The sequence below is a fragment of the Pseudomonas sp. genome, assembly GCF_049645325.1.
GTDB lineage: Bacteria > Pseudomonadota > Gammaproteobacteria > Pseudomonadales > Pseudomonadaceae > Aquipseudomonas.
The window spans coordinates 1-57,671 of sequence record NZ_JBARTQ010000245.1 but is presented as its reverse complement, the minus strand read 5'-3'; the positions used below and the strand labels follow the sequence as shown (position 1 = coordinate 57,671).

Annotated in this window: 38 protein-coding genes; 5 read left to right on the top strand and 33 right to left on the bottom strand. The window is 61.8% G+C overall.

Annotation, left to right across the window (positions count from 1 at the left end; all coding sequences use genetic code 11):
• The first annotated feature begins 89 nt into the window (after positions 1 to 89).
• Positions 90 to 347, top strand: a complete 258-nt coding sequence (locus WBB95_RS10700; protein ID WP_177006290.1) for a hypothetical protein — start codon at positions 90 to 92, stop codon at positions 345 to 347.
• 694 nt (positions 348 to 1,041) lie between these two features.
• On the opposite strand, the gene WBB95_RS10695 is transcribed toward WBB95_RS10700, so the two are convergent.
• The 22 genes from WBB95_RS10695 to WBB95_RS10590 form a co-directional block, all read right to left on the bottom strand.
• A complete protein-coding gene (locus tag WBB95_RS10695; RefSeq protein WP_424487561.1) occupies positions 1,042 to 1,485 on the bottom strand; it encodes a hypothetical protein in 444 nt (147 codons plus the stop codon).
• A gap of 255 nt (positions 1,486 to 1,740) precedes the next feature.
• Complete coding sequence (locus tag WBB95_RS10690; RefSeq protein ID WP_424487560.1) at positions 1,741 to 2,199, bottom strand: SMI1/KNR4 family protein; 459 nt, start codon at positions 2,197 to 2,199, stop codon at positions 1,741 to 1,743.
• Between the two features lie 109 nt (positions 2,200 to 2,308).
• On the bottom strand, positions 2,309 to 2,887 hold the full coding sequence (locus WBB95_RS10685; protein ID WP_424487559.1) for a hypothetical protein: 579 nt from the start codon (positions 2,885 to 2,887) through the stop codon (positions 2,309 to 2,311).
• 2 nt (positions 2,888 to 2,889) lie between these two features.
• A complete protein-coding gene (locus tag WBB95_RS10680) occupies positions 2,890 to 10,989 on the bottom strand; it encodes a filamentous hemagglutinin N-terminal domain-containing protein (protein WP_424487558.1) in 8,100 nt (2,699 codons plus the stop codon).
• A 31-nt stretch (positions 10,990 to 11,020) separates the two neighbouring features.
• Positions 11,021 to 12,742, bottom strand: a complete 1,722-nt coding sequence (locus tag WBB95_RS10675; RefSeq protein WP_424487557.1) for a ShlB/FhaC/HecB family hemolysin secretion/activation protein — start codon at positions 12,740 to 12,742, stop codon at positions 11,021 to 11,023.
• Positions 12,743 to 13,212: 470 nt separating this feature from the next.
• Positions 13,213 to 13,695: a poly-beta-1,6-N-acetyl-D-glucosamine biosynthesis protein PgaD gene (gene pgaD, locus WBB95_RS10670; RefSeq protein WP_424487556.1), complete on the bottom strand. Its 483-nt coding sequence runs from the start codon at positions 13,693 to 13,695 to the stop codon at positions 13,213 to 13,215.
• Positions 13,696 to 13,697: 2 nt separating this feature from the next.
• Complete coding sequence (pgaC, locus tag WBB95_RS10665) at positions 13,698 to 15,038, bottom strand: poly-beta-1,6-N-acetyl-D-glucosamine synthase (protein ID WP_424487555.1); 1,341 nt, start codon at positions 15,036 to 15,038, stop codon at positions 13,698 to 13,700.
• A 2-nt stretch (positions 15,039 to 15,040) separates the two neighbouring features.
• Entirely contained in the window at positions 15,041 to 17,038 is a 1,998-nt protein-coding gene (pgaB, locus tag WBB95_RS10660; RefSeq protein WP_424487554.1) for a poly-beta-1,6-N-acetyl-D-glucosamine N-deacetylase PgaB, read from the bottom strand.
• Between the two features lie 12 nt (positions 17,039 to 17,050).
• The gene (gene pgaA / locus WBB95_RS10655) at positions 17,051 to 19,531 is read right to left on the bottom strand and encodes a poly-beta-1,6 N-acetyl-D-glucosamine export porin PgaA (RefSeq protein WP_424487553.1); all 2,481 of its coding nucleotides are present in this window, start codon (positions 19,529 to 19,531) and stop codon (positions 17,051 to 17,053) included.
• A 299-nt stretch (positions 19,532 to 19,830) separates the two neighbouring features.
• Positions 19,831 to 21,327 carry a YdgA family protein gene (locus tag WBB95_RS10650; protein WP_424487552.1) on the bottom strand — a complete coding sequence of 499 codons (1,497 nt, stop codon included), beginning with the start codon at positions 21,325 to 21,327 and terminating at the stop codon, positions 19,831 to 19,833.
• Between the two features lie 148 nt (positions 21,328 to 21,475).
• Complete coding sequence (locus WBB95_RS10645) at positions 21,476 to 22,108, bottom strand: NADH:ubiquinone oxidoreductase subunit N (RefSeq protein WP_424487551.1); 633 nt, start codon at positions 22,106 to 22,108, stop codon at positions 21,476 to 21,478.
• A gap of 95 nt (positions 22,109 to 22,203) precedes the next feature.
• On the bottom strand, positions 22,204 to 23,646 hold the full coding sequence (locus WBB95_RS10640; RefSeq protein WP_424487550.1) for an efflux transporter outer membrane subunit: 1,443 nt from the start codon (positions 23,644 to 23,646) through the stop codon (positions 22,204 to 22,206).
• Positions 23,643 to 24,533, bottom strand: coding sequence for an efflux RND transporter periplasmic adaptor subunit (locus tag WBB95_RS10635; RefSeq protein ID WP_424487549.1), 891 nt, complete (start codon positions 24,531 to 24,533; stop codon positions 23,643 to 23,645). Before WBB95_RS10635 ends, WBB95_RS10640 begins: the two co-directional genes overlap by 4 nt.
• Complete coding sequence (locus WBB95_RS10630) at positions 24,530 to 24,739, bottom strand: DUF1656 domain-containing protein (protein WP_012721577.1); 210 nt, start codon at positions 24,737 to 24,739, stop codon at positions 24,530 to 24,532. Before WBB95_RS10630 ends, WBB95_RS10635 begins: the two co-directional genes overlap by 4 nt.
• Positions 24,736 to 26,814, bottom strand: a complete 2,079-nt coding sequence (locus WBB95_RS10625) for an FUSC family protein (protein WP_424487548.1) — start codon at positions 26,812 to 26,814, stop codon at positions 24,736 to 24,738. The genes WBB95_RS10630 and WBB95_RS10625 overlap by 4 nt, the downstream gene beginning before the upstream one ends.
• Positions 26,811 to 27,230 (bottom strand): MarR family winged helix-turn-helix transcriptional regulator, encoded by a 420-nt coding sequence (locus WBB95_RS10620; protein WP_424487547.1) that lies wholly within the window; start codon positions 27,228 to 27,230, stop codon positions 26,811 to 26,813. Before WBB95_RS10620 ends, WBB95_RS10625 begins: the two co-directional genes overlap by 4 nt.
• Positions 27,231 to 27,525: 295 nt before the next feature.
• On the bottom strand, positions 27,526 to 27,771 hold the full coding sequence (locus WBB95_RS10615; RefSeq protein WP_424487546.1) for a DUF2789 domain-containing protein: 246 nt from the start codon (positions 27,769 to 27,771) through the stop codon (positions 27,526 to 27,528).
• A gap of 9 nt (positions 27,772 to 27,780) precedes the next feature.
• Positions 27,781 to 28,392: an adenylyl-sulfate kinase gene (gene cysC / locus WBB95_RS10610; protein WP_424487545.1), complete on the bottom strand. Its 612-nt coding sequence runs from the start codon at positions 28,390 to 28,392 to the stop codon at positions 27,781 to 27,783.
• Positions 28,376 to 29,890 carry a TolC family protein gene (locus WBB95_RS10605; RefSeq protein WP_424487544.1) on the bottom strand — a complete coding sequence of 505 codons (1,515 nt, stop codon included), beginning with the start codon at positions 29,888 to 29,890 and terminating at the stop codon, positions 28,376 to 28,378. The genes cysC and WBB95_RS10605 overlap by 17 nt, the downstream gene beginning before the upstream one ends.
• Positions 29,891 to 29,931: 41 nt before the next feature.
• Positions 29,932 to 37,812 (bottom strand): Ig-like domain-containing protein, encoded by a 7,881-nt coding sequence (locus tag WBB95_RS10600; RefSeq protein ID WP_424487543.1) that lies wholly within the window; start codon positions 37,810 to 37,812, stop codon positions 29,932 to 29,934.
• Between the two features lie 49 nt (positions 37,813 to 37,861).
• The gene (locus tag WBB95_RS10595; RefSeq protein WP_424487542.1) at positions 37,862 to 38,704 is read right to left on the bottom strand and encodes a sulfotransferase family protein; all 843 of its coding nucleotides are present in this window, start codon (positions 38,702 to 38,704) and stop codon (positions 37,862 to 37,864) included.
• Between the two features lie 109 nt (positions 38,705 to 38,813).
• Positions 38,814 to 40,427, bottom strand: coding sequence for a glycosyltransferase family 39 protein (locus WBB95_RS10590; RefSeq protein WP_424487541.1), 1,614 nt, complete (start codon positions 40,425 to 40,427; stop codon positions 38,814 to 38,816).
• Between the two features lie 200 nt (positions 40,428 to 40,627).
• On the opposite strand from WBB95_RS10590, the gene WBB95_RS10585 reads away from it, so the two are divergent.
• Positions 40,628 to 41,218 carry a phage tail protein gene (locus WBB95_RS10585; protein ID WP_424487540.1) on the top strand — a complete coding sequence of 197 codons (591 nt, stop codon included), beginning with the start codon at positions 40,628 to 40,630 and terminating at the stop codon, positions 41,216 to 41,218.
• A 49-nt stretch (positions 41,219 to 41,267) separates the two neighbouring features.
• A complete protein-coding gene (locus WBB95_RS10580) occupies positions 41,268 to 41,576 on the top strand; it encodes a hypothetical protein (protein WP_424487539.1) in 309 nt (102 codons plus the stop codon).
• On the opposite strand, the gene WBB95_RS10575 is transcribed toward WBB95_RS10580, so the two are convergent.
• The 4 genes from WBB95_RS10575 to WBB95_RS10560 are packed head-to-tail and all read right to left on the bottom strand — an operon-like array spanning position 41,552 to position 46,247.
• On the bottom strand, positions 41,552 to 42,067 hold the full coding sequence (locus WBB95_RS10575) for a GNAT family N-acetyltransferase (RefSeq protein WP_424487538.1): 516 nt from the start codon (positions 42,065 to 42,067) through the stop codon (positions 41,552 to 41,554). The genes WBB95_RS10580 and WBB95_RS10575 overlap by 25 nt on opposite strands.
• Before the next feature lie 15 nt (positions 42,068 to 42,082).
• A complete protein-coding gene (locus WBB95_RS10570; RefSeq protein WP_424487537.1) occupies positions 42,083 to 44,179 on the bottom strand; it encodes an HlyD family efflux transporter periplasmic adaptor subunit in 2,097 nt (698 codons plus the stop codon).
• The gene (locus WBB95_RS10565) at positions 44,179 to 45,498 is read right to left on the bottom strand and encodes an efflux RND transporter periplasmic adaptor subunit (RefSeq protein WP_424487536.1); all 1,320 of its coding nucleotides are present in this window, start codon (positions 45,496 to 45,498) and stop codon (positions 44,179 to 44,181) included. Before WBB95_RS10565 ends, WBB95_RS10570 begins: the two co-directional genes overlap by 1 nt.
• A complete protein-coding gene (locus WBB95_RS10560; RefSeq protein WP_424487575.1) occupies positions 45,495 to 46,247 on the bottom strand; it encodes an efflux RND transporter periplasmic adaptor subunit in 753 nt (250 codons plus the stop codon). Before WBB95_RS10560 ends, WBB95_RS10565 begins: the two co-directional genes overlap by 4 nt.
• A gap of 180 nt (positions 46,248 to 46,427) precedes the next feature.
• Between WBB95_RS10560 and WBB95_RS10555 the strand changes: the two genes are divergently transcribed.
• Positions 46,428 to 48,593: an outer membrane assembly lipoprotein YfiO gene (locus tag WBB95_RS10555; protein WP_424487535.1), complete on the top strand. Its 2,166-nt coding sequence runs from the start codon at positions 46,428 to 46,430 to the stop codon at positions 48,591 to 48,593.
• Entirely contained in the window at positions 48,590 to 49,294 is a 705-nt protein-coding gene (locus WBB95_RS10550; RefSeq protein ID WP_424487534.1) for a DUF3142 domain-containing protein, read from the top strand. Before WBB95_RS10555 ends, WBB95_RS10550 begins: the two co-directional genes overlap by 4 nt.
• Before the next feature lie 307 nt (positions 49,295 to 49,601).
• Here the strand turns inward: WBB95_RS10550 and WBB95_RS10545 are convergent, their stop codons facing one another.
• The 7 genes from WBB95_RS10545 to WBB95_RS10515 form a co-directional block, all read right to left on the bottom strand.
• A complete protein-coding gene (locus tag WBB95_RS10545) occupies positions 49,602 to 51,056 on the bottom strand; it encodes an efflux transporter outer membrane subunit (protein WP_424487533.1) in 1,455 nt (484 codons plus the stop codon).
• Positions 51,053 to 52,111, bottom strand: a complete 1,059-nt coding sequence (locus WBB95_RS10540) for an HlyD family secretion protein (RefSeq protein WP_424487532.1) — start codon at positions 52,109 to 52,111, stop codon at positions 51,053 to 51,055. Before WBB95_RS10540 ends, WBB95_RS10545 begins: the two co-directional genes overlap by 4 nt.
• A gap of 15 nt (positions 52,112 to 52,126) precedes the next feature.
• Complete coding sequence (locus WBB95_RS10535; RefSeq protein WP_424487531.1) at positions 52,127 to 53,662, bottom strand: MFS transporter; 1,536 nt, start codon at positions 53,660 to 53,662, stop codon at positions 52,127 to 52,129.
• Positions 53,663 to 53,887: 225 nt separating this feature from the next.
• On the bottom strand, positions 53,888 to 54,808 hold the full coding sequence (locus tag WBB95_RS10530; RefSeq protein ID WP_424487530.1) for a LysR family transcriptional regulator: 921 nt from the start codon (positions 54,806 to 54,808) through the stop codon (positions 53,888 to 53,890).
• Positions 54,809 to 54,884: 76 nt separating this feature from the next.
• Positions 54,885 to 55,733, bottom strand: a complete 849-nt coding sequence (locus tag WBB95_RS10525) for an ABC transporter permease (protein WP_424487529.1) — start codon at positions 55,731 to 55,733, stop codon at positions 54,885 to 54,887.
• A gap of 12 nt (positions 55,734 to 55,745) precedes the next feature.
• The gene (locus WBB95_RS10520; protein ID WP_424487528.1) at positions 55,746 to 56,597 is read right to left on the bottom strand and encodes an ABC transporter ATP-binding protein; all 852 of its coding nucleotides are present in this window, start codon (positions 56,595 to 56,597) and stop codon (positions 55,746 to 55,748) included.
• A 39-nt stretch (positions 56,598 to 56,636) separates the two neighbouring features.
• Positions 56,637 to 57,530, bottom strand: a complete 894-nt coding sequence (locus WBB95_RS10515) for a TauD/TfdA dioxygenase family protein (RefSeq protein WP_424487527.1) — start codon at positions 57,528 to 57,530, stop codon at positions 56,637 to 56,639.
• Between the last annotated feature and the right edge of the window lie 141 nt (positions 57,531 to 57,671).

Genomic DNA, 57,671 nt, shown 5'->3' with positions numbered 1-57,671 from the left:
CCAACCTGCGTACAGCTGCCACCTATTCGTTTGGCGACGATCAGGTGATGGCTCAAACCATCAAAACGAGGTTTCAAATGAATCAATACATGCCCCTCACGGGCCACGACTGCACCGTCCCCGCTCTCCTCATCGACACCCAAGCTCCCCTCGACGTCCTCCACGACGCCGCCGTGTTCCGCATTCGCGCCGTCACCCAACTGCTGGAAAACCTCGCCTTCCGCGAACAGCTCAGCAGCGATGCCGTAGTGCTCCAAGACTTCGCCCATTTGCTGGCCATTCCGCTGCGCGATGGGTGTGATTTGCTGGACGTCATCAGTCGCAGGCTCAATGCCGATCCATCCTGAGTAAAAGCCGGGCGGCCCTGGCGCCGCCCAACTGATGCGCGCAACACCAGTGGGCCTCGCTATTTGTCACACATATAACTGACTAAAATACGTATCAACCAAATCGCTGGGCCAAAAAGACAGTTCAGAAAATTCAAACGATTCACACACCGCAATGCAACCTCTGAGCGGCGCAGGTATATCATTGATTCCCGCCGTAACAGGGTCTGACCCTATTTTCTACTTTTCTCTGCTTAAGACAGCAGTTAAAAGACATAACATCCTTTTATGTTAGACGTTTCATATCTCCATGACTTTATTAGTCGATCCGCAGCGACAAAAACCGAATATCGACAATCTCTAATCCAAGTCATGTAATACCGCCTGCCTCCGTTTTCATCAACAACCTTATCAAACGTCTTATTCTTATTTACAGGCGACCAATATGAGTCGCCACATCCGCGCGTGCAGCCTTTGTAAAGGTGGGAATCGAACTGAGTACCTATCCAGAGATTCATTCCATTTTCCCAATTGGAATGGGAAGGTGCGCAACCAACCAAGGCCGACAACAATACTATTAAAAACCATTTATTAATTTTCACGCTTTTTCTCCGACTCAATTGCTGGGCGGTATTTATCGTACAGGAAGGAAATAGGGGGCAGACCACCATTAATATAAACCGTGGTCTGACCCCTATTTTCCTCAACTTCCCCCTTAGCTTACGCAACACACTCGATCCCCAGCCAGATAATAAAGCCCCTCAAGCCTTCCACGAACCGAAGGAAGGTTAAGGAGCGGCTCTGAAACATAAGAAATTGGCAAATCGGATCTAAGTAAATCGGAGAAATCAGAACTATCCCACGTGGGTTGTACTATACCGTTCCAAAAGCTGATGGTTTCCCCCGCTTGCGACAAGATAACTGGCTTTAGGTATTCAACCAAACAATCAGAACCCCAATATAAATAACCAGAATATACAGAGCCACTTACTCCAAAAAAATTAGCTCTTACAATAATCTGAAAATCTGAGCAAGTTTCTTGTTCGGCCAGAGGACGCACTGTCAACTCATCCTCTACGGTATCGTCCATCGGAAAAAACCAAACACCAAAATCAGCAAGATCATCAATGGTCAGTTCGTAGACTTGTTTATCCGACATAACAAACACCCCTATTTTATTAAATGTTGTACCGATTTAAAAAGCTCAGGGCGGCCAATATCTCCGTAGGCTTTTTGCAACCCTGTACTGATCTGATCTGGAGTATAGCTAGCCGCTTTACCTCCCGTCATTGGAGGCAAAAAAAGGGGACAGATCTGTGTAAATTAAACAAAGATAATTAAATAAATCTGCCCGCTTTTCCGCAGTTCTTTGCACCTAGAACTTCTCAACCATTTTTAAACGAATAATCATTATTCAACCGAAAGAAATTATTCTTTTTTCTAAAAAATCGATAAAGTTTTTCGCATACAAACTAGAAGCTTGATCAGAAAGGTCAAGCCTATAAACAGTATACTCCCCATCATTAAGACCATCGTCCGTGGCAAAATAAAATGATTCACCTGCACCCGGCGGTTCACAGATAAAGAGCCTTTCCTTCCCACACAACCCATTTCGATCGTTAACGATTGATATATAAACGATATCACCACCCCTTACACTATCAAAATCCATTTCGTAGATACTATAAATCTCCTCCCCAGATATTTCCCCGCCAGAATAACACTTCAGCCACCATTTATAGCTATCAGGCAACTTCAACCCAAGACGAGTTTCAGCTTTATAAATCCACTCACCAGCAATCCTGTCACCATAATCAGCAAACTCAACGAAATCCGACTCTTTAATAAGATTAATTATTCTCGAATAGTCCACGTCTAATTACTCCCCGCTCCGAGCCCGCAACCTCCAATAATCCGACTGATAAGGAAATAGGGGTCAGACCGCCATTAATATAAACCGTGGTCTGCCCCCTAATTCGACTCTATTTCTCCTGATTTATCAGCCCCATCCAATAATCATAGGTTTCTCGAAGTCGAGCGCTCGTTCTTGAACCGTCAGCAAGGCCGCATGCGAATGCGTTAACCACGCGCATCGGATTGGTGGGGAGCTTCCCGGAGGCGGAGATAACAGGCTGACCATAATCCGCTTGCTTTTTATTGCCTTTCAACTGAGACCACGTAAGTAACGGGTTATTTCTGACAGCGACCTCACCATAATACATACCCACTAACACAGCCAAAGACCTTTCTTCATCGGACATATCAGATACCTCAACGCCCGCCGCACTGGCGACTGAGTCCTCAGCGAGTGTGTCGCCTTTTGACGACAGGTTGACTTTGGTCATTTGAAAAGCCAACCACTCTGCTAATAGATCCAGAGACTCCGGGGAGAAATCTGCACGCCAATCCTCATACCCAGGCGTCTGCCACACTGCTTGAATTAATTCATCTAAGCAGTAGGGTTTATTGAGCATGAAACCCTCATAAAAACCATTGAGTTCCTTCGTGCTCATAGACGCAAAGGCTGTTGTAACTGGCGTATAGGCTGTTGTGAACTTCATTGTTAATGCACCTTTATCTTAATGCCCGCCTCGGTCAGTGCCTTTTCTAGTGCTGCCGCAGGGCCAACGCGTCCCGTAACAGGGCTCTTGAAAAAATTCCATGTTACGCCATTGACTAAACCGCGTCTTAGCAACTCTGCATCTTTCGCGACTTGAAGGGCGGTATTGGCGTCCAGCGACGTGTAACCCACCTTGGACTCATGAGCCATGTTGCCGGGGGCTAACTGGTCGACAACTCGGGCTCCCTGTGTCGTTTGAAAGGTCACTTGAGACTGGCCACCCAGCGGCCTGAGCAGGTCTTCTCCTATCTTGCCTGTTGCTCCGATTTCTGACGACGGATTAGGTGAAACAATTCGCGTTGATCGCTCGCCCGTCAAGGTGTAGTAGTTGCCATTACTGCCCAGGTAAATCTGATTGCCATTGCCATCCAGTGTTCCGGTAGCCTTGTAAAGCCCACCGCCTGGCCCTGTCACAGTCCCATCGTTGCCCTGCGTATATCCTTTGGGAACACTGTAGCTCGCGTCGTTTGCGGCCGGTTTGCCGGTACCGACAACTTTTGTCTCTCCGGAAATCAAGCCAGACGGGCCTTTATTATCCCTTAAATACTTGATCGCCTTTTCAAGCTGAACCAAACCCGCTGGATCGACCTCCCCCGGCAAACGTGTCCTCGATTCGACTTTACCGCCACCGGTTGCAGCACCATTTAATAACGACAGCCTATCCATGGACGGGCCCCAGTCTGCAATCTGTTTCGCCAAATGGCCGGCCACGAGCACAGAGCGACTTATGAGTTCGGTTTTGTATCCCTCACACACATCTGTCTGGCACTCGATAGACATCAGCTCATCCAGCGCGACAATTACGCCAGGGAGCTTATCTTTGGCGAACATCGAGCTGCTAATACCAAGGGCATGCTCCGTGTTATAAATACTTTCTTCATTATAACGTTCTTTATTCCATTTATTTTGCTGACACTGAGTGTCCTTGCCACAGCCTTTCATGTCTGCCGCGAAAGACTTTACATCCGAATGTTCAAGGTAGTTATAAACCGTACCTTGTTGCGCGACCCACCCAGCCACTTCCTGATCTTTCGCAGTACCCCCTAATCCTGCCGCAGCCGTCATTCCGATTAATTGTGAGGTCATCGCAAGAACGCGACCATGCGCCTCGCCTGGAAACATCTCAGCGCCGAATGTTTGTATGAGCGCCTTGTTCGCACCGGCCGCAATCGCGCCCGCTGCAAAGTCGCCACCTGCGGCCTCCGCGATCAATCCGCCCACAATGGCATGCACCGCCACTTTGGTGCTTAGTCCTGTTCCGCTTAATTCGGTACCAACACGTTCATAAATCATTCCAGAAAGAACGCTGGCGGTTAAATCAATGGCTGCCTGACCCACATTTTTAGTAAAGCTGCCGCCGCTCGTTACTGTTCTCAACGCAGAATTGACGGCCAGTTGTCGACCTAAGTCTGAAGCCGTCAGGCTTTCTGTAACGCCCGCAAACTTAGCGATTGCACCGCTCAACCCCGCAATCGCGTAGCCTTTAAGGCTCTCGCCGGAAGTGACGTCCTTAGCGATATCACCGAGATTCCCTCTGTTATTAATCGTGCTGGTTGCACCTTTTACTGCCACGGCAGTAACAACAGAGTTAGCGGCAAGTCCGGTTGTGGTTGAGGAGGCCGCACCAACGAGGCCTGCGCCCGCTCCCCAGGTGAAATAAGTGACGATGATGGCAATCACCAACGCCGCGCCTCCCCCCAGGCTGGAGTTGTCATACTTGAAGCTATCGTGGACCTCTTGAACCCTTCTCCAATCGACATCCCCACGCTTTTCGGCTTCTTTCAACCAGGCCAACTGTGGATCTGCCTTTACCATCGCATCGATGGCCTGACTGACTGTTTGTTGATCTACATGCGTGACGTCAATCTTCAGGCCGTCCACCGCATTGATAACAACTTTCCCTTGCGCAACCAACTCACTCTGGCGCAGCGTCTCGTCGGTAGTGCCTTTACCCTTGGCACTGGTCCAAACCAAGCTGTTTTTGCTCTTCTCGTGACTCTCCTGATGCAGGTCCTTAACAGCTTCAAAGGTGATAGCCCCTCCACTGTCCAGGGTTAGGTCCTTGCCACTCTGAAGCTTAGCGAGTTGATAGGTCTGATCACCGCCACTTTTGAGAATCAGGTCGCCACCTGTCTTGATCTCAGTCCCCACGTTTGTGACGCGAGAAACTTCATCACGCTTGGTCTTCTTCGCACCCCAACCGCCGTTCTCCTTCATGTCGTAGAGCGTGTAGGTGCTGTTCTGCGCCGCCAACAGGTTCAACTTATCCCCGCTATACAGATAAGCCTCATTCCCCGCGCTGATCTTGCTCGCCACTATCGTGGTGTCACGTCCAGCCTGGCTCACAAAATCCCCGCCTGCCGTCAGCACGCTGGCCACTTGGGTAGTCTGGTCATCCGAGGTCTTGATGCGTTTTTTGCCGTGCTTTTCCTTGCCCTCGACGTTGTGCATGTCGCTGACGGATGCGACGTTGACGTCGCGGCCGGCGGCGATGGTGAGGTCTTTACCGGCCGTGGCCGTGCTGCCGATGATGTTGACGTCCTGCCCGGCTTTCATGTTGAGGTTGCCGCCCGCCGTGACGCTGGCGGCGAGGTTTTTAACGTCGGTGGTGATGCTGGATTTTTCGCCGCCGTCGCGGGACTCGTGTTTGATGCTGGTGTCGCTGGCGGCGATGAGGTTGAGGTCGCGGCCGGCGGTCAGGTTGGCGTCTTGGCCGGCGGTGAGTGCGCCTCGGTTGGTGAGGTCGCGGCCAGCGTCCATGGCAAGGTTTTCGCGAGCGACGATGGTGCCGGCGCTGGCGTCGGTGAGGGTGCGCATGCCGGCGCCGTCACGCACTTGAATTGCGGTGTTGTCGTTGGTGATGTCGCCTTTGAGGGCGGCCAGGCTGACTTGTTTGCCGCGAATTTCGCCGGCCATGGCGTTGCGGATGCTCTCTTGGGCCAGCAGGCTCAGGTTGTTGCCGGCTTCCACCAGGCCGCCGGTGTAAATGCTACCGCTGCTGACGGCGGAGAGGTTGTTGCTGGCGCGCAGGGTGCCGACGTTGATCAGGTCGCCGCCGGTGACCAGGTTGAGGTCGCGGCCCTGGATCAGGCTGTTGCCGCGCACGTTGCGCGATTCGGCCTGGGCCAGGTAGAGCACCGGCACGAGGACGGTTTGGCCATCGACCACGCGGTTTTCCATCCACACGATGTCGTGGGTCAGGGCGCCGACCTGCTGGCTGGTGAGCGTCACGCCAAGGCTCAGGCGCAGCGCGTCTTTGCTGGCGAGGGCGTTGTCCATCAGGTAGCGGAACTGGTCGGCGTCGCTGTAGAGGCCGCCGGCGAGGAAGCGTTGGCCGGTTTGCGCGAGCACGGCGTCGCGGATCAGGCGGCTCTCGTATTGGCCATCGCCCAGGCGGCGCCAGGCGTTGTCATCGGTGAAGCCGAGTTTGCCGAGCATGTAGTCGGAACTGAAGAAGCCCGAGGTGGTGGCAAATTCCGGGTTGGTCTCGATCAGGTAATGGCTGGTCGGGTCTGGGTTTTTGACGAACAGGCCATACTCGCCCTTGGGCAGCTGGAAGTTCGGGGCGGTGGTGGGGTCGACCGGGGCGAACGGCGTGCCGGTGTAGTCCACGGGCACGAAGCCGCCGCCGGGGGCAACGGCGGCAACCGGCAACACAGTGCCGGGGCCCTGCGCGCTCGGGTCGTTGGCGTGTGTGCTCAGGTTGATGTTGATGCCGCCCACAGGGATGCCGGTCTGGTCATCGCCAAGGGTGCCAGTCAACTGCGCCAGGGTGTTGTTATGCAGCGTGCCGTTTTGCAGGGTACGCGCGACGTTGAGGTTGACGGTGCCGCCGGCTTGCATCGTGGCGGCGTAGCCTGGGCCGCCGTTGTCGGTCCAGGTGGTGACGTCGCTTGAGTGGGCGAAAGGCCAACTATTGGGTGAGCGGTTTTTCAGTTCTTCGAAGCGCGCCTTATCGAAATGCCCAGCCGCCGTGGCCGCATTGAACGCTGGAACGTCGATATATTGCATGCTTTCAAACAAATCGTCGGAAACGTGACCTGGCGTGCTGACAACAAGCTTGCGCTGCCCCGTGCGCGTTGCGGCGCCCTGGTTCAGCAGGTCACCGGCGGTGATACTCAGGTCGCCATTGGCGGCCATCAGGCTGTAGCGGTTCTGCACATTGTCGCCTTGCACCAGCATGTTTTTGCCAGCCACCAGGCGCGCCGCTACCGAATCCTTGGTCGCCGCCTCAAGGTACGTCTCGTAGATGGTGATATCGCCACGCTCCCAGTTGTCGCTCTCGCCGCAGTGCTGGTGACAGATCCAACTCAGGCTGCCGGTGGTCAGCGTCTGTCCGAGTTCAAATTCGTCTTTGGCGTTTTCGATAAAGCCCGCATGGATGCCGATGGAGCCTTCGCTTTCCACGGTGCCGGAGCGGTTGCTGAACAGCACCGCCTTGCCGCCATCCACCGCTGCAAAGCTCAGGTTGCCCTTGCTGTAGACGTCGCCATACAGGTTGCTGAAACCGTTACCGCGCAGGGTCATGTCGCCGCCGCTGAACAGCAGCGAGTCGGCCGCGTTGGTGATGCCGTTGATGGCGGTGAGGTTCACTGCACCCTGGGCGCCGAGGGTGCCACGGTTGTTGATTTGCGCTGCGGCGATATCCAGCTGCTGACGCGCGGTGAGAAAGCCGAGGTTATCCAGGGTGCCGCCCAGTTTGAGCTGGGTGTTCAGGCCCGCGAGGCGCCCGCCGTTCTGGCTGAGGTTATTGGCCGCCACGGTCAGGGTTTGCAGGGCGGACACGCGGCCGCTGTTGGTCATGTCGCCGGTGGTGATGTTCAGGTCACCGTCACTGAGCAGTTCGCCGCCGTTGTTCAGGCTGGCGACGTCAAGGATCAGGCCCTTGCCGCTGGCCATGCGGTCGCCCGCCTTGAGGGTCAGGCCCTGAGCGCTTTTGTAGGTCAGGACTTCATTGAGTTGCACGCGCCCCAGGCCATCGACATTGCCGAACGCCCAATCGGCGCTGCCCATGCCGTTGATTGTGCCCTGGCTGCCGCTGAGGCTGGCGGTGTTGAGGCGGAACAGGCCCAGCCCTGCATGTTGCAACTGGCCGGACTGATTGTTCAGGCTGGCGGCGTTGAGGCTGAAGGCGGTGCTGCCAACTTCGAGGGTGCCGTTCTGGTTATTCACCTGGCCGCTGAGGGTGAGGCTGCTGCTGGCGCCAGCCAGGGCGCGCAGTTGCCCACCGGCGCTGTTGTCGAGGTTGCCGCCGCTGAGGGTCAGGCCGTTGTTGGCCTCGATCAGGCCGCCTTGGTTGGTGAGCGTGCCGCGTGAGGTCAGGTTGATCAGGTTGCCGCTGACCTGGCCGCCCGCGCTGTTGTCGAGGGTCGCACCGCTGACGGTGACCTGTTCTTTGCCGAACAGTTTGCCGCCTCGGTTAGCCAGGGCCTGGACGGTCAGTTGCAGGTCGCCCACCAGGCTCGCCAGCAAGCCGTCGCTGCCGTTATCCACGTTGTCGGCGGTGACGGTCAGGGTGTCGCCTTGCACGGTGCCGCCCTGGTTATTCAGGCTCCCCGCGTCCAGCTGGGTGTGCGCGCCACCGCTGAGGATCAGGCCATTGCGGTTGGACACGTCCTGACCGCTGAAGCGCATACCCTGGTTGCCGGCCAGCAGTTGGCCCGCGTCGTTGTTCAGGTGCTGCGCGGTGATGTCCAGGCGCTTGCCGCGCAGGGTGCCGCCGCTGTTGTCGAGGGTGGTGAGGGCCTTGACCAGCAGGCTGCGCTCGCCGGCATCAAGCGTGCCGCCAGCGTTGGTCAGCAGGTCGCTGACGTTGAAGGTGATGTCGCCGCCATCGCTGACCAGCGCACCCTTGTTGCTGTTGGTGAAAGTTTGCGCGGTGACGTCAACCGAGGTGCCGAGCAGGATGCCCGCGCTGTTGTCCAGACGCTCGCCTTGCAGTTGCAGGAGGCCTTCGCTTTGAATGCGGCCCTGGGCATTGAGCAATTGGCCCGGCCCTTTGAGCAGCAAGCTGACGCCCTGCGCGCCACCGGCCAGCAGGCCCGCGTTGCGGTTGTCGAGGCCTGAGGCGCGCACGTCGAGTTGGTCGCCCACTACGCGCCCGGCGCGGTTGTCGATATCACCGCCGCTGGCGTCGAGCAGCAGTTGCTTGCCGACGATCACGCCGTTCTGGTTGTCCAGGCTTGCCGCGTGCAGCGCAATATCGCCCTGACCGGCCTGTAAGCGGCCCTGGGCGTTGTTGAGCTGTTGCGCGGTAACGAGGGTCAATTTGCCGGTGTTGGCGCTCAGCACGCCATTGGCGTTGCTGCTGAGGCTGCCAGCGTTGAGGTTGAGGTCGGTGCTGGCCTGGGCGAACCCCTGGCTGTTGTTGAAGGCATTGGCGACGGTGAGGTTCAGCGCGCCGCTGTCAGCCTGGATCAGGCCCTTGAGGCTGTTGTCGAGGTCACGGGCATTGACCGTCAGGGCACCGGCAACCACTACGCCATTCTGGTTATTCAGGTTGCCCGCGTTGACGGTCAGGACGTTGGCGATGACTTGCCCGCCGCTGTTGTTGAATGCGCCACTGGTCAGCACCAGGCTGCCGCCGGCCATTTCGATGCGGCCCTGACGGTTGTCCAGGGAGGTGCTGTCGAGCGTGGCGGCCTGGCCTTCACCGAAGCGGATCAAGCCGCCGAGGTTGGCGATGGCCGGTGCGCTGATCGCCAGGTTTTGCTCGCCGAAAATGCGTGCAGTGGCGCCTTGGTTGGTCAGGCTGGCCGTGCTGACGCTGACGGTTTTGCCCTGGAGGATGCTGCCCTGGTTGGTCAGCGCCTGCGCGGCGGTGATCGCCAATGCGCGGCTGGCCAACAGGTTGCCAGTGGTGTTGACGGTTTGCGCGCTCACCACCAGGTCGCCGCTGGCGTTACGGCTGTTGTCTGGCGCTACACCGGCTTCGATGATGCCGGCGTTGCTCACGCTGGCCGCGTTGAGTTCGATGCGTTGGCCGGCGGCCACGCTCTTTTGGTTGACCAGTGCTTGTGCGCTGGTCACTTGAACGTTGCCGGTAGCGTAGACCTTGTCGGTGAGGTTGACGCTTTGCGCCGTCACCTTGACGTTACCGGTGGCAGCGGTTTGCGCCATGCTCAGGTGGCCGTTGGCATCCAGTTGGATGTCACCGCCGCTGGCCGCCAGCGTGCCGTCGAGCTTCACGCCCACACCGGCTTCGGTGCCCACCAACTTGATCGCGCCAGCGTACATGCCGCCCAAGGCTGAGGAGTCAATCGCCAGTTCCGGCTTGGCGCTGCCGTCGTCGGCGCGCGGGGTGGCGGTCAGGGTTTTGGCATCGACGTCGTTGCGCCCGGCGATCACGGTCAGTTCGCGCGCATTGATCTGTGCGTTGATCTTGGCCGAGCGGGTGATGATTTCGAAACGATCGACGTTGCTGGCGTTCAAGCCTTCGCCGTCGATGGTCACGGCGCCGCCATCGACCTGGTAGCGCTGCAACTGGCCGCTGGCGTCAAGTACCGGTTTGCCGGTGGTCAGGGTCACGTTGGGGGTGTTGATGAAGCCGCAACCGCTGCAGGTAATCCCGTAGGGGTTGGCGACGATGACCTTGGCCGACTGGCCTGCCACTTCGGTGTAGCCGCGCAACTGGCTGGGGTTGCCGCCGTTGACTTCGTTGAGGATGACGCTGGCGGCGCCGCCCTTGAGGTTGGGGTTGCCGACGATGTAGCCGCCCAGCTGCGTGTTCACCACGGCGCCGGTGGCGTTGTTGAGGATCACGCCGTTGGGGCCGACGTTGTAGTCCTTGAACTGGTTGTGCGACAAGCCGCTGCCATTGGGCGTGGCGATGTTCACCACGGGCACGCCATTGCCTGCCGCGCCGACGGTGGTGGCGGGGTTGCTCACCACAATGCCTTCCGCCTGGGCCAACAGCGGCTGCCAGAACAGCGCGTTGGCGAGGATCAGCACCAGGCCGCGCTTGGGCAGGCCGAAGAACGTGTCTCGCGGCTTCAGCGCAGCAGAAGGTTGGCGGGCCAGAAAGGCAAAGTGGCGAACATCCATTTTCAGGTTCTCGTTGCAGCGGGGCGTTGAATTACAGGAAGAAATCCATGCGGAAGTAGATCGGCGCTTCGCGCTCGTTCATCACTGCCGGACGTTCCAAAGAGTGCGCAAAGGTCACGCTGGTGCTGACGTATTTGCCACGGGCGAACAGTTCCAGGGAATTGCTCGACACCCGGCCGTGCACGTCGCCGTTGTAGCGGCCATTGCTGATCACGCCTTGGTCGTAGCCGACGCTGGCGCCGTATTCGGCGAATGCCGGGCGCATCCAGTCCCAGGTCACCGGGCGGGCCCAGCGCACGTCGTTGCGCCAGTAGCCGCCGCTGTCGCCGGTGAGCTGCTGGTCTTTATAACCGCGCACCGAAGCCGAGCCGCCGAGGCTCATGCGTTGCGGGCTGAAGAGGATGTCTTCACTGCGTTGGCCGGTGGCCAGGCTGGAGAAACTGAACGACTCGCCCCACAGGCTGAACGGCTGCAAGTAGCTGACGGTGGCGGTGTATTTGCGGTAGCGCGCACTGGGCTGGCGATTGCCGTTCTTGTCGCGCTCGTTTTCAGCCTGGGCGTCAAACGCGCCGATGCCGTTTTGCATGCCCACGTCGAGGTTGACGAAGGCCGTGCCGATGCGGCGGCCGTGGTTGATGCCCCATTGCAACTCGCTGAGGCGGTTGCTGCTGGTTTCAAGGTGGGCGTCGTCGATGTAGTTGTTGGTGCGCAGGTGGGCCAGGCCGACGTTGACCGAGGTCTTGCTGACGTCGTCGCGATGGATCACGCGCTCGGCGCGCAACTGGTGGTTTTCGTTGTCGCCCGACTGCTTGAACTTGAAGGCGTCGGTGTAACCCAGCGCGCGGTAATCACTCTCGCTGTAGGTGTAACTGAAGTTCCACCAACCCCACGGCACGTTGTAGTAGAGCAGGGTGTTTTTCGAGGTTTTCTGGTGGTCGCTGATCGCGTCATGGCCGCCGCGCAGCACCAGTTGGTCGGCGAGGCCAAGCGGGCTGTCCCACTCAAGGCCTGCGCCCCATTGTTGTTCGCCGGTGCTTTTCTGCCCGTCGTTATTGCGCGACAGGCTGGCGCGCCAGGGCTTTTGCGGGGTGTTCTTGACCACCACGTCGCTGCCGCCGATCTGGCTGCCGGGGGTCAGTTCCATTTGCGCCTGCTTGGAGGTCAAGCGGTTCAACTGGTCCACCAGTTGCTCGACCTCACGCAGGTTGAGCGCATCGCCGACGTTGCCGGGAAAGGCCATCGCCAGCTCGCGGTCGGTGACGCTGCTGCCTTCGGCGCTTTTCAAGGCTTCAAGTTTGCCTTCCACCACCAGCACTTGGAGGTGGCCACTGGAGAGGTCTTGCTGCGGCAGGTAGGCGCGGCTAGTCACGCGGCCTTTGGCGATGTAGTAGTCGGTGATGTTTTTGAGCAGTTCATTGAGCTGCGAGACGCCCAGGCATTGGCCGACGTAGGGTTTGAGCAGACGTTCGCGGTCCGGGGCCGACAGGCTGTCGGCGCCTTGCAGCTGGATGTCTTTGATCGGGAAGCAGCGCGTGTCGGCGGGCGTGGCCGGTGCCTGGGGCTTGGCCTCTTTGCCGGGCAGGTCCTGGAGTTCCTGCAGGCGCCGGCTTTGCTCTTCGAGCAGGCGGTTTTGCCGGTCGCGGATCAGGTCTTGATCCCCTGGCGTGGGGGCGGCTGTGGCGCTGTTCAGGCTCAAGTAAGCGAGCAGGAAAGTGCACAGCAAATACCGAGTCCGTGGCAATAACAAAGGCATGTTCGATCCATCGAAAATCAAGGGGCGGCAAACTAACATCGAACTTCCACAGGTCCAAGGCGTTGGACAAGTGGCTCATTCGCTTGAATAAAGTTTGCAAGCCGTTGATAAATAACAGTTATAAATTATCAAAAAAGAGTGACAGCCTGTTACTGAAGCTTTTAATCCGACAGGCGGCGACAGTTTTGATAGCGATCGGGCAAATAGCAGTTGAGTAGCCATCAATTAGCCACTAACTAAGCGCCGAGATAGGTTAGTACCGGGGAATACAGAAAAGTTCGCGGGTGTTTTGTGAATTGGATCCCATTTATCGGAATACCAGGCACAGCAGGTCGAATGTAAGCGCTGGCAAGTGTGGGAGCTGGCTTGCCTGCGATGCGGGCGCTTCGGTGTTTCAGTCAGACCGAGGTGATGCCATCGCAGGCAAGCCAGCTCCCACATTTGATCCTGGATGTGCTCCAGACCCAGTTTCAGCCGGCGCCTTTGTCTTTTTCCTGGCCGGGTACCAGGGTCAGGGCTGGGCGCTCGACGTCACGGGAAACGTGGGATTTAACATCTTCCACGCCGCCGTCCTCGTCGTTGTGGATCACCAGCACGCCCGGTTTGCGAAACTGCTCCAGGTGGCCGTCGCCCAGGTTGAAGCTTTCGCTCAGGCTCTTGTCGCTGAGCGCGTTGGCCTCGGCACGGCGCTGCGCGAATTTGCGCCCTTTACGTTGCTGATAACGCGCCCAGCTGATCAGGATCACCGCGTTGAACAGGGCGATCCACAGGTAGATCTGCAAGGTATTGAGCGCCGCAAAAATCGGCGCTTCCAGGCGCGGGCCGCCGTGGGTTTCGAGCATGGCGCTCATGCCGCGAACCAGCAGCCAGACCAACCCGGCCCACGCGAGTAACGTCAGCAGCACATCGACGATCCACATCACAGTGTTCTGGCGAGTTCTGACCAGTTTCATGATCACGCCTCCTCTTCGGCAGGTTTGATGCCGCGATCCGGGCTGACCCAGCGCGCGCGTTTCTGGTGCTGGTTGAACAGCACTTTGGGAAAGCTGACCAGCGTGGTGAACAGGCTGACCAGCCAGAACACCATCGGGTACCACACGGTCCAGAACAGGGTTTTCCACAGGTCTTTTTCGTAGCGCCGGTCGATCAGGATGCTCACCGCAAATTGCAGCAGGCACACCATCGCCAGCACCAGCCCGGTAAACGCCGGTGGCACCAGCGAGTCCACGGCAATCGCCTGTGGCAGCACCATGAATTTACCCAGGCCCCAGAAGATCACCGAGAGCAGGAAGGTGAAGGCCCAACCGGTGGACAGGCAGTATTCGAACAGCAGTGGCCACAGGTAGCGGTGGCGCCATTGCCAGATGCCACGGATGTTCTTGAACAGCACCTCGGCGCCGCCCTGGGCCCAGCGCAGGCGCTGTTTCCACAGGCCGCCGACGGTTTCAGGCATGAGGATCCAGCACAGCGCGCGTGGCTCGTAGAAGATGCTCCAGTGGTCCAGCTGCAGTTTCCAGCTGACATCGATGTCTTCGGTGATCATGTCGGTGGACCAATAGTCGATACGGTCCAACGCCTTCTTGCGAAACGCCACCACCACACCCGAGACCGTGAAGATCCGGCCGAACACGCGCTGGGTGCGCTTGATCAAGCCGATGATCGAGGAGAACTCGCCCACCTGCACGCGGCCGATCAAGGTGGAGCGCGTGCGAATGCGCGGGTTGCCGGTCACGGCGCCCAGGCGTGGGTTGTCGAGCATCGGCGCAACCATATAGGCCGCGGCGTTTTTATCGAGCAACGCATCGCCGTCGATGCACACCAGGTACTCGCTGCGCGCCGCCACGGCGCCCATGCGCAAGGCCACAGCCTTGCCCTGGTTCTGCGCCAGGTGCAGCACGCGCAGGCGTGGGTGCAGCAACGCCAGGGCGTCGAGCACGGCGGCGGTGTTGTCTTTGGAGCCGTCGTTGACCGCGATCACTTCGATGTTCGGGTAAAGCTGGTCGAGCGCCGCATGAAGGGTGTCGGCAACGTTATCGCCCTCGTTGTAGCAAGGGATGATGATCGAGATCAGCGGGTTGCCGGCCAGGGTTGGCGCCGGGGTGTCTTCCTTCCACGGCCAGTGGCGCTCCCAGTGCAGCCAGAAGTACAGGCCGCCGGCGATCCACAGCGCCGACATGAACAGCGGGTAGAAGAACACGAAGTCCATCAGGAACTGCCCGGTGACCAGGAAGATCAGGCCCAGGGGCACACCCAATACCAGCGCCAACACGAATAAAGCCAGGATTCTGTCGAACATGGTCAAGGGTTCCATTGGTTGGAAAGGGCCGGACGTACTGTCTTCAAGTCCGGGGAATTTTCCAGGAAGTTGTCCGGGTAGTAGCCAAAACTCCTGACTCCCTGGCGCTTGAGCACACCCATCCATTCAGCCATTTGTGCGCCATCGATATTCGGCGCGTCCGCGGTGCGCCAGTCTTTGGCTTGCAGTTCAAACACGGTGCGCTGCAGGGCGCCGGGGCGTGCCTTGACGGTCGCAACGAGTTTTTCCAGCCAGGCATTCGAGTTCTTCAGCGTCTCGCCTTCCATCAACGGCATGGCCATCGGCGCAGTCCAGTCGTAGGTCTGGAGGAAGTCATCCAGGTTCTGTGCGAACCAGGTTTCGCTCGCCGGGTTGAGCATCGGCTCGGCGAAGATATTGCGCGCGGTCTGCACCTGCGGCCCACGGATCGCGCGGACCTTGCCGGCCAGTTCCTGGGTGAAGTCGATCAGGTAGCGGCTCTTGAAACGGGTCCAGCGTTGCATCACTGCCGGGTCGTCGCGCAGTGCGGCGAGGGTGTTCGGCAGGCCGTTGGCGGCATAGGCCTTGAGCGCTGCGGGGCTGGCGTCTTCGAAGTCGGAGAACAGCGCATCATCGTGGAACAGCACGCCGTCGATAGAGGTGTTACGCGCCAGGTCTTCGTAGATCTCGCCGATCTGCTGGCGCACCTTCGGATCAAACGGCGACAGGCGTTTGTATTGGTCCGGGTCGATGCCGACCTGGCCGGTTTTCGGGTCCCAACGGGTGACGCGCGGCAACGCCGGGTCCAAGGCAAAACTGAGCACCGGCATCCACGCATAGATCGCCACATGGCCACGGGTGCGCAATTGCCAAGTCACGCGGTTGAACAGGTCCTGGCGCACCGGCAGGTGGCGGTTGGGGAAGTACACCGAATGCACCAGGCCGTCACCCTTGGGGTCGGCGAAGGCTTGCAGGAACACGGTGCTGGCGCCCATGTCCACCACGCGCTGGATCAACAGGTCGAGGTTGCGCGCTTCCTGGGCGGGGTCGGGGTCGTAGACGTTATCGAGGTCCACGTGCAGCACGCGCATTGAGGTCCGCGACTGGGTGCCGACGATGGCGTTGGCGTAGTGCTCGCCATCCGGGTCGGAGGCCACCAAAAAGCGCGGGCTGCTCTTGAGGTTGGCGAGGTCGTCAAGGCCGTCGTCCAGGGTCAGGGCCATCTGGTAGCCCTGCTCACCCACCACTGCCAATGAGGTGCCGTCGGCGGCGCCGTAAGGCCACACCCACACACGCGGCGCCTTGCCGGTGATGGCGCGCAGCTTGTTGGAAATGGCCGTTACGTCGGCACGCATGCGCGCCTGGAACTGGGCTTCGGTTTCGTATTTGCCAGTGGCGGCATCATAACGACGCGTGGCGGCCGCAGGCTCCAGGTTACCCTGGGGGTTGGCCAGGATGCCGGTGTGGCTGGCGTCTGTGTGGGCGGCGATTTCCACTAGGGGCGACTTGGAAATTTCGCGCACCTGCTCCCACGTCAGGAAGTCGGAACGGGCGCGCGGTGTGCCGGCGAAGTCCACCGGTTTGTTCAGCGGCGTGTCGATCCAATACCCCACCGGGGCCAGGATCGCCGGCCAGTTGTAGGCGCGCAAAATCGGCAGCACGCGGGTGTAGAAGCTTGAATAACCGTCGTCGAAGCTGAGCATCACGGCCTTGGGCGGCAACTCGCGCCCACCGTTGCGCGCGGCCAGGATCTGGTCGACGCTCACCGGCTGGTAGCCGTTTTCGCGCAGCCAGGCCAACTGTTCGATCAACCGTTCGGTGCGCACCGCCACCACTGCCTGGTCGGGGTCACGGTCTTCGATGTCGTGGTAGGCAATGCCCAGGAAATGGTTTTTCGGCCACGGCGCTTCACGCGCAGGCACGGGCCGCTCGGCGGGGGGCGTGTAGGGCGCGGGCTGCTGGGCGCAAGCGCCGGCGAGCACTACGCCCAGAACCAATAAGCAACGGCTGAGAACAGTCATGGTCAGGCTCTTTTAGAAACGGTAAGTGAGGTCGACGAGCAGGCGCAGATCGCGTTCGCGATCGCCGTCATAAGGGCGGCTGATCAGGCTCAGGTTGGCGCCGGCTTCGAGCACGTCGTTCCAGCGAACGCGTTGGCCATAGCCGATCAACCCGACGCCACCGGTGGAGTAATCCCGCTGGCTATACGTACCTGCACCGACCTGGAACTGCTGGCTCCACTGGGTCTCGTAGCGGTGATAGAGCACATGGTTGACCGTGACGGTGGGCAACACACTGAGGTCAGACTTGGGGTTGAAGTAGATCGTGTCTTCCTTGGTGTTGCGGCTGGCGCCGACTTCCAGGCCCAGGTCCACTTGCACATTGGGCGAGCTGTAGATGCCTTGGCGCCCGGTGAGCAAGGCTTCGAGCCGGTTGTTGCCGTCACTGAAATGCGACGGGCTCAACGACAGTTTCCACTCGCGGCTTTCGTTCTCGCGCCAGCGGATAAAACCACTGCCGCCGTTGGCCGTGATGTCGGCATTCAACGCGCGCAACGGCGTGCTGGCCAGGAGGTAGCCGAGGCTGGCGCCGTACTGCCAGTTGTCATTGATGTCACGGGCGATCGACACCGCCGCGCCCTGCTTGGAGCCAAAGCCGTAGGAGTGGTTGGACACCTCGGCTTCCAGGGTCATGTCGCGGGTGCGCTGCTCCACGCCGACGCGCTGCCAGCGATGCTGGCCGGTGCCTTCGGTGAAGTCGGCGGTGGCGTAACCGGCACCGGCGAATACGCGCCAGTCCTCGTTGATCGGCGGGCTGTAGAGCACGCTTTCGATGCCCCAGTCGCGGCTGCCCGCCACTGCGCCGGCGTCGCCGCTGTTGCCGCCGCCAAAGCTTTTACCGGTGTAGGCCTCGACGCGCAGTTCAGCCATGTCGTGTACATCACGCAGGCGACTGAGCCGCTGCACCTGGCGGTTGTCCGGGTTGCGAGCGAGCACGTCGTCGGTGAGGGCGTCCATCTGGCGCCACTCCTGCAGGTCCATGGCGGTGTAGGCCTGGGACACTTCCAGGCCGATATCACGCGGGGCCTGGGCTTCGGTTTCCTTGAGGGTGCCTTCGGCGCGCCGTGGCAGGTCGCGGGCGCGGTACATGTCGGCCTGGGCCAACCGCAGGCCAACGTTGCCCGGGGCCTTGGACACCAGGTCTTCCAGGCCGGCTTCACTGCCCGGCAAGTCGCCGCCGTAGGTACCGGCCTGGGCCGACAGTTGCTGGGCGTCCATCCAATTGTCGTTGGGGTTGCCGATCGGCAAGCCCTTGAGCTCGACACGCGGCTGCTGGCTGCTGGCGAGGTCGTTGGCGACCACACGTGCCTCGTTCACCTTGTCGCTTTCCAGCAAGGCATAAAACAGTGCCGTGCTGTCGTCGACGCGGTAGCTGGCGTCGGCATCCGGGGCGCTCAACACTTGGCGATACAGCGGCTCGGCTTGTTCCGGCTGGCGCTGGTCGAGGTAAGACGCGGCCACCCAGCGCAGGGCATAAGTGGGCAACTGCACGCCTTCGCCGTTGAGGGTCTGGTACTCGCGGATCACGTCGGCGGTGCGCGCCCGCGCCTTGAGCGCGCCGAGGCGGTCGATGCGCCAGCGCACCACGTCGTCATGCGCACTCGCGTCCGGGGTCCAGCGGGCGAGCAGTTGGTCGTAATCGCTGAGGGCGCGATCGGCGATCACGTAGCGTTCTTTCTCGGTGCGCGTGGCGAACTCGGCCATGCGCACGCGCTCGGCGGCGAGGTCGCCTTCCAAGCGGCGCTGGGTGACGGCGTCGAGCACGCCCGGGTGCTTGGCTGACAGGCGCAGCGCCGGTTCCGGCAAGCGGGCCTTTTGCAGCGCAACAATATATTCACGCACCACCTCGGGCTTGTCGCCGGCGCGGATGAAAGCCTGGTCAAATTCGAACAAGGCGTCGTAATTCAGGCCCGCGCGAGTCAGCGCATAGCCCAGGGCCATGCGCCGGTTCGGGTCATTGGGGTTGGCCGCCACCAGCGCGCGCGTGCGTCGCACCGCTTCATCAGTTTGGCCGCCGTCGGCCTGGGTCAGGGCCTGGCCCAGTTGCAGGTCGACATTATTCGGCTCGCGCAGCAGCGCCTGCTGGTAAACCGCCAAGGCTTGCGGCCACTGCTTTTGATTACGATAGGTACGGGCCACCGTGGCGAGCGCCTGGGTGGTCAGGTTGCGATTTTTGCCCTGCGCCTCGTACACCTTGAGCACTTCGGCGTCTTGCCCGGCCCAACCGGCAATCACCAGGTGATCACTGATCTGCCCCGGCGTCTGGCGTTCAGCCGGCAGTTGGCGCAGTTGAGTGAGGGCGGGTGTGAAGTTGCCGTTACGCGCCTGGATGATCAGGGCATCGTAGGCCGGGTCGGCCAGGGCGAATGCAGGCATCAGCAATTGGCTGCACAAGGCCGCCCCGATGAGCAGTCGCAACCGGCCTGAAGCACTGAGTGGTAGGTTTCGCAGCATATCGTGAGCTTCCTTACACACGGAAAGCTGTAACGATAGGTGGTCCTGAGCAAACTGCATCAGGGTGCCGGCGTCTAATGACCCGGCCTAGCTTTCCTGTAGGAACTATCCCTTAGGAAAGTAGGGGAAAGGCAAATTCAGAACAATTGTTCAGAATTGCGCTGTGAGCAGAATAATCAATGGGGGCGCCGAGTTGCCTGATCTGAGCAGTGACAGATGGCCTGTACGCCAGCTGTTTGACCGCTGTCTCAGGGCAACCCGACGCCCCCACTATTTATTTCTCAATGCAGTGAGAAATCTTACTGCGCGCCGCTGACCGCACCGACTTTGGCCATGACGAAGCCAATGAATTGCTCAACGGTCATCTTCTGGCCGTTGAAGGTCACTTCATTGTTGGCGTAATGCAGCTTGGAAACCACGTCGGTGCCGACCAGGGTCGCCAGTTGAGTACCGACTGCCATCCCGCTGACCATTTCGGCCGCCATCTGCGATTGCTGTTCGATGGCTTTAGGGTCAGTTACACCGCCCACCTGTGCTTGCAGGGCGGCGACGTCGCCGATCATCGGCTTGGACAGGGTCAGGTTGGCATCCAGCAGCGCGATGACTTGCTTGCCCAACTCAACCGGCGGCAGCTCCATGGAGGCGGGCTTGGTCAGGTCGACGACGAGGTTGAACTTGCTTTCGCCATGGGTGGTTTTCAGCGACAGGTTTTCCACTGCCACTTGCGGCTTGGCAGCCAGCACCTGGTTGACGTTGGCTTCGGCCAGGGCTTGCTCGGCTTCGGTCAGTTGCAGCTCAGGCACCGGTTGGCCGGCAGCGGCAGCAGCTTGAATCGGCTGCATCTTGTCCTGGTAGAGCTTGGTCAGCACCAGCATGGCCGGGATGTCGATGTTCTTCATACTCAGGGCCATGGCGGCCGAGCCGACCGGCTTGCCCTGGTAACCAATCTCGTCGATTTTGTAGTCGACGCGGCCGGCCAGGTTGTTGTCTTTGGTCTCGCTAGTGTCTTTCTGCTCGAAGCCCTTGAGGGTCAGCACGGCTTTCTGCGGGCCGAAGGTAACCTTGGTGTCGGTCAGCTCAACGGTGTTCTGGCCGGTGTAGAAACCAAAGGTGGATTTTTCCAGGTTGCTGGCCACGGTCAAGCCAGCCAGTTCGGCTTCGAACGGCGCGCCGTTGGCATCGATTGCCGAGACCTTCAGGCTGTTCATGAAGCCCTCTGCCTTGACCTTCTGGCCTTCGGCGGTGCCGTCGAAGTCCAGGTTGGCGCCGGAGAAGCTCACCGAGGACTTGTCGTCCTTGATCTCCAGGGGCAGCAGCTCGACGTTGCCGTTGACCGAACGGTTGTAGCCGATGTTGGCTACGCCCTTGAGCGGCGACACGTCTTTGCTGGCGGCAAACCATTTTTCAGTGGTGGCGTTCTTTTCCAGTTCGTAGTGACTGGTGGCCATGACCGGCAGCCACTTGAGCGACACCAGGCGCGAGAACGGCAGCGGGCCGTGTTCGATATGGTCGACAAACAGCAGTTCAGGGTTCGGGTTGTCTTCACCGAACACCGTGCCTTGACCTTTCAGGCGGTAGTGGGCGGTGCTGCTGAACAGGCCACGGTCCAGCGAGACCAGCTCCAGGCTCACGGTGCCGTCGACTCCGGCCATGGAGGTCTGCAGTTCCTTGTTGGCGTTCTGGATCGCGGTTTGCAGCACCGGCTCCAGTTGCTTACCGGTGTACCAGGCGCCGCCTGCACTGACGACGCCAACGGCGACAACGAAACTCAAGAAAACAACTGCTGGCTTATTCATGAAGTGACCTGATCAAATCCTGTGAGAAGTGGGCTGTCTTCCTTGAACCCCGAAGGGGTTGGCTCAAGCCCGCCGAAAACGGGGGAAGATTAGCACTGGCAGCCGCGTACGGCCCAGTTTTCTCAGAGGGGTCAGGCCAGCAGTTGGTTCACGAGTACTCCAATTCAACCTCATCAAGCTGATGATCAAAACTCTTCAGGCGTGCCGTCCAGGTGTACACCAACACCTCAAACTCGCGGTGTATCACGGCGTTGCCCGGGGTGTCGGACTTGGGGTCGCAGAAGTCCAGCTGGTAGCGTTCGCGGGCCATGGCGTTGGCCACGTCGGATAATTCCCGCGCGTTATTCAGCCAATGCCTGCCGTCGGCCACCTGTTTGTCGAGCAGCACGCATTGTTTTTTCAGGGCTTCGAGGCTTTTTTCAAGCGGTGTGCCGGTCAGCTCGCCCATGACTTCCTGAAACGTCCGCCCAGGCTGCCAATAGCTGCCCCAGAAATAGCGGTCGAACACGGTTTCAACGCGGCGCAACGCCACTTTGGTGTCCCAGATCGCCACGCGCGTCTTGCCCTGTTCCAGCAGCTTTTTCTTCACACGTTGATTTTGATAGGACGCCCAGGCGACCACGCCAATGGACAAGGTGCCGATCACCAGACAGGCACTGTCGAGAAACACCATGGCCTTGTCGATTTGGTGGGCAAGCATGACGCCGTAGAAATAGGCAGCCGATAACAACACCAGTGCGAAGCAAACGCACCAGAAAGCGGGAGCATAAGGGTTTTTCATTATTGGAATCCCCATGAGCAAACGCGAGCAGTGGCAGGCGGATGCCGTGGGTTAAAAAACCCCGGGGGTCCGCCTGTCAAAGCATAGCGTTTCGCTCAGGGTTTGCCGGGCTGTGATGCTTGCGTTCGTCCGCTTTCCCAACCGCCGCCCAGGGCCAGGAACAGATCGATCTGGCTCATGGCAACTTGGGTGTTGGCCGCCGCCAGTTGCGCACGTACATCGGTGTAGGTGCGCGTGGCCTGCAGGTCGGCCAAAAACGACGCGCGACCTGCCTGGAAGAAGCGATGCGTCTGCCCTGCCGCTTCCTTGGCCGATGCACCGGCATCCGCCAACGCGTCACGGCGCTGCAACTGCGCGGTGTACTGCGCAAGGCCGGTCTGGGTCTCGCGGATGGCGTTGAGCACCACCCCGTCGAAGTGCGCCAGGGCGCCCTGGGTGGCGGCCTCGGCTTCGTGAATGCGTGCGCGGGCGCCGTTGGTCGGCACTGTCCAGCTGATCAGCGGGCCAAAACCCCAGCGGTTGGTGGCGGGTGTGCCCAAGTCATCCAGAATACCGACGGTGCCCACGGTGGCACCGATGCTGATATCCGGGTACAGCGCGCCGGTGGCCACGCCGATACGCGCGGTAGCCGCAGCCAGTTGGCGTTCGGCCTGGCGCACGTCGGGGCGGCGCTTGAGCAGCGCGGCGCCGTCGCCCACGGGCAGCAATTGGGCGATGCGGGGCAGTTCGGCACAGGTGCCGGTGCCCGCTGGCAATTGGTCGAGCGGCTTGGCCAGCAGCATCGACAGGCGGAACAACCCGGCCTGGCGCGCGGCCTCGTAACGCGGCATGTCGGCGCGCAAGGATTTGTATTGGGTTTGCGAGCGGGTTACCTGGGTTTCGTCACCACGCCCGGCGTCACGCAGGCGCTGGGTCAGCTTGGTGCTCTGGGCTTGCAGGTCGAGGGACTCGTTGGCAATCGCCAGTTCTTCGTTGGCCGCACACACTTGGGTGTAGGAACGCACCACGTCCGCCACCAGCGTAATGCGCGCAATGTCGGCAGCCGCCTGGGCCGCATCGGCGCTGGCGTGAGCGCTTTCGATGCCACGCTGCAAGGTGCCGAACAGGTCGAACTGGTAGGACGTGCTGATGCTGGCGCTGCCGATGTTGGCCACCGGGACTTTTTCCGTCAGCAGATAGGCTTCGCCCGATTCCTGCAGGCGCTGGGCCTCAGCCTTGGCGCCGACGCTCCAGCCACCGGCAGACTCCGCCTGTTCGGTCTGATAACGCGCGCGCTGCAAGTTGGCCGCAGCCACGCGCAGGTCGGTGTTCGAGGCCATGGCCTGGCGCACCAGCGCATCCAGGCGCGGGTCGTTGTAGAGCTTCCACCAGTCGGCCGGCACGGGCGCCGACACCACGTTGTTGCCTTCGCCCGCGAGCTGCCCTTGCAGGTCGCCGCGGTTGACGGCGGACGTTTCCGGCAGCTTGTAATCCGGGCCCACCACTTGGCAGGCCGACAGCAACAACCCCAGCGCAGCGGTTGCCAGAAGCTGCTTCATTGTTTGTCTCCGTCTTTAACCTTTTCGCCGATGATCGACACCGTCGCCGTGCGCCCGGCGATCATGCGGAAATCCGCCGGCACATCATCAAAGGCAATCCGCACCGGAATCCGCTGGGCCAGGCGCACCCAGCTGAATGCCGGGTTGACGTTGGGCAGCAGGTTGGAGCCGCTGCTGCGGTCACGGTCTTCGATGCCGGCGACGATGCTTTGTACATGGCCACGCAGGCGCGCGTTGTCGCCTATCACACGAATGTCCACAGCCATGCCGACGTGGATACCGTCGAGCTTGGTTTCTTCGAAATAACCGTCGATGTGGAAGGAATTGCTGTCCACCACCGACAGCACCGGGCGCCCGGCGGTCACGAATTCCTGCGCACGCGGTGCGCGGTCGTTGACGTAACCGTCCACGGGGCTGCGGATCACCGAACGGTCGAGGTTGAGCTGGGCCGAATCCACCGTCACCTGCGCTTCGGCCAGGGCCGATTGGGCGCGGGCCACGCGGGACTGGCTTTCTTCCAGTTGCTCGCTCGGCACCAGGTTGCCCAGACCGCGGTTACGTTTGTACTCGCGGTTGGCCTGGGCCAGGGTTTCCTGGCGGTCGGCCACGGCAGCCTGGGCTTGGCGCAGGGCCAGCTTGAAGCGGTCCTGGTCAACGGCAAAGAGCACCTGGCCCTTGGTCACCAACTGGTTGTCGCGCACGTCGACTTGCTGGATCAGCCCGGACACGTCCGGGGCGATCTGCACGATGTCGGCACGGATATGCCCGTCACGGGTCCAGGGCGCAAACATGTAGTACATGACCATGCGCCACACAACGACGACCGCGAAGGTCACGATCAACAACGTCAGGACTACACGGCCGATGGTCAAAAAAGGTTTTTTCATGTCATCAGGTATCGACTGAGTGAGTCCACCGCGCCCAGCAACAGCGCGTAGAGCCCCACATTGAACAATGCCCGGTGCCAGACCAGGCGATAGAAGTGGACGCGGGTCAACAGCCCGTGCACCACCAGAAACAACACGTACGTAATGCCCATCAGCACCAGCAGCGTGGGCAGGAACACCCCGCTGATATCCAGATCACCGATCATAAAGGCGCTCCATCAGGCAGCGGCGCTTCCATCTCGGTGCCGCCAATAAATTCCACGCCCGGCAGCAACGACAGGCGCAAGCCGGCCAGTGCGTGCAGCAAATGCAGGCGGGTATCGTCTTCGTCTTGCAGGCCCTGGCCGTTGAGGGCGCGGCGCGTGCGGTCCAGGGTCATCAGCAGACCGCTCGGCGCGGGCAAGCGTTCACCCGCCTTGAGGCACGCCTTGAAGTAACCGCCCACGCCTTCCACCACCTGGTTGAGCAACACACGCGGCACGCCGTAGATGCGCGGCGAGTAGGCCAGCAGGTCGAGCAGGTTCAGCGCCACGCGCAAATCGCGCAGCGCGCTGCCGGTGTCGTGGCCGATCAGGGCAAGGCGCGGCAGGTGCTGCATCAGGCGGTCGAGCATTTGCGCGGCCATGTGCCGGTGTTCGGCCAGGGTCGCAGGCTCGGTGAGGCTGACAATGTCGCGCCAGCTGAAACGGGTCAGGCGTTTGGCCGCCAGCTCGGCGCCGAAAGGCCGTGCGATCAGGGTCCACACAAACGCAAACAGCAAGCCCACGGGCCCGGCCAGGTTGACGTTGGCGAAGTTCAGAAAGTCAGCGTCGTAGGCGCCCTGGATGCTGATGAATGACGAGGTGTTCACCAGCGTCAGCAACATGCCGAGGTAGAAGCGCGGCTGCACGGTGAGCGTGCCGATGCAGATAAACGGCACGGCAAACGCCAGCACCAGCATCGGGAAGTCATGCAGGTTGGGCAGTACCAGAAACAGATAAAGGCTGGCGAACAGCACCGACATCGCGGTCCAGAAAAAGAACCGGTAAATCTGCGGCGCCGGGTCGTCCATCGTGGCGAAAAAGCTGCATGCCACCGCCGCCAGGATCACCGCGCTGCCGCCGTCGGTCCAGCCCAGCAGAATCCACAGCACCGAGGCGACGATGATCGCGCTCACGGTGGAAAACGCCGAGTAGAACATCAGGCCACGGTCGAGGAACGGCGTAAGCCGGCCCAGGCGCCAGTGGCGATACACGGCGCGCCAGGTGTCCTGGCTTTCGCACTGGATCGCGGCTTGCAGGCTGCGGCAGTCTTGCCACAGGTCGATCCACTCGCCGAGGCGGTACAGGGCGTTGGAGAACAGCAGCGTGTGGCGGTCATCGAGTGCTTCGCCCTGAGGCTGCAGCGCGTCGAGTTGATCACGCAGGGCACGCCAGCGTTCCAGCGGAGCACTGTCCTGTGTGCTTTCCAGCCATTCATCGGCGGCTTCCAGCATCGGCGCGAGGCGGTCGAGAAACTCCGGCGCGCGGTGCTCGATGGCATACAGCGCATCGTCGAGGGCATCCACCACGGGCAGCAGGTGAATCATGCGCCCGCGCAGTTCCTTGGTGTTGCGCACCGTCTGCGGCCGCGCGCCTTCGTGGGGTAACTGGCCGATCATCAATTCCAGGGTGTTGAAGGTAGCGACCATGCCGCCCCGCAGCGTGCTGATTTCTTCAATGTCCACATTGCGGGTCAAAAAGCGTCGACTGTAGACCTGCGCGTCGGCAAACCACTTGGCTACCGAGTCGTCGAACACCGGCATCAGCCGGCGCGGCCAGAACATCGCGCCCACCACGGCGGCGACGGCAATGCCGAGGAAGATTTCTTCGGTCCGCGCCTCTGCCACGTCCCACACCGCCAACGGGTTATCCACCACCGGCAGCGCAATCAGCGGCAAGGTGTAGCCGGCGAGCATCAGCGCGTAGTTATTGGCCGTGCGCAGGTGCATGGACAGGAACAGCAAGATGCCCGTCCACAGCGCAATCACCACCACCAGCACATAAGGCGCCTGCACAAACATCGGCACAAAAATCACCGCGGCGGCCGCCCCCATGAAGGTGCCGACAGCACGGTACAGCGCCTTCGAACTGGTAGGGCCGACAAACGGGCTGGAGACGATATACACGGTGGCCATCGCCCAATACGGACGCGGCATTTGCATGAGCATGGCGATGTACAAGGCGATCATTGATGCTGCGAAGGTTCGAACGCCGTAGAACCAGTCTTTCGCAGGGGGCATGCCGGTAAAAAAGCCGTTCAAGGGGTCATCACCTCGGCCGCTTCGAAGGCTCGCAGTACGCGCAGCGCGGCTTCAAGGTCATCGTGGGCGATGTCGGCCAGTACTTCCTGGCGCAGGCGCACCAGTTGCACTTCCACCGCGTGCACCAGCTCACGGCCACGCTCGGTGAGGCTCAAGGCCTTGGCGCGGCGGTCGTGTACGTCTTCGGTGCGGCACACATAGCCGCCCGCGCACAGCTGGTCGAGCAGGCGCACCAGCGACGGGCTTTCCATCCCGGACGCCTGGGCGACTTTTACCTGATGCACCCCGTCGCCCAAGCGCCCGATCATCAGCAACGGCACGGCGCAGGCTTCGGAAATTCCATAGCTCACCAGCGTGGTCTGGCAGATTTTGCGCCAGTTACGGGCGCCCACCACCATGCTGCTGCTGAGGTTCATCTGGAGTTGTTCGAGGGTTTGAGACACTGGATTGTTCGCATACAGTTAGTTTGCTAACTATCAATATGGTGGATGGATCCAATGCCGTCAAGTTTTGATACAAATTTAAGGATGGGTGGTGCGCGGGTGTGGGTAAGTAAAGCGGGTTTGAGCGTGGGTGTTGGATTTTCAGCGATACAAAATGCCTGTGGGAGCCGGCTTGCCTGCGACGGCGGTGAATCAGTCGAGGTAGATGTCGACTGACAGTGCGCTATCGCAGGCAAGCCAGCTCCCACATTTTATCGTTCCCCTGTGCTTACAAGTTTCGCCCAGAGCGCAATAGCACATTCAACTCATCCACCACCTCAGCCCAATCCGCGTCCTCCAAAATCTCCTCGCGCAAAAACGCCTTCTGGCTATCCGTCCAGAAAAACGCATCCGCCAGGTGCAGCTCCGGTTTAAGTGGTGAATGGACGGCCACAAATTTCTCAATGCTCACCGGGTCATCCGGCAGCCCGAGCTGTTTGAACAGTGACGGCAAGCTGTGCACAGGCGATTCCATGGTGGACTCCTAAGAAAACGATTCCCCAGAGTCTAGTTCAGGTGCCAGCCAGGCCAATAGCCGCTCGACGCACTGCTGCGCCGATAACGCGCCAGTGTCGAGCACCAGCGACGCGTGCGGCGGCGCTTCGTACGGCGAACCGATACCGGTAAACCCCGGCAGCTCGCCCCTGCGCGCCCGTGCGTAATGCCCTTTGGGGTCGCGCCCTTCGCACACCGCCAATGAGGCGCTGCACCACACTTCGCGATAATCCGCGCCAAGGCGCTCGGCGAATACCGCGCGCAGTTCGACCAGCGGCGCGATCATCGCGAGAATCACGATGTGCCCGTTGTCCACCAGCAACGCCGCGAGTTCGCTGGCGCGGCGGATGTTTTCCAGGCGGTCGCTGTCGGCGAACCCCAGGTCTTTATTGAGGCCGCCGCGCAAGGCATCGCCGTCGAGTACGAGACTTTGCCGGCCCTGTTCGAACAGCGCCGCCTGCAGGCCCTGGGCCAGGGTGGACTTGCCGGAGGCCGGCAGCCCGGTGAGCAGGATCGCCACGCCGAGATGCCCGTTGCGCGCCTCGCGTTGACGGCGAGTGACGCTCGCCGTCGGCGCCACCAGGTTACTGGGCGACGGCACGCGGCACCGGCGGGGTGATATTGCCGGCGGCCCAGGCTGATTCGCGACTGGCCAGCGCGGTGGCGATGGCCTGTACGCGGTCGGAATCCAGCTGTTCGGGCAGTGGGTCGAGCCCGGCGCTGGCGAAGATCTGGCCGTAAGCGTTGCGCAGGTCGGCGTAGGCCAGGTCACGGCGCAGGTCAGCTTGCAGGGTGTTGAGTTCGCCCTGGATCAGGTCGAGTTCGCCAAGGCCCGCCGCCTCGTGGCGGTTGCGCAGTTGCGTGAGGATTTGCCCGTCGATGTTGGCCAACTGGTCGTTGGTCTTGAACTGGCGCACGGCGTCCTGGTAGTTGGCGTTGGCCACGTAGACCTGCGCCAGCACGGCGATGGACATCGCCTGGCGCCGCGCGGTGGCGACTTCTTCACCGGCCTTGGCGACATCGATGGCGGCGGGTGCGGAGATCACGTTGAACAGGTTCCAGGTGATCTTGGCGCCGTAGTCGGCCCAGCGGTTGTCGGTCAGGAACGAGTTGCTGTCGTAATGCCCGCCCGCCGAGAACTCCAGGCCCGGCAGCAGGCGCAGCATGGCTTTGCGGGTTTCGGCGGCGCTGATGCGGGTCTGGTAGTCCTGCTCGCGCAGTTCCGGGCGGTTGGCCAGGGCTTCCTGCTCCAGGCTGGCCAGGTTGACCTTGAGCTCTGGCACGCTGTAGTTATCGGGCGTTGCCAGCTTGAGGTCGGTGCCCATTGGCAGGTTGATCAAAGTCGCGAGTTCGGTCTTGGCCAACGACAAGGCGCGGCGCTGTTCCTGCAATTGGCGCGTGGCTTCGATCAGCGAGCGCTGGTAACCCAATGCCTGCACCGGGTCGCCGATGCGCTGCTCGCTCATGCTCTGGCTGTTGGTCTGGGCTTGGTCAACCCGCGCCATCAGGCTGTCGATCTGGGTCAGCAAACGTTCAGCCGCTACTGCGCGCCAATAGGCCGAGCGCACGTCCTGCACGATGGTGTTGATCACCTTGCGCCGGCGTTCCTGAATGATCAGGCGCTGGTCGCCTTGCTGCTTGGCGCTGATGTAGCTGACGCCGAAGTCGAGCACGTTCCAGACCATGGTCAGGTCGGCCACGCGTCGGTCGCGGTCCTGGGACGTCGACGGTTCCAGGGACTGGGTGCCGGTGAGCACGCTCTGGCTGCTGGAGGCGTTGGTGTTGTTGCGCCCGGCGTAGCCTGCGGACAGCGCCATGCGCGGCAGCATGTCGAAGCTTGAGAGGTCCGATTGGCGCTTGGCCAGGGCTTCCTCCATGACTTTCAGGCGGCCTTCGAGGTTGTACTTGACGGCGCGGGCCATGGCCTGGTGCAGCGTCAGCGGGCCGCTCAGCGGTTCCTGGTCCTTGTACATGCCTTGCAGATCGCTGCGGGCTCGCTGCTCACTGACACTGCGTTCAATCGGCTCGCTGGTGACCGCACAACCGCTGATCGCCAGCGCCAGCAGGCTGGCGCCGAACAATTTATGACCTGTTTTCATCCTTGGACCGCCCCTGTTCCTGCGCCTTGAGTTAAGTATGTTCAGGCCTGCATTTCGCTGATGCCGACCTGTTGCAGTGCCTTCGCCAGGTCAATCACCTGGCGTTGTTCGGTGTCTTTGAGCTGTTGCAATTGCTGGCCGAGGGTCGGCGCGCCGAATACGCCGCGCAGCCCTTGGGCCGGGTCGCCCTGGCCTTTGATAGGTTTGTTGTCGAACGCGTTGAGTGAGCTGTTTTCGCCGCCGGTTTCACGGTTGAACAGACTCGACAAGGTGCTTGAACCAAACACGCCGCCATCGCCGCCGCCAAAGCCGAGGAAGCCTTTGCCGCTGCCGTCTCCACTGCCGTTGGTGCTGAACACCTGGGCGATAAAGCTGGGCGCCGTAGCACCGTTGTGGATAAAGATACTGCCGATCGGCGGCAACCCTGCGCCGACTTCACGCTGCTCGAACAGCGGCGGGAAACCGAGCGGTGAGCCGAGACTGCCCGCCGGCGGGCTAAAAATGATCGGCTGCAATGGCACGTTCGGTGCGCCCTGGGGCGGTGCCGGGTCAGTGACGCGGAACAGGGGGTCGCCGGTCAGCGTGACGGTGTTGATCGCGTAGTTATTGGAGTTGGCATAGCCGTTGCCCGCATTGCCCGACAGGTCCGTCACCAGGCGGGTATCGAGGGTGATGAAGTTGCTCGGGTCGTTGAGGTTGGCTGTCGGCGTGAGGGTGGCGGTCCAGGTCTTGCCGCCGTCGCTGCTCGCCAGGTTAGAGAGCGTGCCACTGGCTACGCTCAAGTCATCCAGGTTGAAGCCGGAGACTTTCTCGCTGAAGGCGAAGGTTACGGTGGTGGTCTGGCCGACAGTCAGGTTCGGGTTGGCAATGCTGATGGTCGCAGTGGGGCGTTCGCCGTCGATTGCGTAGTTATTGGAGATCGCAATGCCGCTGCCGGCGTTTCCGGCGGCGTCGCTGACCTGGCTGCTGTCGAGCACAACCAGGTTGGTCGCGTCGGTAATGGCGGCGGTTGGCGTCAGGGTGGCCGTCCAGGTTTTGCCGCCGTCCAGGCTTGCCAGGCCGGACAGCACGCCATTGGCCACGCTCAGTTGCGAGAGGTTGAAGCCGGTGACAGCCTCACTGAAGGCGATCGTAACCGTGGTGGTTTGCCCGATGCCAAGGGTGCCGTTGGCCACAGAAATCGTTGCCGTCGGGCGCTGGGTGTCGATGGCGTAGTTGTTGGAGTCGGTGGTGCCGCTGCCCGCATTGCCCGAGGCGTTCTGCACGCCGCTGTTGTCCAGCGTGATCATGTTGCTGGTGTCGGTGATGTTGGCCGTCGGCGTCAGCGTCGCGGTCCAGGTCACGCCGCCGTCGCTGGAAGCGAGATTGCTCAGGCTGCCATTGGCCACACTCAGGTCAGCGGTCGTGAAACCGTTGACCGCCTCGCTGAAGGTGATGGTCACTTGGGCGGTCTCGCCGACTTTGAGGGCGCTGTGATCGACCACGACGGTCGCGGTCGGCTGCACGGTGTCGATGCTGAAATTGCCCGAACCGGTCATGCCCGTGCCCGCGTTGCCGGCCAGGTCTGCAACCCCGGTGTTGTTCAGGGTGATCAGGTTGGTGGTGTCGTGAATGTTGCGGGTCGGGGTAAAGGTCGCCGTCCAGGTCACACCGCCATCCGCGCTGCTCACCGCCGACAGGCTGCCGTTAGGCACGCTGAGGTCGTTGTTGTCGAACCCGCTGACGGCCTCACTGAAGGTGATGGTCACCACGGACGTTTGGCCAAGGGCCAGGGTCGGGTTGGCGATCACGACCGTGGCGGTCGGCGCCTGGGTATCGACGTTGTAGTCATTCGACTGGGTGGAGCCCGCGCCGCTGTTGCCGGCCAGGTCGTTAACACCGGCATTGTTCAGCGTGATGACGTCGCCGGTATGGGTTACGCCGCCGGTTGGCGTCAGGGTAGCGGTCCAGGTGATCCCGCCGTCACTGCTGCTCACGTTGCTCAAGGTGCCATCGGCGACGGTCAGGTCGGCGTTGGTAAAGCCGCTCACGGCCTCGCTGAAGGTGATGGTCACCCGCGAGGTTGCGCCAATGTTCAGGCCAGTGTTGGCGACGACGATGCTTGCCGTCGGCCGCTGGGTGTCGATGGCGTAATTGTTGGAATCGGTGGTGCCGCTGCCGGCATTGCCGGATGCATTCTGCACACCGCTGTTGTCCAGGGTGATCACGTTGCTGGTGTCGGTGATCGCGTTGGTGGGCGTGAAGGTTGCCGTCCACGTGATGCCGCCGTCACTGCTGCTCACCGCACTCAAGGTGCCGTTGGCGGTGATCAGGTCGGCGTTGGTGAAGCCGGTGACCGCTTCGCTGAAGGTGATCGTGACGGATGAGGTCTCGCCCACGCTTAACGCACTGTCGGCGACCACGATGGTTGCCGTTGGCCGCACGGTATCGATGCTGAAATTACCCGAGTTGGTCACGCCCGCACCCGCGTTGCCGGCCAGGTCGGCGACCCCGGAATTGTTCAGGCTGACCACATTGGTGGTGTCGTGAATGTTGCTGGTCGGGGTAAAGGTCGCTGTCCAGGTGATGCCGCCATCGCTGCTGCTCACCGCGCTCAACGTACCGTTGGGCACACTCAGGTCGCTGTTGTCGAACCCCGTAACCGCTTCACTGAAGGTGATGGTCACCAACGAGGTTTGGCCGATGGCCAAGGTGGAGCTGGCGACCACGATTGAGGCCGTTGGTGGCTGGGTGTCGACGCTGTAGGTGTTGGACGTCGTGGTGCCCGCGCCTGTGTTGCCGGCCAGATCGTTGATACCGGCATTGTTCAGCGTGATCACATCACTGGTGTGGGTCACGCCATTGGCGGGTGTCAAGGTGGCAGTCCAGGTGATCCCGCCGTCACTGCTGCTGACGTTGCTCAGGGTGCCATCGGCGACCGTCAGGTCGGCGTTGGTGAAGCCGCTCACGGCCTCGCTGAAGGTGATGGTCACCAACGAGGTTGCGCCGATGTTCAAGCCGTTGTTGGCGACCACGATGGTTGCCGTCGGCCGTTGCGTGTCGATGCTGTAATTGTTCGAATCGGTGGTGCCACTGCCGACGTTGCCGGAGGCGTTCGTCACGCCGGTGTTATCCAGCGTGATCAGGTTGGTCGTGTCGGTGATGTTGCTGGTCGGCGTGAAGGTAGCCGTCCAGGTGATGCCGCCGTCGCTGCTGCTCAAACCCGTCAACGTACCGTTGGCAACGGTCAGGTCGGCATTGCTGAACCCGCTCACTGCTTCGCTGAAGGTGACGGTGACCAATGAGGTGTCACCGGCTTTCAAAGCGCTGTCCGCCACCACGATAGTCGCGGTCGGTTGTACGGTGTCAATGGTGAAGTTGCCGGAGTTGGTGACGCCCGTGCCCGTATTACCGGCCAGATCGCTGACGCCCGGGTTATTCAGGGTGATCAGGTTGGTGGTGTCGTGAACCCCATTGGTCGGGGTAAACGTGGCCGTCCAGGTTATGCCGCCGTCCGCGCTGCTCACCGCCGAGAGGGTGCCGTTGGGCACACTCAGGTCGCTGTTGTCGAACCCCGTAACCGCTTCACTGAAGGTGATGGTCACCAATGAGGTCTGCCCGGCAGCCAGGGTCGGGCTTGCTACCACGATGGTTGCCGTCGGCCTTACGCTGTCGACAGCGTAAACGTTAGAGCTGGTAGTGCCGGCGCCGCTGTTGCCGGCGACATCAGCCACGCCTGAATTGTCGAGAACCACATGGTTGTTGGCTTGGGTGATGTTGCCCGTGGGCGTCAGGGTCGCGGTGTAGGTGATGTTGTCGCTGGTGGTCAAGCCACTGACGATACCGTTATCGACGGTCAGGTCGGCGTTGGTGAGCCCGCTTACCGCCTCACTGAAGGTAATGGTGACCGTGGAGGTACCGCCAATCCCCAAGTGATCGTTGCCGACCACGATTGTCGCCGTTGGGCGCTGGGTGTCGATGGCGTAATTGTTGGAGTTCGTGGTGCCGCTGCCGATATTGCCCGAGCCGTTCTGCACGCCGCTGTTGTCGAGCACGATCAGGTTGGACGCGTCGGTGATGGCGGTGGTTGGCGTCAGGGTAGCCGTCCAGGTGACACCGCCGTCACTGCTGCTCACGGCCGTCAAGGTGCCGTTGGCAACGGTCAAGTCGGCATTGCTGAAACCGGTCACCGCCTCGCTGAACGTGATGGTCACCCGCGAGGTTTCGCCAATGTTCAGCGCGTTGTCCGCGACCACGATGGTCGCCGTCGGCAGTACGGTGTCGATCGTGTAGTTCGCCGAGTTTGAGGTGCCCGACCCGACATTGCCGGCCAGGTCGGCGATGCCGGTGTTGGCCAGGGTGATGATGTTGGTGGCGTCGTTGACGCCTGTCGTTGGGGTGAAGGTGGCGGTCCAGGTAACACCGCCATCGCTGCTGCTGACCGCCGTCAAGGTGCCATTGGGAACCGTCAGGTCGGCATTCGTGAAACCGCTCACCGCCTCGCTGAACGTGATGGTCACCCGCGAGGTTTCGCCGGCGGTCAATACCGGGTCTGCAAGCACGATGGTCGCGGTGGGCCGCTGGGTGTCGATGCTGTAGTTATTGGAATAGGTGGTGCCCGTTCCGGCATTGCCCGCCGTGTCGCTGACACCGGTGTTATCCAGCGTAATGATATTGGTGGTATCAGTGATGTTTGCCGACGGCGTGAAGGTTGCCGTCCACGTGATGCCGCCGTCACTGCTGCTCACGGCGGACAACGAACCGTTGGCGATGGTCAGGTCGGCATTGGTGAACCCGGTCACCGCTTCACTGAAGGTGATCGTCACCACGGAGGTCTGACCGAGGGCCAAAGCGGCATTGGCCACCACGACGGTCGCGGTTGGCCGAGTGGTATCGACCGCATAGTTATTAGAGGCGGTAGTGCCTGCACCGGCATTGCCTGCCTGATCGCTGACACCGCTGTTGGTCAGCGTGATCAGGTTGGTACTGTCCGTCACGGCAGCGCTGGGCGTCAGGGTCGCCGTCCACGTGATGCCGCCATCGCTGCTGCTGACGGCGCTCAATGAACCGTTAGCGACGGTCAGGTCGGCATTGGTGAACCCGCTCACCGCCTCCGAGAAGGTAATAGTCACTTGCGACGATTGACCAATCGCCAGGCTGGAGTTGGCGACCAGGACCGTTGCGGTAGGACGCTGTGTATCGACCGCGTAGTTATTGGAGTTGGTACTCCCGGAGCCGGCGTTACCGGCTTGGTTGCTGACACCGGTATTGTCCAGCGTCACCACGTTGGTGGTGTCAGTGATGCTGTTGGTCGGCGTTAACGTGCCGGTCCAGGTGACACCGCCGTCGCTGCTGCTCAAACCCGAGACGCTGCCGTTTGCGACAGTCAGGTCGGCGGTGGTGAAGCCGGTCACGGCCTCGCTGAACGTAATGGTCACCAGCGATGTTTCGCCAATCGCCAGGACGGTGTCGGCGACCACCACCGTTGCCGTAGGGCGCACAGTATTGACTGCGTAATTGTTTGAATCCGTATTGCCCGAGCCGGCATTGCCCGCGATGTCGTTGACCCCGCTGTTATTCAGGGTGATGAGGTTGGTGGCGTCGTTGACGCTGGAGGTGGGCGTGAGGGTCGCGGTCCAGGTAGTGCCGCCGTCAGAGGACGAGACATTACTCAGGGTGCCGTTGGCAATGGTCAGGTCGGCATTGGTGAAGCCGGTCACCGCTTCGCTGAAGGTAATGGTGACCAACGAGGTTTCACCGATTACCAATGAGGTGTCCGCCACCACGATGGATGCCGTGGGCCTTATGGTGTCAACGATATAGTTGTTGGATTCGCTGGTACCAACGCCCACCACGCTGCCGGTGACGCTTTGCACCCCGGTGTTATCCAGGGTGATGAGGTTGGTGTTGTCGCTGATGGCCGAGTTGGGCGTGAAGGTCGCGGTCCAGGTGATCCCGCCGTCGCCGCTGCTGACCGCCGACAGGCTGCCGTTGGCGACAGTCAGGTCAGCGTTGGTGAAACCGGTCACCGCCGTGCTGAAGGTGATGGTCACCAACGAGGTCTCGCCGATGGACAACGTCGTGTCCGCCACCACGATGGTTGCGGTCGGCGGTTCGATAAAGTTTTGATTGAGGGTGCCGTCGTTACGCAAGTTGGTAACCGCCGTCGGGCTGCTGCCATTGGTACCGCCACCCGAGGCGCCGCCACCCGAGCCGCTGCCACCGACGTTACCGCTCAAGGCCGAAAAGTTGGCAGCCGTGATCAGCAACGTGCCTTTGTTCCAGATGCCGCCGATACCCTGGCCTGCGGCACCGCCGTTGTCGACGCTCCCGCCATAGCTCGCCAACCCGCCGCCACCGCCGCCACCGCCCCCAGCCGCAATGTTGCCGGTGATGTGCGAAGTGCCAACCACGGTGAGTGTGCCGGAGTTGTAGATGCCGCCAGCGGCAGAGCCACCGATGCCACCGACTTTGTTCCAACCCGAGCCGCCACCGCCGCCGCCCACGGTGATACCGCCGATGCCCGCGGTGCCGCCGTTGCCGCCAACGCTGTAGCCCGACGCACCCGACGTGCCGCCTGTACCGCCGGCACCGCTGACTGCGCCGCCTCGGCCACCGAGGTGGACCGAGTCATAGCTGCCGCCGATGCCACCGGCGCCTGAGCCGCCAGCCGTACCAAAATACGTCGGCCGCCCTTGGGCTGTCGTGTTACCGCCGCTGCCGCCGCCAGCGCCACCCACCCCGCCACCGCCGCCGCCGGAGCCGCCGGCGTAAATTGGGGTCACGCCACCGCCGCCACCGCCGCCCGACGCCGCATTGGCGGTCACGGTGACGTTTCTCAGGGTCAGGTTGCCGGCGTTCAAAATACCGCCGCCCAACGCGTTACCGGCGGTGAAACCACTGTTGGCACCGTCGCCGGCTGCCAAGCCCTTGGTGATCACCAAGCCATCCAGCACTACGGTGCTGCCGGACGCCACTTCAATCACCCGGGTTTTGTACTGGCCGCTCAACGTGACGTCGGCAACGCCGTCGTTGTTAAGGTCGCCATCGATCGTGATGTTTTTGTTGACCAGCAACTCACTGTTCAAATTAACCGTCATTGATGCACTGAACGTGACGATGTCACCGTTCTGCGCCAGGGCCAGTTCCGCACGCAGGGAATTGGCCCCGCTGTCGAGGTTGTTGGTGGCGGTCCAGGTGGCCAGTCCCCACTGATACTCGCTCATGGCTTTGGTCGAGAGCACATTGGCGCTTTCAATGCTGCCGGTGGCGATTTCGAGGTTCCAGTCGCCACCCACGCCGGTGCGGTTAGTGGACGCTGCGACATCGCGGCCGGTCAACGCGGCGAGCGAGTCGACAAAGTCCACGCCACGCTGGCCTTCTGCGGTGTAGCAGGCGTAGATCAGGATGTCGCCGCCGACGTTCATGTCTTTGCCGATCTGCCCCAGCACCGCGCTGCGCGCCGCGACGTTGTCGGCCGACAGGTAGGTGGTGCCGAGCCAGAGATCGCCCGCGTTGCCATGGGCAATGACCTGCACCGAGCTGACGCCCTGATGGGTGTCGAGGTAGTCGGCAATTTGCTGCAGGCCGTCTTTGCTCGCGTCCAGCTGGACCACCTGGGTACCCGGCGCCACGCCTTGCAACAAGCTGGCGGAGTCTTTGACTCGGGCGTCCACAAACAACACGGTTTGCCCGGGCACGGCCACAGGTGAAACGGCAGGCGCATCGGCCTGGCCGTGGGTGTCTTTGCTCACGGTCGGGTGATCGGCTGTGGGCGGCTTGGCGGCGTCGGCGGTGGGATGGCTGTCAGGTTGCGCCGCTTCGGCCACGGTGGCGGCGACTGCGCCGTCGAACAGCATGCGCGGTTCCAGGTGCATGATCATTGGCGAGACCCGCGCCTGTAAGGCTTGCGTACCCCGCGACTTGCGATTGCTCCACCACATGCGGCTCACCCGGGGTCGAACGTTCTTTGAGGGAAAAGAAACGCCGCGATCAACTGATCGCGGCGTCGGCCTTCATACGGATTACATTGGCGGCGCTGGCTGACCCGTCCAGCCAAAACGACAGTTCGGCATACTGCTGGAACAGGTCAGGTGGCAAGATGGTGCGGCGCGTTTGCAAGCGGACCTTGGGCTGGACCTTATGCAAGCCCGAGACACCCAACGCCTGGTCAAACGCCGGCGCGTCGTAGGCAAGGTTGTCGAAATCGTGTTCAAACCACGGTTCGTCGATGAAGTCATACACCAAGCGCATGACCCGCTCCGGTGCTTGGCTCAACAAGTCGTAATCGATGATCAACAGGGAGTCGGCGTGCTCGCCGTAATAGGCTTCCTTGAGCGCTGCCCACGCAAACCCGACCAGGCGGTTGCGCTGGGCGAGGGTTTCGCAACGGCTGTAGACCGTGTTGCGTTCGGCGGCATCAACGAACAGTTTGGTGTTTTCGAAGGGGTTGGCGCGGTACAGACGCTCCAGGCTGTCCATGACCCACGCAACATTGCGCACGCAGGCGATGACCTTGGCCTGAGGGAACAGATCATTGATGGCCGGAAGACGCGAGCTCCACAGGCGGTTGGTGTCGAACACCACCGGTTTATCGGCCTTGTCAGCGTAATAGGAGTCGAACAGGCCGCGCAGAAGGCGACGGCGCATGTGGGTATCGATCACCGCGCCGAACTCACTGCCCGCGCTGCACTGGTCCAGTACGCTGCAGAACAGTGACCCCACCGGGCTGGTCATGCCCGCGTGAAAACGCGGGTTCTGCAACAAAATGGCAGAGAGCAGGGTCGATCCGGAACGCGGCAAACCCGAGATGAAGTGATACTGCAATCCGTTCACCACTTTGTAGGCCAAAAATCCATTTGTGGCCGAAGCGTAGCTGAGGATTGCAGTGTCGACTAGTGGGCATTTGCCACTATTTTGGCATTCGTCTAATGCCGATTTGTAATTAGTGGCAGCCCTCAGGCTGCGAGGGCTCTGGCCCGCGGCACAGTACAAATAACCGTGCCCGCGCACCGCCACCGTCCTGCTGCAACAATTGTCGCCAGCCTTCGGGAATCGGCGCGAAATCGTCCGGCATTTCGTTGCTGCTGATCAGCCAGACGCGACGTGTATCCGCCGGCAATGCCGAAAGGCGGTCAAGGTAAATGCGGCCGCCGTCCTGGTCCACCAGGGTGCCAAAGCCATAGGCGTTTGGCCGCGTTGATGTGCCGTCGGGTTTGGGCGGCGTGTATAGCTGCAATTGCGCGTCGGTCTGGTCGTAATACACGTAGGGGAGGTACCACAGCATGTCGCTGAGGACGATACGGTCGTCCTCCTGATAATTGCGGTTAACGAACTCTACCGGCACATTGAATTGATTATGCACGTCCACGGTGGCGTTGTTCTTCAACCCCAGCAGCTCCACACCGACAAATAGCACAAACAACACTGCGCCCAGCCACGAAAGGCGTTTGGGCAGACGATCGATGGCCAGCGCCAGCAGGAGCGGCAAACCCAGCGCGTATACGGTGAGATAGCGCTCGATAAAGACCGGGGAAATAAACGAAACCCCGTATACCAGCAGCAGTGGCAGCAGGAGGAACAACGCCATCAGGCAAGCCGGACGATAGCGATCGTGATCACGCCACGCAGTAATAACCACGACAGCGATCAAGAGCAGTGGGAACAGCCAGAACAACGGCGGCCAGAAACCAATGCCTTCATCCTGAAGCGTGAACTGCCAGATCATCGACGGTACGGAAATAAGCGAAACCGGGTCTTCCCACCCTATGTCACCGCCGACCTTGAGCTGATCAATGTGCTGGGTCAAGTCAAGCAGGTTCGGCAGCCAGGGCAGGTATAACGCCACAATCGCGGTATTTGCGCACCACCACGACGGGCGGATAATCAAGCGTTGGCCCGGTGCCTGGCAGGTGCATAACAGCCCCAGATAGAGCCAATGCACCAGCACGCACAACGCTGTGAAGTAATGGGTGTAGAACCCGGCAGCCATCAGCAGCACGTAAACCGCCAGGTACCGCGTGCGCGCAGGCTGGCGCACCCAGTACACCAGCGCGAGCGTGGCGCCCAGCAACCACACGGCCAGCAGCGAGTACATCCGCACTTCCTGGCTGTAACGCACCGCGGTGGGAAACAGCGCCAGCAGCACGCCTGCCAGCAGGGCGGCGCGCCGGGTCGACAGCGTGCGCGTCAGCCAGATGCCCAGGCCCACCGCGACCACACCGGGAATGGCGCTCATGCCCCGAATCGACCAGATGCTGTCGCCAAATACCTCGATCCAGCCACGCAGCATGAAGAAATACAGCGGCGGGTGCACATCATGGGCGGCGTGAAACCACAGGTCGTCCATGGCGTATTCGCTGAGCAGCAGGCTCGAGCCTTCGTCACCCCAGATCGCCGCCGCCGTCAGGCCATAGAAGCGCGCGGCCATGGCCAGCGCCAGGATCGGCACCCACCATAACCGGCTGAGCCAGCCGGCGCCTTCCCAAGCCCCCGAAAGGCGATTGACTGCGGGAAATGCCGCCACTTTGTCGTCTTGTTCTACCACAGACCGTCGCACCTCAATTCCCCTGACACTGCCCGTTTTTCGGGCAAACCCTGCACATCCGCAAACAAGCGCCACTCTAGGACAAAAGCCCCGGTTTCGCTTGCTGTTTTGCAACCGTCGGGCGGCGCGTAAAACCTGCGACTACGCTCTGCGATGACACCAGATCGATTGGCGTCACACCCTGTTAAACCCATTACAAGGATGAACGATCCATGGAAGTTTTCATTGGCACCATCCAACCCTTTGCGTTTGATTTCGCCCCCAGAGACTGGGCCCTGTGCGCCGGTCAAACCTTGCCGCTCAGCCAGTACCAGGCGCTTTATTCGCTGCTCGGCATCATTTACGGCGGCAATGGCACAACGACCTTCATGCTGCCGAACCTGCAAGGTCGCATGCCCATCGGCCAGGGCGCCGGCGCGGGCCTGTCGACGCGGGTCATCGGCGAGGTCTCGGGCACGGAGTCGGTGACCGCTACGCTGCTTAATCTTCCCAACCACACGCATGCCATGACGCCGATCACTGTCGCCACCGCCGTGCAACTGGCGGTGCCCGCCAGCAACCCAGTGACCTTACCCACCGCCACCAACTCATTTATCGGCGCGTCAGGCGCCGGGCCGGGCAGTGCTGCGATCTATTCCGACCAACAGGGCGCCACGCCGGTGGCCCTGCAGGGCGTCAGCACCGCCGTCAGCGGAGGCGCGATCAGCCCCGCCGGCCAAGGTCAGCCCATGGCGACCATGAACCCCTACCTGGCGATCAACTTCAGCATTGCCTTGAACGGGATCTTTCCATCGCGCAACTAACCCCCGGCCGGGGCCCTCAAGCCCCGGCACTTCTGACGTGGAGCCCTGCATGTTGAACCTGGTCACCCTCGAACATTTTCGCCCGTTGCTGGAGCGAACCAGCGTGCTGTATCTGCCCGATGGTTCAGCGTTGCCGATACAGGTCCAACGCCTGACCGATGCCCCTAAAGCCAGCTTGCCGGGCAGCCCGCGCGGCGCCTTCAGCGTGTTGCTCGAAAGCCTGGTGCCCACGGATTTCATCGACGGTTTATGCCGCTTGCCACTGGCGGACACCTGCCTGGAGCACGTTTTTGTGTCCCGCGAGCCCGCCATGGGCCGCGACGCCGGGCGCGGCTACTTCTGCATCGTGTTCAACTGAGACGGGTACCACACCAAGCGCTGCGCGGCGGGCGTCTCTTGCTCCACACGAAACCCCAGCGCCAGGTAATGCTGGCGCGCGTGGGGGTTACTCGCCCACACCACCGTGGTCACCGGGCACACCACCTGCACAGCGGCCTGCTGCACGCCTTGCAGTACCGCACGACCAAAACCCTGGCCTCGCGCGGCGGGGATAAACGCCAGGTACAGCACGCGGATTTCATTGGGCCCGAAGTCAGCGCTCAACGCGCCAATGGGCGTGCCCAGTTTCTCGATCACGTAGTGCAGGGCGCCAGGAAAATGCTCATCCATGCCCTTTTCCTGCACCTGGAATTGCTGGGCGATCACCTCCTCGACCAGCGCCTGCTCGCCGTCGATCCACTGCAGATCCGCGCGCGCCGAGCGGTACAGGCCCTGCAAAAAGGGCCCGTCTGCGCTGTGTGACGGGCGCACCACCAGGCCTTGCGCCAAGGCGCCCTCCTTTTTCAACATTGTGTTCAACTCCTGTCAGAACCCGCTTTCCCGCACGCCCAACGCCGCCGCACGTCGCCAGGCCACGCCCAGCACCGATTCACTGCGCCCTTGCAACACCGTCACGCCACGCAGCGGCTGACGGGGCGTCTCGATCGCTTGCAGGCTTTTCAACCGTGCGCCGTACTGGGCCTGCACCGGCTCCGGGCGCTGATTTTCATCCCGGCGCACGGCAATCGGCCCGTGGTGGTCAGAGGTCAGCGCCTCCTGGTCCAGGTAGGCCACGCCGTTGGCGTCGATATCCGTCAACTCCACCGAGATAGCCGCGTGCATCGGGTCATCGGCAATAAACCGCCCGGTCGCCCCCGGCGCCACGCGCCATAATTCGGCCTCCGCCACGTAACCACGCAGGCGTGCGCCCTCTTCCACCACTTGCGCCAGCGGGTCCTTGGGCGACAGCCAACGGCCCACGCTCAATTGCGGCAGCACATCGCGCACGGTGCCGGCATGAGGTGCGCGCAGCAGCAGGCGTTCGCGCTGGGCAGCCAGGCCACGGTATTCCGCCAGGGCCTGGGACAGGCGCTGATCATTGATGCCGGCATCCGCCGCCGTTTCACTGCGCCCGGCCTGACGGCGCATCTGCAACTGCAGAATGTCGACTTCGCGGCGCACGATGCTTTGCCGCGCGTCCAGGTCCGGCGACTCCAGCTCGATCAGCACCTGCCCCTGGGTCACCACCTGCCCGTCCACCACGTGTAACGCCTTGACCCGCGCCGCCACCGGCGCATGCAGCGCACTGGCGCGCCCGGCTTCGAGCATGGTCGGCAACTCCACTGCGCTGCGCCATGGCACCACCAGCGCCAGCACGATCAGCACCAAACCCAGGCTGCTGAGTAATACCCGAGGTGCATGGGCCTGGCTGCGGCGGCTCCACCATTCGCGCCATTCCTTGAAGATCGGCAGGAAGATGAACCACACCAATTCCACCAGCATCAGGAAGATCCCGAGCAACTTGAAGAACAGGTGATACACCGCCAATGCGATGCCCAAAAACAGCGCCGCGCGCCACAGCCACGCCAGGTAGCCCCACGCCAACAACCGCCGCTGCATCACCGGCGACCACGGCTCCGGCGCCGGCTCGCCATAGCCGAACAGCAGCTCACGCAAACGCCAGCGGCACAACGCAAAGGCGCGAGCTTGCAGGTTATCCACACCCCACAGATCACTGATCAGGAAGTAACCATCAAAGCGCATGAACGGGTTGAGGTTGATCGCCAGCGTCGTCAGCCAGGTGGCGCTCGCCAGCATGAACGCCGCCGTGCGCGCCGGGCCGTCCGGCAACAGCGACCAGGCCAGCAGGGCGATGCACGCCAGCAACAACTCGGCCATCACCCCGCCGGCACCGATCATCAGCCGCGCGCGACGGTCATTGACGCGCCAAGCGTCACTCACGTCGGTGTAGAACATCGGCAGCAGCACCATGAACGCAACGCCCATGCTCTGCACCCGGCACCCGGCGCGCTTGGCCATGAAGGCATGGCCGAATTCATGGCACAGCTTGGCAAAGAACAGCGCCACACCGAACGCCAGGGCACCGCCCAGGCTGAACAAATGCGGAAAGGTCGCCAGAAAGCGCTGCCAATCTCGCGCGACCAGAAACACGCCGAGCACCAACACTGTCGGCAGCCCGTACCGCAGCAAACCCGGCCCGAAGCGCGCCAACCACGGCCACGCCCGGTTCAGAAAAGCATCCGGGCGCCACAGCGGAATGCGGAAAAACAAGTATTGATGCAGCAGCACCTGCCACAAGCTGTGTTTTTGCGCGGCGGCTTTATAGACATAGCTGGCGCGCTGTTCCGGGTCGAGGGCAGCGATCAGGTCGTGGGCGCGCAGAAAGCTCAACAGCTCATCCACTTCGCTGCCACCCAAGGGCAAGCCCGGCTCGCGGTTGGCGGCTTGCAGGACTTTTTCCGGGTCGCCCAGGGACCAATGCCGCAGCAAGCGAATAGCACTTGCGCCGAGCTTGAAATAGCGCCCGCGCACCGGGTCGGCCAAGGTCCAGCGCGGCGAGCCGTCCAGGGCCGCGCCGGCGCTGGACAGCTGCAAGTCTTCACGCAGTTTGGGCAGGTTCATCAGAGACCAACGCTCTGGCGCAGGCCGGCCAGCGGTCGGCGCAGCAGGTACAGCGCCAGCGGCGCGCGGTCACCGAAAATCTTCGCCGTGCCACGCAGGCCGATACGCGGCGGCGCTTCGTCGAACTGCGCGTCCAGGCGATAGGCCAACTGGCCGCCCGGTGTGGGCTGCGCTTCATACGCTGCGCGTTGCAGGGTTGCCAGGTGACGTTGCAGCGGATCGCTGTCGAGGAACAGCGCCACTTGGGCATTGGGCTCAAGGGCAATCGCATCGCCCACGGCCAATTCGATGCGCAATTCGGCTTGGCCAGGGTCGGCAATCTGCAGCAGGCGCTCGCCGGTTTGCACAGGCTTGCCGGTCCAGCGTTCGGCGTCGGCGAACACGGCGATGCCGTCGCGCTCGGCGCGCACTTCGCTGCGTTTGAGCAGTTCGCGGGCGTAGTCGCGCTCGGCGCGCTTTTGCTCGACCCGCGCGGCGAGCAGGTCGATGCGCGAACTCGATTCGGCATCGGCGAACGCCCGCTGGGCGTTGGCCTTCAGCTCTGCTTCGGCCACGCCCAAGGCCCGCGCCGCTACGTCAGCCTGGGCGGTAAGCGTGGTGCTTTCGAAGCGCAGCAGCAGGTCGCCGGTTTTCACCGACTGGTTGGGTTTGACCAGAAATTCGGCAATCACTCCATCCAACGGCGCCGCCACCACTTGCCCGGCCAGCGGCACCACTTCAGCGGGTGCCAGCACCGATTGGCGCACCGGAATCAGCAACATCAATAGCAGCGCGACCACCACGGCCACCTGGCGCTTGCGCGTCAGGCGCAACCGCCACGGCTGGCGCGGCTGCAGCGCAAGCCAGGCGTGGCTGTAAGTGTCGCCCAACTGCGCCAGCAGTACGTGCTCGGCCGGGTTCCAGGGCGTGTCCCGTGCAATCCACAGGCCGCCGAAAACACGGCCTTGCGGGTCTATCAATGGCAACCAGAACACCTGGCCAGCGGACAAACTCTGCCAGTCGGCTTGCAGCGCGTCGCTCAATAGTTCAGCCGGCACCACGCGGGCGGTCTGGCTCAACGCCTGTTTGTGCAACTGCGCGACGGCCTGCTCGACAAAGGCTACAAACGGCGCGTTCGGATCAACGCTGCTCACCGCCGTCACCGCCTGCACTTTGCCAGCGATCAACAGCGCGGCATGGCGATAGCCGAACAACGGCTGGCCGTCATTCACCAGGCTGTAGGCCAGTTGCTCGGTGGTGCGCGCGGCGCGGGTCTGGCGCTCAAGGTCGAGGAACTGCGCAAACACGCGTTCAGTGTTGCCCGGCATCGGTGCATTCATTGCAGTTGCGCAAAGTGGGCGGTGCCGCTCATGCCGGCCATCAGGCCTGCAGCGTTGGGCAAGCTAGCGACCAGCAACAAGGTCTGGCTGCCCTCATCAATACGGGCGCCGAGGCGTTTGACCGTAGCGCTGAACGCCTGGCCGGTTTCATCGGGGGTGAAGTTGAACGTCTGCCCCGGCTTGAGCTTGCTCATCCAGCGCGACGGCACCAGCAGGTGGATTTCCAGGCTGCGGTTGTCGACGATTTCCAACAGCGGCGCCCCGGCCGACACGCTTTCATAACGTTGGACCTTGCGCTGCACGACCTGGCCGTCATACGGCGCCAGCACGCTGCAACGCTTGACCTGCACCTGGTAAACCTGCGACTGGGCCTGGGTTTCGGTGAGCTTGGCTTCGGCGCGGGCCACTTCAAAACGCCCCACGGAATTGAGCGCGGCCAGTTGCTTGTTGTGGGCCAGCTCTTCACCGGCGCCACGGCTGGCGGCCTGGGCGGCATTCAGCTGGGCCTGGTAGGCCGAACAATCGAAACGCGCCAGGGTGTCGCCCTTTTTGAACGACTCGCCTTCGCTGAAGGGCAATTCGACGATGCGCCCCGACAACTCGCTGGCCAGCATCGCTTGGTCACGGGCGCGCAGTACGCCTCGCGCGTCACTGTCATTGCCGGCAGCAGGCACTGGCGGATGATCCAGCAGCGGGTCGTCCGCCCTGGCCACAAAGGCCAAGCCCATCAGGCAGGCAAGACTCAACATCCCTATTCGCAATTGCTTCATACGATCCTCCCTGACGATGACCGCAGTCTAGGGCAGCGAGGTTAAATTGCCACTACCGAAAATCGAACAAATCAGCAATTTGTGCAGGCCTTCACCGAAGCCGCCGCCGGATCACGCTATGATTGGCGCCTTCCAAGGACTCAGGATCAAGGACACGTCATGCGCATCGGTTTTCTGTCACCTCTGGCACTGGCCCTGCTTGCCGGAATCCCCCTACAGGCCCAGGCCAGTTCGGACGACTCGTGCTACCCCGACTGGCGCGTGTCGCGTGACACGCTGGACGCATGCAGCAACCTGCCCTTCCTGAGCCCGGGCAATGACAGCCGGGTCAACTTGCGCCTGCTGCTGGCCGACAAAAAGAACACGCCGCTGACACCCAACGTCCTGAGCGAAGATGACCTGTCCCAGGGTTTTGGCCCGGTGCCGTTTCCGGTGTACCGCCTCGCCCCGCGTGGTGAAGTGGAGCCGGTCAATACCGCAGACGCGCCAAAGGCTTCCCCGCTCGACGCACTGATCGAGCCGCTGGGCATTCAGCGCGCCGATAAAACAGCCGCCGGCGATGCCTTCCTCAACGGCGAGGGCAGCCGCTGCCGCAGCAACGACGAGGCCAGCGCCAGCGCGTTTATCAACCAGGTCATCAACGCCGACATCCCAACCGCCGAACGCGACCTGCTGGTGAAAGCGCGCCTGCAATTGCTCACCACGTGTGAATGGGTGGGCCCGGTCGTGGAGCCGCCGCAAGACATCAGTTCGCCCGAAGGCCAGCTGTTGCGTACCTACCTGCAAGCCGCTGCCGACTTCTACACCGGGCGTTTTACCTACGCCGGGCCTGGCTTCGTCGCCACCCAGAGTGCCGCTTCGCCTTGGCTGAAAGAGACCGCGCTGTACATGACCGCGCGTAATGCGCTGAACCTGGCCCAGGACAATGTCTACGGCGAAGACGGCGTGCCGCAGCTCGACCGTGTGGATAAGCCGGCGTTGGCTGACGCCGAGCAAGGCTTCGACGCCTACCTGAAAACTTATCCACAGGGCGAATACGCGGCCTCGGCACGCGGCCTGTTGCGCCGGGTGTACTGGTTGGCCAACGACAACAGCAAACTCGCCGAGGCGTATGCCTGGCAGCTGACCCAGGCGACGGACGAACAGCGCAACGTGAGCGTGGATGAGTTGGTGGAGGAAGCTGACCTCAAGCTGCTGATGGTCAACAGTGAAACGGTCAAGACGCCGATGATCCAGCTCGTCAGCGACCTGATGGTGATGCGCGGCGGCGGCCAGCCGGCCCTCAGCCGCGCCGACCTGGAAAAGCAGAAAGCCGCGTTCTCCGGCGAGCCGCAACTCTACGACTACTTGCTGGCCGTAAACGCGCTGTACATCGAGCATCAGCCAGACGCCGCCCTGAAGCAATTGCCCCAGAATGTGCCGTCGAGCCTCAATTACTTCGCCTTCAGCCAGCAGACCCTGCGCGCCCTCGCCCTCGAAGCCAAGCAAGACGTCAAAGGTGCGCAGGACCTGTGGCTGCAACTGCTGCCGCTGGCCAAATGGGCGCTGCAACGCGACCAACTGGAACTGGCCCTGGCGATGAACTACGAGCGCAGCGGCGAACTGGCCAAGGTGTTCGCCGCCGACTCGCCGATCAGTGCCAGGCAGGTGCGTTACATCCTGCTGCGCAACGTTGCCGGTCCTGATTTGCTGCGCCAGCAGATCGCCAAAGCCAGCGACCCTGTGGAACGCCAGACCGCGCAATTCGTGCTGCTGTACAAAGATTTGCTGCGCGGCCAGTTCGCCACCTTCGCCGACGACCTCAAGCAATTGCCGGCGGCAGCGCCGGACGACAAACTCGGCACCAGCCTGGGCTACGTCTACAGCGGCGGCCAAAGCCTGAAGCTGTTCCAGTGGAACGGTGACAAAGCCGAGTCCGGCTACGCCTGCCCGAGCATCGCGCAAACCGCCGCCACCTTGCAGAACGATCCCAAAAACCCGCAGGGGCTCAACTGCTTTGGCGAGTTCATCCTGCGCAATGGCCTGGACGGCATGCCACTGGAACAGGCCCGCGCCGCTGGCAGCCTGGGCAGCACCGCCTCGCAGTTCCCAGGGGAAACCTTCTCGCGGCTGGACGGCTACAAACAGGTGATCGCCAACGCCAAGGCGCCGAAGACTGACAAGGCCTACGCCCTGTTTCGCGCCATCAACTGCTATTCACCGTCCGGCTATAACAGCTGTGGTGGCGTTGACGTCGAACCGGCCGTGCGCAAAGCCTGGTTCCGCCAGCTCAAAAGCGGCTTTGCCGACACCCAGTGGGGCAAATCGCTGCAGTATTACTGGTGAAGCCCCTGTGGCTTGGCTTGCTGTTGCTGGCAAGCCCGGCCTTCGGCGCCGTCGACGCCCGCGACTACGACGCCTTCTGGCTGTGGAGTGGCGTCACGCCCCAGCCAGTGCTCAAACAGGCGAAAACCCTGTACATCCTCCAGGGCCAGATCAACGCCACCCGCCGCGCACCCGAGCGCGGCGTGCAATTGATCGCCCAGGGCATGAGCGTGCCGCGCCTGACACAGGGCGAAATCTGGGTGGTCTACCGCGCCCACACTCTGCATTGGCCCGAGCGGGTCTACAGCCAACTGCTCGGCCAAGTGCAACGCTGGCGTGACGCGGGCAACCCGGTGGTCGGCATTCAGATCGACTTCGACGCCCGCACCCAATACCTGCATGAATACGCCGACTTCCTGCGCGACCTGCGCCAACGCCTGCCCGCTGAACTGCGCCTGAGCATCACCGGCCTGATGGACTGGAGCAGCAACGCCGATCCGGCCGCCATTGCCCAACTCAAAGGCGTGGTGGATGAAGTGGTGGTGCAAACGTATCAAGGGCGCCACAGCATCCCGGATTACGCGGCGTATTTGCCACGCATGAACCGGCTGGGCGTGCCGTTCAAGGTCGGATTGATTCAGGGCGGGGAGTGGGAGGCGCCGGGGTATTTGCAAGGGAATGAGTGGTTTCGCGGGTATGTGGTGTTTTTGCAGAATCGTTGACAGGGGGGTCAACGCTATGAAAGCAACTGTCCTCTGTCCGCGGACAGAGGACAGAGGACACTCAGGTTTTCTTAAGAATAAAAAGTCAAGACATCGTTGTTCTCTTCAAATTGATCAGCCTGGATCTTCAGGCCAGAGGCGCAACGACAAAGAACGTGGTGTGTTTAGTGCTCGGCGGGGCCAACTCAGCGAGCGGCGGCGCGTAGGGATTTTCAAAAGGCATACGTAGAACTCTGGAGGTTGAGCCTTGAAAGGCTACTGCCCCCAACCCGCAAAACGGTCAACGTCGCTAAAATAAGGAAAGCCCCTACAACAACTTATTTCCGGCAGTTTGCAGCGGATACACCGACTCCCACCCGCCACCCAGCGCCTTGTACAACCCCACCATGGCCAGCGACACGCCGGTGGAGCTTTCTACCCATTGTTCTTGCGTCGCCAGCAGTGCGCTTTGCACCGTGAGCACGTTGACGAAATCCACCACGCCTTCCACGTATTGATGTTGCGCAGTGGTCAGCGCGATCTGGTTCTGACGCACGGCTTCGGCGAGGCTGTCGCGGCGCAGTTGGCTGGCGTTGTAGCGGGTCAGTTGGTCGTCGATTTCATGCCAGGCGCGCAGCACGGTTTGCTGGTAGGCCAGCGCCGCTTCCTGTTGCTGGGCTTCGCGCAGGTTGAGCATGCCTTGCAGGCGCCCGCCATTGAACAACGGCAGGCTGAATTGCGGGCCGAAGGCGAATGCGCGCGAGCCCCACGAACCGAAATCCGAGAGTTGCAGGGCTTGCGAGCCGAGGCTGCCGGACAGGGTAATGCGCGGGTAGAAATCGCCCTTGGCCACACCGATGTTGGCGGTGGCCGCATGCAAACGCGCCTCGGCCTGGCGGATATCCGGGCGGCGTTCAGCGAGCTCCGACGGCAGGCCGATCGCGACCTGGCGCTGGGTTTGCGGGACGGCGGCGTCCTTGGACAATTGCGCATGCAGCGCTTGCGGTGGCGCGCCCATCAACAGGCTCAGGGCATTGATCAACTGGTCCTGGCGCTGCTGCAAGTCCGGCAGGCGCGCTTCGATGGCGGCCACCTGGGCGGCGGCTTCGGCGACGTCCAGATCCGTTGCCACGCCGTCAGCCAGGCGCAGTTGCGAGAGCTTGAGGCTGTGGCGCGCAACGTCGAGGTTTTGCTCGGTGACGGCGCGGGTGTTCTGCACGCCACGCAGCTGGATGTAGTCCTGGGCCGTCTCGGCGAGTACCGATAACAACACCGCGCGGCGGTCGTTTTCGGCGACTTGCAGGGTGGCGTCGGCGGCTTCGGTTTCGCGTTTGACCCGGCCCCAGAAGTCCAGCTCCCAGGCGGCGGAGAAACCCATGTCCCACTGGTTATAGGCGGACTGGCCATTGTTGTTGGACGGGTCGCTCAAGCCCTTCGCACTGTTGCGCTGGCGCAGGTAGTCACCGGTGGCGTTCACGTTCGGGTAGCGTTCGGCGGTGGTCACCTGGCGCACGGCGCGGCTTTGTTGCAGGCGGCTGCTGGCGAGTTTCAGGTCTAGGTTGTCGGTGAGCGCGCGGCGCGTCAGGGCCGAGAGTTGCTCATCGTGGAACACGTCCCACCAGCGCTCCTGCAAGGGGTCGGTGACCGCGCGGCTGGCCGCCTGGCGGCCTTGGGGTTCGTTCCACTGGGTGACTGGCGAGCCCTGAGGCTTCTGGAAGTCCGGCCCGACGGTGCAGGCGCTGAGGCTGATCAGGCTCAAGGTGAGCCAGGCAAAGTGTCTCATTGCTGCGCCACCTCACGTTGTTGCGCGACCGGCTGGGTGTCGACACTGGCTTCCACCGACATGCCGACGCGCAGGCGCTCGGTCAGCGGCTGGTTGGGCTCCAGCACGATTTTCACCGGAATGCGCTGCACCACCTTGGTGAAGTTGCCGGTGGCGTTGTCGGGTTTGACCGAAGCAAAGGTCACGCCGGTAGCCGGCGCGAGGCTTTCCAGATGGCCGTTGAGCAGTTCACCGTCAAGGCTGTCGACGCGCACTTGCACGGCTTGGCCGGCGTGCATATGCGACAGCTGCGTTTCCTGGAAATTGGCCACCACAAAAGCCTCGGCCAACGGCACTACCGCGAGGATCTTGCTGCCCGGGGTCACGTAAGCGCCGACCCGCACCGCTCGCTCACCGACCATGCCGTCCACCGGGGCCACGATGCGCGTGTATGACAGCTGATAACTGGCCATCTCCAGCGCCGCCTGGGCTCGTTTGAGGCCGCCCTCGGCGGCATCGCGCTGAGCCGTGAGGATTTCCACCTGCTTGCGTTCGGCGGCCAGCACCGCCGTGGCATTGGCCAGGCGCGCGGTGGCCTGGTCGATGCGGGTCTTGGCTTGCTGCGCGTTCTGCACCGTGCCCGCGCCGACACCGGCAAGGTGGTTGTAGCGGTTCAACTCGTGTTCAGCGAACGCCACTTCGGCGCGGTCTGCCGCCACGGTGGCCTGGGCCTGGGCGATCACCGAGCTTTGGCGCTCAAGGGTGGCGATGGCGTTTTTCAGTTGGGCCTGGGCCACCAGCGTGTCAGCGTCGGCAGCTTGGGCGGCGGCGCGAAAATCGCGGTCGTCGATCAGCGCCAACAACTGGCCGGCTTTGACGCGCTGGTTGTCTTCCACCAGCACTTCCTTGATGAACCCGGCCACCCGTGGCGCCACCAGGGTGAAGTCGGCGGCGATGAAGGCGTCGTTGGTGGTCTGGCGTTTATTGCCGAGCAGGCCCGGCGCAACCAGGTACACCAGCACGCCGACGGCAAACACGGTGATAACGGCGACGGCGATTTTGTCTTTGCGTTTCATGAGAATTCCTTGTGGCTAGGTCGGAGCGCGGGGCGGAAAAATCCGCGTGGGCATCCAGAAAATCAGCAGAATCAACGCCACCGCGACAGCGGCCATGACGTAATAAAGGTCCGAAGAGGTCAGTACCACGGCCTGCTCGTGCAGCCTGTGGGCCAGGCCCGGCGCATCGCCGTCGGCCAGGGGCGAGTTGCCCAGGTTGTCCACCAGCACCGTCGAGTGAAAGTGCAGGCGCTGGGTGGTCAGCGTGTCGAGCACGGCGGTGGCGATCACGGCGGCGAGGCCTTTGATGGTGTTGAACCACGCCGAGGCGAACGGCCCGTCCATCGGCTGGATACTGCCGGTGGACAGCATCAGCAGCGGCAGCACGGCCATGGGCTGACCGAAGATTTGCAGCAGGTACAGGCCATAGAAATCGTCGCGAATCCACGCCGAGGTCAGTTGCGAACTGCCCACACAACACAACACCAACATGCCCAGGCCGATCCCCAATACCCAGCGGCAATCGACCCGGCGCAGGTTGCACAGCGCCGCCACCAGCGGCAGCGCGATCAACTGTGGCAACGCCATCAGCAGCATGATTGGCGCGGTTTGCAGCGGCCGATAACCTTGCACCTGGGCGAGAAAACTCGACGGGATGATGATCACCGAGGTCAGCACCATCAGCACGCCGGCCAGCACGATCAAGGCAAATGACAGGTTGCGCAGGCCGAGCATCTGCAGCTTGAAGAAGGGCACCGGGCACGACCATTCGTTGAACATGAACAGCACCAGCAACAGCGTGCCACCACTCAGCAGGAAGGTGATCAGGCCCGACTCGAACCAGTCCAGGCGGTTGCCCTGCAACAGGCCGATCACCAGCATGCAGATCGCCGGAAAGCCCAGCAGCAAGCCACGCCAGTTGAACTGCTTGAAGCGCTCCAGGCGTAATGGGTCCTGCGGCAGGCCGTAGGCCACGGCGGCCATGGCCAGCAGGCACGGCGCGACGATCTGCCAGAACGCCCATTGCCAACCGACATACTCGGTCCACAGCGCCGCCAGCGGCGTGCCCAGGCTTGGGCCGAAGGTGGCGGTGAGCGCGTAGCCGGCCAGGCCGTACAGCTTGACGTTGGCCGGCAGGAAACGCAGCGCCACAGTCATCAGCATCGGCGGCAACGCACCACCGGCCAGGCCTTGCACGGTGCGCAGCGCCAACAGGCTTTCGTAGTTCGGTGCAAACGGGCACAGAATCCCCAGCACCGTAAACAGACCAATGGCGCACAGCGTGAAGCGGCGCAGGGAAAACGTCACCGAACACCAGGGCGCGAAAGCCATGGCCGCCACGGAGGTGGCGGTGTAGGCCGCCACCAGCCAGGTGCCTTCGTCAAAGCCGATGTACAGCGCACCACGAATGTCGGCGAGAGCAACTTTGGTGACCATCTCGTTGAGACCGGAGACCAGCACCGCCAGCAATACACCGACCAAGCCGATGATGATGCGCGGGCCGAACACGGGCGGGCTCAAGGCAGCAGGTTTGGCTGCAGCCTGGAGGGCGGGGGCAGCGAGGGAAGTCATGAAGGGGTAGCTCGGAATGATAAATACCCGAGCAGTTTAATCAGGCAAACCCATGACAAAAAGTTACTTGTCGGCAGCTTATAAGTGCGTCAGACGCAACTATCAGCAACCACCGGAATCTGTGGGAGCTGGCTTGCCTGCGATAGCGTTGGGCCAGACATCACTGGGCTGACTGACAGACCGCTATCGCAGGCAAGCCAGCTCCCACATTGACCGAGTTCACTTTTAAGTGGGCTGGGCTTCCAGCCATGTGGCCTGGCAACTCTCGCGCATGGTTTCGCGCAGCCATTTATGGGCTGGGTCTTTGTCAAAGCGCGGGTGCCAGGATTGAGCCAGGACCAGCGTCGGCAAGGAGATCGGCAACTGGAACGCACGCAATGGCAGCCTCAGGCGAGTGGCACTCAGCAGTGCTTCTTTTGGAACAGGAAGGAGCAAGTCGGAGTCGGGCAGCATGAACATCGCACCGTGAAAGCCGGGGGCAATCATTGCCACGCGGCGCTCCAGGCCCTGGGCATTCAACGCGGTGTCGATCGGCCCGCGGGCTTTGCCGCGCCGCGAGATGCTGATGTGGGAATAGCTGGCGAAGCGCGCAGCGGTGATTTCTTCGTCGAACAGCGGGTGGTCTTCGCGCGCAAGGCCCACGAAGGTGGTGGAGAACAGGGTTTGCACTTTCACTTCCGGGCTCGGCGGCAGGGTATTGCTGACCCGCAGATCCAGCCGGCCCTCGCGCAATGCTTCATCGTCGGTGTCGGCCTCGGGCACGAAACACAGCTCGCACAACGGTGCCATGCGCTCCATGGTGTCGAACAGGCGGCCGCCATACACGCCGATAAAGAAGTCATTGGCGCGCACGCTGAAGCGACGGCGCAGCGTGCTCAAGTCCACTTGATCCGCCGAGCGAAACAACAACGCGGCCTGCTCCACCACGTTGCGCACCTGGCCTTGCAGCTGCAGGGCCTTGGGCGTCGGCACCAGGCCCCGGCCGGCGCGCACCAGGATCGGGTCGCCCACGGCCTCGCGAATACGCGTGAGGGTTCGGCTCATGGCGGCCGGGCTGAGGTTCATCCGCCGCGCGGCACCGACCACGCTGCCCTCGTCGAGCAAGGCGTCGAGGGCGACCAACAGGTTCATGTCGGGTAATTGCATGCCAAGCACTCGTGAGCAGTGGGGAGTGAACTGGGCGCAATCGTAGCAGGGATACGGCGTCAGGCCGCAAGATGAATCAGCGCTGCATGCCCCAGCGCTTTACGGTCAGCCGCTCGAAGGTGTCGAACACCAGGTTTTCCACAAGCAAGCCGATCAGGATGACCACGGCCAAGCCGGCAAACACTTTGTCGGTGTACAGCTCGTTACGGTTCTGGAAGATGTACCAGCCCAGCCCGCCCTTGCCGCTGGTGGCGCCGAACACCAGTTCGGCGGCGATCAGCGTGCGCCAGGCAAAGGCCCAGCCGATTTTCAGCCCGGCCAGAATGGATGGCAGCGCTGCCGGAATGAGGATGAACAGCACAAAACGCATGCCTTTGAGGCCGTAGTTGCGACCGGCCATGCGCAGGGTTTCGGAGACGCCGAGGAAGCCCGAATAGGTGTTCAGCGCCAAGGCCCACAACACCGAATGCACCAGCACGAAAATCAGGCTGTTCTGCCCCAGGCCAAACCACAGCAGCGCCAGCGGCAACAGGGCGATGGCCGGCAGCGGGTTGAACATCGAGGTCAGGGTGCTTAGCAGGTCGCGGCCCAACTGAGTCGACACGGCCAGGGTGGTCAGGGCGAACGCCAGCACGATGCCGATCAGGTAACCCTTGATCAACACCGCCAGCGAGATCCAGACCTTGCTCAACAGCTCGCCACTGAGCAGGCCATTGAACAGTGCCTGGGAGGTCTGCAAGAAGCTCGGCAGCAGCAGGTCGTTGTTCTGATAGCGCGCGACGGCTTCCCAGACGATCGCGAGCACGATCAGGATCAGGCCCTTGCGCAGCCAGCCTTGTTGCCACAGGCGTTGACGCAGGGGCAGCTCGCGTTCCACGGGGACGCTGAGCAGCGGTTCGAGGTTGACTTCAAATTCCTGGCGCATGGGCGGCCCCTTTCAGTAAGCGATGCGGATATCGGCGAAACCCAACTCACGTTCGGCCTCGGGCGCTTCATCGAACAGCAGGCGATGAATCCGCCGCGCCGACGCCTGGAATTCCACACCGCCGAGGCTGTGCAGGTCGTATTGATGGCTGTGAATTTCGGCGCGCACGCGCCCAGGATGGGGCGACAGCAACAGGATGCGATTGCCCACCACCAGCGCTTCCTCGATGGAGTGCGTGACGAACAACAACGTGAAACGCACCTCTTCCCAGAGCAGCAGCAATTCTTCCTGCATCTTGCGGCGGGTCAGCGCGTCGAGGGCGGCGAACGGTTCGTCCATCAGCAGGATTTTCGGCTGCATGGCCAAGGCGCGGGCGATCGCCACGCGGGCTTTCATACCACCCGACAGGGTGTGCGGGTACGCATCGGCGAAGGCGCTGAGCCCGACTTTGTCGAGGTAGTGCAGCGCGCGCTCTTCGGCTTCGCGGCGCTTCAAGGTTTTCGACGCCAGCAGCGGAAACATCACGTTCTGCTTGACGGTTTTCCACGGCGGCAACTGGTCGAACTCCTGGAACACCACGATGCGATCCGGCCCGGGTTCGTCGACCTTTTTTCCGAGCAGGCGAATCTCGCCTTCGCAGGGTTTGATAAACCCGGCAATGGACTTGAGCAAGGTGGATTTGCCGCAGCCCGAAGGGCCAAGCAGCACGTAACGGTCGCCCGGGTCGATTTCGAAGCTGACCTGGTGAGTGGCCCGCACCACGCGCTCGGGGGTGCGGTATTCGAGGCTGACGTTATCCACCGCCAGCAACGGCCGGGCGGTGTTCAGGTTGCTGGCCGCGTGGCCTTGCAGGGGCGCGTTCATTTCATCTCTCTTGCCGGGACAACGTGAGTAAAAGCACGATCAGAACGGCGCATCGCCCTGGATGGTGGTGCGAAACAGCTTGCGGCGCAGGTGGCTCGGGCAACCGGCCGCCAGGTGGATCAGCGAGCGGTTGTCCCAGAACACCATGTCGTGGGGCTGCCACTGATGGCGGTAAATGTTTTCCGGCAGCACGCTGTGGGCGTAGAGCTGGGCCAGCAGGTCGCGGCTTTCGTCCTCTGGCAGGCCGACGATGCGGGTGGTGAAGCCTTCACTGACGAACAGCGCCTTGCGGCCGTTTTCCGGGTGAGTGCGCACAATCGGGTGCACCACTTCGGCGACTTGGGCGAGTTGCTCAGGGGTCAGGGTCGGGCGCCAGTTGCCTTCGAACTTGGTCTCGCTGTAGCGCGCGGTGTAGGAATGCGCGGCGCTGCGGCCTTCGACGGCTTTGCGCAGGTGCTCGGGCAATTGGTCCCAGGCGTTGTGCATGTCGGCGAACAAGGTGTCGCCGCCTTCGGAAGGCAGTTCCTGAGCGTGCAGCATCGAGCCCAGGCTCGGCAGTTCCTTGTAGGACAGGTCCGAGTGCCAGAACTTGCCCGCGTCGCCCAGGCCGACGGATTGGCCGTTTTCAATGATGTTGGAGACGATCAGGATTTCCGGGTGGTTGGCCAGCAGGAACTGTTTGAGCACGTGGATCTGCAGCACGCCGAATCGGCGGCTGAAGGCGATCTGTTGTTCGGGGGTGATACGTTGGTCGCGAAAGACGACGACGTGGTGGTCCAAGTGCGCGCGGTGGATGCGCGCGAAGTCCTGGTCGTTGACCGGAAGGGACAAGTCCAGGCCGATAATCTCGGCGCCGACGCTGCCGGGGAATGGGCGAATCTCGAAGGTTTGCGCGGTTGGGGTCGCTGTTGGAACAGTAGAGGTGGCGGACATGAGGTCACTCCCGGTCGGACAGGAGGATGACTTTATAGATATAAGAACGAGCGCTTAAATACCGTTAGTGAATATCGATATGCATTAGGGGTGATATTTGTGGTGTGGTGGATGGCGCTATCGCAGGCAAGCCAGCTCCCA

Excerpts from the sequence above, each read along its gene's own strand:
- WBB95_RS10700 (WP_177006290.1), top strand. The coding sequence starts at position 90 with ATGCCCCTCACGGGCCACGACTGCACCGTCCCCGCTCTCCTCATCGAC.
- WBB95_RS10695 (WP_424487561.1), bottom strand. The coding sequence starts at position 1,485 with ATGTCGGATAAACAAGTCTACGAACTGACCATTGATGATCTTGCTGAT.
- WBB95_RS10685 (WP_424487559.1), bottom strand. The coding sequence starts at position 2,887 with ATGAAGTTCACAACAGCCTATACGCCAGTTACAACAGCCTTTGCGTCT.
- WBB95_RS10680 (WP_424487558.1), bottom strand. The coding sequence starts at position 10,989 with ATGGATGTTCGCCACTTTGCCTTTCTGGCCCGCCAACCTTCTGCTGCG.
- WBB95_RS10675 (WP_424487557.1), bottom strand. The coding sequence starts at position 12,742 with ATGCCTTTGTTATTGCCACGGACTCGGTATTTGCTGTGCACTTTCCTG.
- pgaD (WP_424487556.1), bottom strand. The coding sequence starts at position 13,695 with ATGAAACTGGTCAGAACTCGCCAGAACACTGTGATGTGGATCGTCGAT.
- pgaC (WP_424487555.1), bottom strand. The coding sequence starts at position 15,038 with ATGTTCGACAGAATCCTGGCTTTATTCGTGTTGGCGCTGGTATTGGGT.
- pgaB (WP_424487554.1), bottom strand. The coding sequence starts at position 17,038 with ATGACTGTTCTCAGCCGTTGCTTATTGGTTCTGGGCGTAGTGCTCGCC.
- pgaA (WP_424487553.1), bottom strand. The coding sequence starts at position 19,531 with ATGCTGCGAAACCTACCACTCAGTGCTTCAGGCCGGTTGCGACTGCTC.
- WBB95_RS10650 (WP_424487552.1), bottom strand. The coding sequence starts at position 21,327 with ATGAATAAGCCAGCAGTTGTTTTCTTGAGTTTCGTTGTCGCCGTTGGC.
- WBB95_RS10645 (WP_424487551.1), bottom strand. The coding sequence starts at position 22,108 with ATGAAAAACCCTTATGCTCCCGCTTTCTGGTGCGTTTGCTTCGCACTG.
- WBB95_RS10640 (WP_424487550.1), bottom strand. The coding sequence starts at position 23,646 with ATGAAGCAGCTTCTGGCAACCGCTGCGCTGGGGTTGTTGCTGTCGGCC.
- WBB95_RS10635 (WP_424487549.1), bottom strand. The coding sequence starts at position 24,533 with ATGAAAAAACCTTTTTTGACCATCGGCCGTGTAGTCCTGACGTTGTTG.
- WBB95_RS10630 (WP_012721577.1), bottom strand. The coding sequence starts at position 24,739 with ATGATCGGTGATCTGGATATCAGCGGGGTGTTCCTGCCCACGCTGCTG.
- WBB95_RS10620 (WP_424487547.1), bottom strand. The coding sequence starts at position 27,230 with ATGAACCTCAGCAGCAGCATGGTGGTGGGCGCCCGTAACTGGCGCAAA.
- WBB95_RS10615 (WP_424487546.1), bottom strand. The coding sequence starts at position 27,771 with ATGGAATCGCCTGTGCACAGCTTGCCGTCACTGTTCAAACAGCTCGGG.
- WBB95_RS10605 (WP_424487544.1), bottom strand. The coding sequence starts at position 29,890 with ATGAAAACAGGTCATAAATTGTTCGGCGCCAGCCTGCTGGCGCTGGCG.
- WBB95_RS10600 (WP_424487543.1), bottom strand. The coding sequence starts at position 37,812 with ATGTGGTGGAGCAATCGCAAGTCGCGGGGTACGCAAGCCTTACAGGCG.
- WBB95_RS10585 (WP_424487540.1), top strand. The coding sequence starts at position 40,628 with ATGGAAGTTTTCATTGGCACCATCCAACCCTTTGCGTTTGATTTCGCC.
- WBB95_RS10580 (WP_424487539.1), top strand. The coding sequence starts at position 41,268 with ATGTTGAACCTGGTCACCCTCGAACATTTTCGCCCGTTGCTGGAGCGA.
- WBB95_RS10575 (WP_424487538.1), bottom strand. The coding sequence starts at position 42,067 with ATGTTGAAAAAGGAGGGCGCCTTGGCGCAAGGCCTGGTGGTGCGCCCG.
- WBB95_RS10570 (WP_424487537.1), bottom strand. The coding sequence starts at position 44,179 with ATGAACCTGCCCAAACTGCGTGAAGACTTGCAGCTGTCCAGCGCCGGC.
- WBB95_RS10565 (WP_424487536.1), bottom strand. The coding sequence starts at position 45,498 with ATGAATGCACCGATGCCGGGCAACACTGAACGCGTGTTTGCGCAGTTC.
- WBB95_RS10560 (WP_424487575.1), bottom strand. The coding sequence starts at position 46,247 with ATGTTGAGTCTTGCCTGCCTGATGGGCTTGGCCTTTGTGGCCAGGGCG.
- WBB95_RS10555 (WP_424487535.1), top strand. The coding sequence starts at position 46,428 with ATGCGCATCGGTTTTCTGTCACCTCTGGCACTGGCCCTGCTTGCCGGA.
- WBB95_RS10545 (WP_424487533.1), bottom strand. The coding sequence starts at position 51,056 with ATGAGACACTTTGCCTGGCTCACCTTGAGCCTGATCAGCCTCAGCGCC.
- WBB95_RS10540 (WP_424487532.1), bottom strand. The coding sequence starts at position 52,111 with ATGAAACGCAAAGACAAAATCGCCGTCGCCGTTATCACCGTGTTTGCC.
- WBB95_RS10535 (WP_424487531.1), bottom strand. The coding sequence starts at position 53,662 with ATGACTTCCCTCGCTGCCCCCGCCCTCCAGGCTGCAGCCAAACCTGCT.
- WBB95_RS10530 (WP_424487530.1), bottom strand. The coding sequence starts at position 54,808 with ATGCAATTACCCGACATGAACCTGTTGGTCGCCCTCGACGCCTTGCTC.
- WBB95_RS10525 (WP_424487529.1), bottom strand. The coding sequence starts at position 55,733 with ATGCGCCAGGAATTTGAAGTCAACCTCGAACCGCTGCTCAGCGTCCCC.
- WBB95_RS10520 (WP_424487528.1), bottom strand. The coding sequence starts at position 56,597 with ATGAACGCGCCCCTGCAAGGCCACGCGGCCAGCAACCTGAACACCGCC.
- WBB95_RS10515 (WP_424487527.1), bottom strand. The coding sequence starts at position 57,530 with ATGTCCGCCACCTCTACTGTTCCAACAGCGACCCCAACCGCGCAAACC.